At 62.5% G+C, this 54,304-nt stretch carries 57 protein-coding genes and 1 pseudogene (1 of these 58 only partly in view); 27 read left to right on the top strand and 31 right to left on the bottom strand.

The window, feature by feature from the left end; all coding sequences use genetic code 11:
- Positions 1-106 precede the first annotated feature (106 nt).
- Complete coding sequence (xdhC, locus tag ACLCGK_RS20605) at positions 107-952, top strand: xanthine dehydrogenase accessory protein XdhC (RefSeq protein ID WP_410952783.1); 846 nt, start codon at positions 107-109, stop codon at positions 950-952.
- Positions 953-962: 10 nt separating this feature from the next.
- On the top strand, positions 963-2,267 hold the full coding sequence (gene guaD / locus ACLCGK_RS20600) for a guanine deaminase (RefSeq protein WP_039614441.1): 1,305 nt from the start codon (positions 963-965) through the stop codon (positions 2,265-2,267).
- On the opposite strand, the gene aqpZ is transcribed toward guaD, so the two are convergent.
- Both aqpZ and ACLCGK_RS20590 read right to left on the bottom strand, forming a co-directional pair.
- A complete protein-coding gene (aqpZ, locus tag ACLCGK_RS20595) occupies positions 2,264-2,962 on the bottom strand; it encodes an aquaporin Z (RefSeq protein WP_013973527.1) in 699 nt (232 codons plus the stop codon). The two genes, guaD and aqpZ, sit on opposite strands and share 4 nt — an antisense overlap.
- A 169-nt stretch (positions 2,963-3,131) precedes the next feature.
- Positions 3,132-3,887 carry a GntR family transcriptional regulator gene (locus tag ACLCGK_RS20590; RefSeq protein WP_003259493.1) on the bottom strand — a complete coding sequence of 252 codons (756 nt, stop codon included), beginning with the start codon at positions 3,885-3,887 and terminating at the stop codon, positions 3,132-3,134.
- Between the two features lie 282 nt (positions 3,888-4,169).
- Between ACLCGK_RS20590 and ACLCGK_RS20585 the strand changes: the two genes are divergently transcribed.
- The gene (locus ACLCGK_RS20585; RefSeq protein WP_013973528.1) at positions 4,170-5,519 is read left to right on the top strand and encodes an NCS2 family permease; all 1,350 of its coding nucleotides are present in this window, start codon (positions 4,170-4,172) and stop codon (positions 5,517-5,519) included.
- Positions 5,520-5,767: 248 nt separating this feature from the next.
- Positions 5,768-6,721 (top strand): RHS repeat-associated core domain-containing protein, encoded by a 954-nt coding sequence (locus ACLCGK_RS20580; protein ID WP_410952782.1) that lies wholly within the window; start codon positions 5,768-5,770, stop codon positions 6,719-6,721.
- 79 nt (positions 6,722-6,800) lie between these two features.
- Here the strand turns inward: ACLCGK_RS20580 and uraH are convergent, their stop codons facing one another.
- A complete protein-coding gene (gene uraH, locus ACLCGK_RS20575; RefSeq protein WP_003259496.1) occupies positions 6,801-7,154 on the bottom strand; it encodes a hydroxyisourate hydrolase in 354 nt (117 codons plus the stop codon).
- A 17-nt stretch (positions 7,155-7,171) separates the two neighbouring features.
- Complete coding sequence (locus tag ACLCGK_RS20570; RefSeq protein WP_410952781.1) at positions 7,172-7,477, bottom strand: hypothetical protein; 306 nt, start codon at positions 7,475-7,477, stop codon at positions 7,172-7,174.
- Positions 7,478-7,552: 75 nt separating this feature from the next.
- On the opposite strand from ACLCGK_RS20570, the gene puuE reads away from it, so the two are divergent.
- The 7 genes from puuE (at position 7,553) to ACLCGK_RS20535 (ending at position 14,580) form a co-directional block, all read left to right on the top strand.
- Positions 7,553-8,479, top strand: coding sequence for an allantoinase PuuE (gene puuE / locus ACLCGK_RS20565; protein ID WP_013973531.1), 927 nt, complete (start codon positions 7,553-7,555; stop codon positions 8,477-8,479).
- Complete coding sequence (gene uraD / locus ACLCGK_RS20560) at positions 8,479-8,994, top strand: 2-oxo-4-hydroxy-4-carboxy-5-ureidoimidazoline decarboxylase (RefSeq protein WP_013973532.1); 516 nt, start codon at positions 8,479-8,481, stop codon at positions 8,992-8,994. Before puuE ends, uraD begins: the two co-directional genes overlap by 1 nt.
- A gap of 56 nt (positions 8,995-9,050) precedes the next feature.
- Positions 9,051-9,554, top strand: a complete 504-nt coding sequence (locus tag ACLCGK_RS20555) for an ureidoglycolate lyase (RefSeq protein WP_003259500.1) — start codon at positions 9,051-9,053, stop codon at positions 9,552-9,554.
- 59 nt (positions 9,555-9,613) lie between these two features.
- Positions 9,614-10,942, top strand: coding sequence for a urate hydroxylase PuuD (locus tag ACLCGK_RS20550; RefSeq protein WP_410952780.1), 1,329 nt, complete (start codon positions 9,614-9,616; stop codon positions 10,940-10,942).
- A 225-nt stretch (positions 10,943-11,167) separates the two neighbouring features.
- The gene (locus ACLCGK_RS20545) at positions 11,168-12,523 is read left to right on the top strand and encodes a nucleobase:cation symporter-2 family protein (protein WP_013973535.1); all 1,356 of its coding nucleotides are present in this window, start codon (positions 11,168-11,170) and stop codon (positions 12,521-12,523) included.
- Positions 12,524-12,660: 137 nt separating this feature from the next.
- Positions 12,661-13,446 (top strand): outer membrane protein OmpK, encoded by a 786-nt coding sequence (locus tag ACLCGK_RS20540; RefSeq protein WP_013973536.1) that lies wholly within the window; start codon positions 12,661-12,663, stop codon positions 13,444-13,446.
- Positions 13,447-13,797: 351 nt separating this feature from the next.
- Positions 13,798-14,580, top strand: a complete 783-nt coding sequence (locus ACLCGK_RS20535) for an outer membrane protein OmpK (RefSeq protein ID WP_003259506.1) — start codon at positions 13,798-13,800, stop codon at positions 14,578-14,580.
- Positions 14,581-14,717: 137 nt separating this feature from the next.
- On the opposite strand, the gene ACLCGK_RS20530 is transcribed toward ACLCGK_RS20535, so the two are convergent.
- A complete protein-coding gene (locus ACLCGK_RS20530; RefSeq protein WP_015271166.1) occupies positions 14,718-15,632 on the bottom strand; it encodes a DUF808 domain-containing protein in 915 nt (304 codons plus the stop codon).
- Between the two features lie 132 nt (positions 15,633-15,764).
- On the opposite strand from ACLCGK_RS20530, the pseudogene ACLCGK_RS20525 reads away from it, so the two are divergent.
- Positions 15,765-16,358, top strand: a pseudogene (locus ACLCGK_RS20525) (TetR/AcrR family transcriptional regulator); the annotation flags it as partial.
- Between the two features lie 152 nt (positions 16,359-16,510).
- Here the strand turns inward: ACLCGK_RS20525 and ACLCGK_RS20520 are convergent.
- Entirely contained in the window at positions 16,511-16,951 is a 441-nt protein-coding gene (locus tag ACLCGK_RS20520) for a GlcG/HbpS family heme-binding protein (protein WP_013973539.1), read from the bottom strand.
- Between the two features lie 257 nt (positions 16,952-17,208).
- Here ACLCGK_RS20520 and gcl point away from each other — a divergent pair, with 257 nt between their 5' ends.
- The 6 genes from gcl (at position 17,209) to ACLCGK_RS20490 (ending at position 24,897) form a co-directional block, all read left to right on the top strand.
- On the top strand, positions 17,209-18,984 hold the full coding sequence (gcl, locus tag ACLCGK_RS20515) for a glyoxylate carboligase (protein WP_410952779.1): 1,776 nt from the start codon (positions 17,209-17,211) through the stop codon (positions 18,982-18,984).
- Positions 18,985-19,052: 68 nt separating this feature from the next.
- Positions 19,053-19,835, top strand: coding sequence for a hydroxypyruvate isomerase (gene hyi, locus ACLCGK_RS20510; RefSeq protein WP_003259508.1), 783 nt, complete (start codon positions 19,053-19,055; stop codon positions 19,833-19,835).
- A gap of 171 nt (positions 19,836-20,006) precedes the next feature.
- Positions 20,007-20,900 (top strand): 2-hydroxy-3-oxopropionate reductase, encoded by an 894-nt coding sequence (locus tag ACLCGK_RS20505; RefSeq protein ID WP_025340037.1) that lies wholly within the window; start codon positions 20,007-20,009, stop codon positions 20,898-20,900.
- Between the two features lie 247 nt (positions 20,901-21,147).
- Positions 21,148-22,422: a glycerate kinase gene (locus ACLCGK_RS20500; protein ID WP_025340038.1), complete on the top strand. Its 1,275-nt coding sequence runs from the start codon at positions 21,148-21,150 to the stop codon at positions 22,420-22,422.
- Positions 22,419-23,834, top strand: a complete 1,416-nt coding sequence (pyk, locus tag ACLCGK_RS20495; RefSeq protein ID WP_410952778.1) for a pyruvate kinase — start codon at positions 22,419-22,421, stop codon at positions 23,832-23,834. The genes ACLCGK_RS20500 and pyk overlap by 4 nt, the downstream gene beginning before the upstream one ends.
- A gap of 187 nt (positions 23,835-24,021) precedes the next feature.
- On the top strand, positions 24,022-24,897 hold the full coding sequence (locus ACLCGK_RS20490) for an urea transporter (protein ID WP_410952777.1): 876 nt from the start codon (positions 24,022-24,024) through the stop codon (positions 24,895-24,897).
- Here the strand turns inward: ACLCGK_RS20490 and ACLCGK_RS20485 are convergent.
- Positions 24,882-25,604 carry an RHS repeat-associated core domain-containing protein gene (locus ACLCGK_RS20485; RefSeq protein ID WP_410952776.1) on the bottom strand — a complete coding sequence of 241 codons (723 nt, stop codon included), beginning with the start codon at positions 25,602-25,604 and terminating at the stop codon, positions 24,882-24,884. The two genes, ACLCGK_RS20490 and ACLCGK_RS20485, sit on opposite strands and share 16 nt — an antisense overlap.
- A 140-nt stretch (positions 25,605-25,744) precedes the next feature.
- On the opposite strand from ACLCGK_RS20485, the gene ACLCGK_RS20480 reads away from it, so the two are divergent.
- Both ACLCGK_RS20480 and ACLCGK_RS20475 read left to right on the top strand, forming a co-directional pair.
- A complete protein-coding gene (locus tag ACLCGK_RS20480) occupies positions 25,745-26,566 on the top strand; it encodes an ion transporter (RefSeq protein ID WP_410952775.1) in 822 nt (273 codons plus the stop codon).
- 217 nt (positions 26,567-26,783) lie between these two features.
- Positions 26,784-27,785, top strand: coding sequence for a sulfate ABC transporter substrate-binding protein (locus ACLCGK_RS20475; protein WP_023661740.1), 1,002 nt, complete (start codon positions 26,784-26,786; stop codon positions 27,783-27,785).
- A 201-nt stretch (positions 27,786-27,986) separates the two neighbouring features.
- On the opposite strand, the gene ACLCGK_RS20470 is transcribed toward ACLCGK_RS20475, so the two are convergent.
- Positions 27,987-28,913 (bottom strand): class I SAM-dependent methyltransferase, encoded by a 927-nt coding sequence (locus tag ACLCGK_RS20470; RefSeq protein ID WP_410952784.1) that lies wholly within the window; start codon positions 28,911-28,913, stop codon positions 27,987-27,989.
- Positions 28,914-29,159: 246 nt separating this feature from the next.
- Entirely contained in the window at positions 29,160-30,059 is a 900-nt protein-coding gene (locus ACLCGK_RS20465) for a DMT family transporter (protein ID WP_410952774.1), read from the bottom strand.
- Positions 30,060-30,194: 135 nt separating this feature from the next.
- Here ACLCGK_RS20465 and ACLCGK_RS20460 point away from each other — a divergent pair, with 135 nt between their 5' ends.
- The 3 genes from ACLCGK_RS20460 to ACLCGK_RS20450 all read left to right on the top strand — a co-directional run bounded on the left by ACLCGK_RS20460 (position 30,195) and on the right by ACLCGK_RS20450 (position 33,468).
- Complete coding sequence (locus tag ACLCGK_RS20460; protein ID WP_075047026.1) at positions 30,195-30,632, top strand: Lrp/AsnC family transcriptional regulator; 438 nt, start codon at positions 30,195-30,197, stop codon at positions 30,630-30,632.
- 558 nt (positions 30,633-31,190) lie between these two features.
- A complete protein-coding gene (locus ACLCGK_RS20455) occupies positions 31,191-32,723 on the top strand; it encodes an NCS1 family nucleobase:cation symporter-1 (protein WP_039614451.1) in 1,533 nt (510 codons plus the stop codon).
- Between the two features lie 16 nt (positions 32,724-32,739).
- Positions 32,740-33,468 (top strand): aspartate/glutamate racemase family protein, encoded by a 729-nt coding sequence (locus tag ACLCGK_RS20450; protein ID WP_015271178.1) that lies wholly within the window; start codon positions 32,740-32,742, stop codon positions 33,466-33,468.
- A gap of 138 nt (positions 33,469-33,606) precedes the next feature.
- Here ACLCGK_RS20450 and ACLCGK_RS20445 read toward each other — a convergent pair whose 3' ends face one another.
- From ACLCGK_RS20445 to ccmA, 16 genes are all read right to left on the bottom strand, one after another.
- The gene (locus ACLCGK_RS20445) at positions 33,607-34,269 is read right to left on the bottom strand and encodes a histidine phosphatase family protein (protein ID WP_397460571.1); all 663 of its coding nucleotides are present in this window, start codon (positions 34,267-34,269) and stop codon (positions 33,607-33,609) included.
- Positions 34,270-34,509: 240 nt separating this feature from the next.
- Positions 34,510-34,848: an FKBP-type peptidyl-prolyl cis-trans isomerase gene (locus tag ACLCGK_RS20440; protein WP_410952773.1), complete on the bottom strand. Its 339-nt coding sequence runs from the start codon at positions 34,846-34,848 to the stop codon at positions 34,510-34,512.
- A gap of 112 nt (positions 34,849-34,960) precedes the next feature.
- Entirely contained in the window at positions 34,961-35,368 is a 408-nt protein-coding gene (locus ACLCGK_RS20435) for a GFA family protein (RefSeq protein ID WP_039614455.1), read from the bottom strand.
- A 174-nt stretch (positions 35,369-35,542) separates the two neighbouring features.
- Entirely contained in the window at positions 35,543-36,331 is a 789-nt protein-coding gene (locus ACLCGK_RS20430; protein ID WP_397460570.1) for a PhzF family phenazine biosynthesis protein, read from the bottom strand.
- Between the two features lie 50 nt (positions 36,332-36,381).
- A complete protein-coding gene (locus ACLCGK_RS20425; RefSeq protein WP_015271183.1) occupies positions 36,382-37,320 on the bottom strand; it encodes a 2-hydroxyacid dehydrogenase in 939 nt (312 codons plus the stop codon).
- A 54-nt stretch (positions 37,321-37,374) separates the two neighbouring features.
- Positions 37,375-37,629, bottom strand: coding sequence for a hypothetical protein (locus ACLCGK_RS20420; RefSeq protein WP_410952772.1), 255 nt, complete (start codon positions 37,627-37,629; stop codon positions 37,375-37,377).
- A 645-nt stretch (positions 37,630-38,274) separates the two neighbouring features.
- Entirely contained in the window at positions 38,275-38,691 is a 417-nt protein-coding gene (locus ACLCGK_RS20415; RefSeq protein WP_013973557.1) for a hypothetical protein, read from the bottom strand.
- Between the two features lie 12 nt (positions 38,692-38,703).
- A complete protein-coding gene (gene ccmI / locus ACLCGK_RS20410) occupies positions 38,704-39,894 on the bottom strand; it encodes a c-type cytochrome biogenesis protein CcmI (protein ID WP_410952771.1) in 1,191 nt (396 codons plus the stop codon).
- Entirely contained in the window at positions 39,887-40,375 is a 489-nt protein-coding gene (locus ACLCGK_RS20405) for a cytochrome c-type biogenesis protein (protein WP_003257333.1), read from the bottom strand. The genes ccmI and ACLCGK_RS20405 overlap by 8 nt, the downstream gene beginning before the upstream one ends.
- Positions 40,372-40,908, bottom strand: coding sequence for a DsbE family thiol:disulfide interchange protein (locus ACLCGK_RS20400; RefSeq protein WP_015271185.1), 537 nt, complete (start codon positions 40,906-40,908; stop codon positions 40,372-40,374). Before ACLCGK_RS20400 ends, ACLCGK_RS20405 begins: the two co-directional genes overlap by 4 nt.
- Positions 40,905-42,878, bottom strand: coding sequence for a heme lyase CcmF/NrfE family subunit (locus ACLCGK_RS20395; RefSeq protein WP_015271186.1), 1,974 nt, complete (start codon positions 42,876-42,878; stop codon positions 40,905-40,907). The genes ACLCGK_RS20400 and ACLCGK_RS20395 overlap by 4 nt, the downstream gene beginning before the upstream one ends.
- Before the next feature lie 11 nt (positions 42,879-42,889).
- Positions 42,890-43,345 (bottom strand): cytochrome c maturation protein CcmE, encoded by a 456-nt coding sequence (ccmE, locus tag ACLCGK_RS20390; RefSeq protein WP_015271187.1) that lies wholly within the window; start codon positions 43,343-43,345, stop codon positions 42,890-42,892.
- The gene (gene ccmD / locus ACLCGK_RS20385) at positions 43,342-43,518 is read right to left on the bottom strand and encodes a heme exporter protein CcmD (protein WP_003257324.1); all 177 of its coding nucleotides are present in this window, start codon (positions 43,516-43,518) and stop codon (positions 43,342-43,344) included. Before ccmD ends, ccmE begins: the two co-directional genes overlap by 4 nt.
- Complete coding sequence (locus ACLCGK_RS20380) at positions 43,515-44,282, bottom strand: heme ABC transporter permease (RefSeq protein ID WP_012273476.1); 768 nt, start codon at positions 44,280-44,282, stop codon at positions 43,515-43,517. Before ACLCGK_RS20380 ends, ccmD begins: the two co-directional genes overlap by 4 nt.
- Before the next feature lie 46 nt (positions 44,283-44,328).
- On the bottom strand, positions 44,329-45,006 hold the full coding sequence (gene ccmB / locus ACLCGK_RS20375) for a heme exporter protein CcmB (protein ID WP_013973563.1): 678 nt from the start codon (positions 45,004-45,006) through the stop codon (positions 44,329-44,331).
- Positions 44,994-45,626 (bottom strand): cytochrome c biogenesis heme-transporting ATPase CcmA, encoded by a 633-nt coding sequence (gene ccmA / locus ACLCGK_RS20370; RefSeq protein WP_013973564.1) that lies wholly within the window; start codon positions 45,624-45,626, stop codon positions 44,994-44,996. Before ccmA ends, ccmB begins: the two co-directional genes overlap by 13 nt.
- Positions 45,627-45,892: 266 nt before the next feature.
- Between ccmA and ACLCGK_RS20365 the strand changes: the two genes are divergently transcribed.
- The 3 genes from ACLCGK_RS20365 (at position 45,893) to ACLCGK_RS20355 (ending at position 48,853) form a co-directional block, all read left to right on the top strand.
- The gene (locus ACLCGK_RS20365) at positions 45,893-47,449 is read left to right on the top strand and encodes a flagellar hook-length control protein FliK (protein ID WP_410952770.1); all 1,557 of its coding nucleotides are present in this window, start codon (positions 45,893-45,895) and stop codon (positions 47,447-47,449) included.
- Positions 47,446-47,790 carry an EscU/YscU/HrcU family type III secretion system export apparatus switch protein gene (locus ACLCGK_RS20360; protein ID WP_123083721.1) on the top strand — a complete coding sequence of 115 codons (345 nt, stop codon included), beginning with the start codon at positions 47,446-47,448 and terminating at the stop codon, positions 47,788-47,790. Before ACLCGK_RS20365 ends, ACLCGK_RS20360 begins: the two co-directional genes overlap by 4 nt.
- 91 nt (positions 47,791-47,881) lie before the next feature.
- Positions 47,882-48,853: a GlxA family transcriptional regulator gene (locus tag ACLCGK_RS20355; RefSeq protein WP_410952769.1), complete on the top strand. Its 972-nt coding sequence runs from the start codon at positions 47,882-47,884 to the stop codon at positions 48,851-48,853.
- Between the two features lie 12 nt (positions 48,854-48,865).
- On the opposite strand, the gene ACLCGK_RS20350 is transcribed toward ACLCGK_RS20355, so the two are convergent.
- The 6 genes from ACLCGK_RS20350 to ACLCGK_RS20325 all read right to left on the bottom strand — a co-directional run bounded on the left by ACLCGK_RS20350 (position 48,866) and on the right by ACLCGK_RS20325 (position 54,024).
- Entirely contained in the window at positions 48,866-49,792 is a 927-nt protein-coding gene (locus ACLCGK_RS20350) for a dienelactone hydrolase family protein (RefSeq protein WP_410952768.1), read from the bottom strand.
- Between the two features lie 71 nt (positions 49,793-49,863).
- The gene (locus ACLCGK_RS20345) at positions 49,864-50,091 is read right to left on the bottom strand and encodes a hypothetical protein (protein WP_410952767.1); all 228 of its coding nucleotides are present in this window, start codon (positions 50,089-50,091) and stop codon (positions 49,864-49,866) included.
- Positions 50,084-51,349, bottom strand: coding sequence for an aminotransferase class I/II-fold pyridoxal phosphate-dependent enzyme (locus ACLCGK_RS20340; protein ID WP_410952766.1), 1,266 nt, complete (start codon positions 51,347-51,349; stop codon positions 50,084-50,086). The genes ACLCGK_RS20345 and ACLCGK_RS20340 overlap by 8 nt, the downstream gene beginning before the upstream one ends.
- 50 nt (positions 51,350-51,399) lie before the next feature.
- Positions 51,400-52,629, bottom strand: coding sequence for an MFS transporter (locus ACLCGK_RS20335; protein WP_410952765.1), 1,230 nt, complete (start codon positions 52,627-52,629; stop codon positions 51,400-51,402).
- 23 nt (positions 52,630-52,652) lie between these two features.
- Positions 52,653-53,375 (bottom strand): TenA family transcriptional regulator, encoded by a 723-nt coding sequence (locus tag ACLCGK_RS20330; RefSeq protein WP_410952764.1) that lies wholly within the window; start codon positions 53,373-53,375, stop codon positions 52,653-52,655.
- Positions 53,376-53,448: 73 nt separating this feature from the next.
- Positions 53,449-54,024 carry a GNAT family N-acetyltransferase gene (locus tag ACLCGK_RS20325; RefSeq protein WP_085721213.1) on the bottom strand — a complete coding sequence of 192 codons (576 nt, stop codon included), beginning with the start codon at positions 54,022-54,024 and terminating at the stop codon, positions 53,449-53,451.
- Between the two features lie 233 nt (positions 54,025-54,257).
- Here ACLCGK_RS20325 and ACLCGK_RS20320 point away from each other — a divergent pair, with 233 nt between their 5' ends.
- On the top strand, positions 54,258-54,304 hold the start of the coding sequence (locus ACLCGK_RS20320) for a dermonecrotic toxin domain-containing protein (RefSeq protein WP_410952763.1). The gene runs 2,707 nt beyond the window's last position; only the first 47 of its 2,754 coding nucleotides appear in the window; the start codon lies at positions 54,258-54,260; its stop codon lies off the right edge, out of view.

Below are 54,304 nucleotides of genomic sequence, written 5' to 3'. Positions count from 1 at the left end.
GCTCCCACAGGTACTGCACCGCTGGCAAGCTCTGTGTTGCACCTGTGGGAGCCCGGCTTGCCGGCGATAGGGCCAGTACAGGCAACCTGAAATGAGGATCTGCATCATGCACCAATGGATCAACGCCCTCGCCGACCACCAGTCCCGTGGCGAAGCCTGCGTGCTGGTTACCATCATCGAGGAGCGCGGCTCGACCCCGCGCAATGCCGGCTCGAAAATGGTCGTCAGCGCCAGCGGCCTGTTCGACACCATCGGCGGCGGCCACCTGGAATACAAGGCCCTGCACATCGCCAGGCAAATGCTCGAAGAGTACCGCACCACCCCGCATCTGGAGCGCTTCAGCCTCGGTGCCAGCCTTGGCCAGTGCTGCGGCGGCGTCACTGTGCTGCTGTTCGAGCCCATGGCCGCGGTGCAGGCGCAGATCGCGGTGTTCGGCGCGGGCCATGTCGGCCGGGCTCTGGTACCCTTGCTCGCCGCGCTGCCCTGCCGGGTGCGCTGGATCGATTCGCGCGAGCAGGAATTCCCTGCCCTGATCCCCGACGGGGTGACCAAGGTGGTCAGCGAGGATCCGGTCGACGAAGTGGCAGACCTGCCGCCAGGCTGCTACTGCATCGTCATGACCCACAACCACCAGCTCGACCTGGAACTGACCGCCGCCATTCTCAAGCGCAACGACTTCACCTGGTTCGGCCTGATCGGCTCGAAGACCAAACGGGTCAAGTTCGAGCACCGCCTGCGCGAGCGCGGCTATGACGAGGCCGTGATGGCGCGCATGCGCTGCCCGATGGGCCTGGCCGAGGTCAAGGGCAAGCTGCCCATCGAGATCGCCGTGTCCATCGCCGGTGAAATCATCGCCACCTACAACGCCTGCTTCGGCCAGCACGACGCTGCCGCCAATGCCGGCCCCATTGCCCAGTTGCTGCCGCCCTCCCGGCGCAGCCAAGCCATTTGACGAGTGTGTTATGACCGTTACCCGCAAAGCCTACCGTGCCGCCATCCTGCACAGCATCGCCGACCCGGCCGAGGTGGGCCTGGAGGCTTCCCATGAATACTTCGAGGACGGCCTGCTGGTGGTCGACAATGGCCGCATCAGCGCCGTAGGCCACGCCGCCGAACTGTTGCCGACCCTGGACGCCGATATCCCGGTCGAGCACTACCAGGACGCACTGATCACCCCAGGCTTCATCGACACCCATATCCATTTCCCGCAGACCGGCATGATCGGCTCCTACGGCGAACAGTTGCTGGACTGGCTGAATACCTACACCTTCCCCTGCGAAAAGCAGTTCGCCGACAAGGAACACGCCGACCAGGTGGCGAAAATCTTCCTCAAGGAACTGCTGCGCAACGGCACCACCACCGCCCTGGTGTTCGGCAGCGTGCACCCGGAATCGGTCAATGCCCTGTTCGAAGAAGCCGAACGCCTGGACCTGCGCCTGATCGCCGGCAAGGTGATGATGGACCGCAACGCCCCGGACTACCTGACCGATACCGCAGAGTCCGGCTATACCGAAAGCAAGGCACTGATCGAGCGCTGGCACGGCAAGGGCCGCCTGCATTATGCAGTCACCCCGCGCTTCGCCCCGACCAGTACGCCTGAACAGCTGGCGCTGGCGGGCCAACTGCTCAAGGAACACCCGGGCGTGTACATGCACACGCACCTGTCGGAGAACCTCAAGGAAATCGAGTGGGTCAAGTCGCTGTTCCCCGAGCAGAAGGGTTACCTCGACGTATACGACCACTTCGAGCTGCTGGGCGAACGCTCGGTATTCGCCCATGGCGTGCACCTGTGCGATGACGAATGCCAGCGCCTGGCCGAAACCGGCTCGGCGGTGGCCTTCTGCCCCACCTCCAACCTGTTCCTCGGCAGCGGCCTGTTCAACCTGCCCCAGGCCGAGCGCTTCAAGGTCAATGTGGGCCTGGGCACTGACGTTGGCGCCGGTACCAGCTTCTCGCTGCTCAACACCCTGAACGAAGCGTACAAGGTGATGCAACTGCAGGGCGCACGCCTGCACCCGTACAAGTCACTGTACCTGGCCACCCTCGGCGGCGCCCGCGCGCTGCGCCTGGACGACCGCATCGGCAGCCTGCGCCCGGGCAACGATGCCGACTTCGTGGTACTGGACTACAAGGCCACGCCACTGCTGGACTACCGCATCCAGCAGTCCAACAGCATCGAGGAAACCCTGTTCGTGCTGACCACCCTCGGCGACGACCGCACCGTGCGTGAAACCTACGCCGCTGGGCGTTGCGTGCACCAGCGCTAAGGTTCTTTTGCCAGACCCCGGTACAGTGCGCCGCCGATCGCAGCACCAATCAGCGGCGCCACCCAGAACAGCCACAGCTGTTGCAGGGCCCAGCCACCGACGAACAAGGCCGGCCCCGTGCTACGCGCGGGGTTGACCGAGGTATTGGTCACTGGGATCGAGATCAGGTGGATCAGGGTCAAAGCCAAACCAATGGCGATCGGCGCAAACCCCGCCGGCGCCCGGGCGTCGGTAGCGCCCATGATCACCACCAGGAACATCGCCGTCATAACCACTTCACTGACAAAGCCCGCCCCGAGCGTGTAGCCGCCAGGCGAGTGGTCGGCGTAGCCGTTCGAAGCCAATCCCGCGGACAGCTCGAAACCTGACTTGCCGCTGGCGATGAGGTAGATCACACCTGCCGCCAGAATGGCGCCGATCACCTGGGCGATCACGTAGGGCAGCAGCTCTTTGGCCGGAAAGCGCCCGCCCACCACCAGCCCGAACGACACGGCGGGGTTGAGGTGACAGCCGGAGATATGGCCGATGGCGAAGGCCATGGTCAGCACGGTGAGGCCGAAGGCGAAGGCGACGCCAAGTACACCGATGCCGATGGGCGAGCTGGCGGCGAGTACCGCACTGCCGCAGCCGCCAAGCACCAGCCAGAAGGTGCCGACCAGCTCGGCCCCCATGCGTTTACCGAGGGACATGCTCATGAGTCCATTCCTCAAGAAGTTGAACGCAACGAATGCGCAAGCCCAACTGCTTGATGAAGGTTTGCTCACAAGAATTTAGCAGACACCAGGCTAATGGCCAGAAATGGCTGGGGGCTGCTTGCCGGCGATGGACTGCAAAGCAGCCCCCTTCAGTCAACCAGGCAAACGATCAACCCTTGACCGATACCTTGGGCTTTTTCAGCAAGTGCGAGAACACCGCATGCAGATCGTCCGAGGCACTCTCCTCGTCCAGGTTCAGCTTGCTGTCGATGTGGTCCATGTGGTGCATCATCAGGCTCACCGCCTGCTCTGCATCGCGCGCCTCGATGGCATCGATCAGCTGCATGTGCTCGTCATACGAGCAATGCGAGCGGTTGCCGCTTTCGTACTGGGCGATGATCAACGAAGTCTGCGACACCAGGCTGCGCTGGAAGCTGACCAGCGGCGCATTGCCCGCAGCCTCGGCCAGCTTGAGGTGGAATTCGCCGGAAAGACGAATGCCGGCACCACGGTCACCACGCGAGAAGCTGTCGCGCTCCTCCCGCACCATCTGCCGCAGCTCGTTGAGCTGCTCGAGGGTAGCGTGCTGCACGGCCAGTTCGGTAATGGCCCGTTCGACCATGCGCCTGGAGAAGAACACCTGACGGGCTTCTTCCACCGTAGGGCTGGCCACCACTGCGCCGCGGTTCGGCCGCAACAGCACCACGCTTTCGTGGGCCAGGCGCGACAAGGCGCGGCGGATGATGGTGCGGCTGACGCCGAAGATCTCGCCCAGCGCTTCCTCGCTCAACTTGGTACCCGGTGCCAGACGCTGCTCGAGGATCGCCTCGAAAATATGCGCGTAGACGATGTCGTCCTGGGTACCACTGCGGCCAGCCTTGCCGGTACGCGCAGGTTTCTTCAGAGGTTGCAGCTGTTCGTTCATGGGCTCTCGAGGCACGAAGGAAAGTATGGCGCCATTGTACACAGGCTGAGCCGTTTCTGCAGGTGGCCTTTTACCTATATAGCCGTTGTACGACGTATTGCGCACACAAAAGATAAAACATTATTTGCTTTATTTGTACACAAAAGCATAATCCACCGAGCAACTTCTTGACCCATAAGTCAACAAACCGGTCAGACGTCTGCCTTCCCTCGCGGAGCCGCCAAGTGCATTGCGCAGGCCCATGGTTCCAGAACAACAAGAAAGACTTGAGGAGTACTCGCTGTGGAAAGCCGCAAATCCGAAGCCCCTACGCTGGATCTTGCCCCACCGCTCGAAACGAGCTGGCTGGAGCGGATTTTCAAACTCAAGCAACACGGCAGCACCGTCAGAACCGAAATGATCGCCGGCGTGACCACCTTCATCACCATGGCCTACATCATCTTCGTCAACCCCAACATCATGGCCGACGCAGGCATCGACCACGGTGCCGCCTTCGTCGCCACCTGCATCGCCGCCGCGCTGGGCTGCCTGCTGATGGGCCTGTACGCCAACTGGCCGGTGGGCCTGGCGCCGGGCATGGGGCTTAACGCCTTCTTCACCTACACCGTAGTCGGCACCATGGGCTACAACTGGGAAACGGCACTGGGCGCAGTCTTCGTCTCGGGTGTGCTGTTCATGTTCCTGACCTTGTCGAAAGTGCGCGAATGGTTGCTCAACAGCATCCCGGTCAGCCTGCGCCATGCCATGGGGGCCGGCGTCGGATTGTTTCTCGGGCTGATCGGCCTGAAGACGGCAGGCATCATCGTCGACAGCCCCGCCACGCTGATCAAGCTGGGCTCGCTGCATGAGCCAGGGCCGCTGCTGGCGGCGGTGTGCTTCCTGCTGATCGCCATCCTCAGCTACAAGCGGGTGTTCGGTGCAATCCTGATCAGCATCATCGGTGTCACCCTGGCCGGCTGGGGCCTGGGCCTGGTGAAATTCGGCGGGGTGATGTCGATGCCGCCTAGCCTGGCTCCGACCTGGATGGCCATGGATGTGGCCGGTGTTTTCAACGTCAGCATGATCAGCGTGGTGCTGGCGTTCCTGTTCGTGCACATGTTCGACACCGCCGGCACCCTGATGGGCGTAGCGCAGCGGGCCAACCTGGTGGCGCCGGACGGGCGTATCGAGAACTTGTCGAAGGCGCTGAAGGCTGACAGCGCTTCGAGTGTGTTCGGTGCCGTGGTCGGTGTGCCGCCGGTGACCAGTTATGTGGAAAGTGCTGCCGGTGTGGCCGCTGGTGGTCGTACCGGCCTGACGGCGGTGGTGGTCGGCCTGCTGTTCATCGCGGCGATGTTCTTCGCCCCGCTGGCCGGGATGATTCCAGCCTATGCCACCGCCGGTGCGCTGATCTACGTGGCGATGCTGATGATGGGCAGCATGGCGCATATTCACTGGGACGAGGCCACCGACAGCATTCCGGCGATCGTCACGGTGATCATGATGCCGCTGACTTTCTCGGTCGCCGACGGTATTGCCCTGGGCTTCATCAGCTATGTGGCGTTGAAAGCCGGTACCGGCAAGTACAAGGAGATCTCCGCCAGCCTGTGGGTACTGTGCGCGATCTTCATTGCCAAGTTCGTGTTCCTCTGACGCTCACTGCACCACCCAAGGGCGCTTCGGCGCCCTTGGTTTTTTTCAGCGTCGCTCCACTTGGAGGCTACCCACCTAGGTGAATCACTGAATAATTTTTATTTCTTGCTGACGGTACACACAAACTGCATTGATTCAACTGACAGTTTTGCCAGGTGCGAGATGGAATATCCCTCTGTATAAGCATATCGAAAGCCCTAGACTCTGTATTTCAAATTCTCTCAGCCGGACCAGCCAGGAAATGCAAAATGAATCGCTTATTCTACCAAAACGCAAAACTGCATTCCTCTGTTGGCACAGGTAACACGAAGACTGTATTTCGCATCAGCGATCAGGCTTTTTCCCTCCTCCATTGCACAACTCTCCATAAGTCTCCGATTCTCTTCGCTATAGACCATGCAGGCTCGGTGATCGGCAACCTAACTTTCACGCGCGATAAACATATCGCCTACACCCCTTTTGGCTACACTACAGTTAGTCAAGCCGACTCCCACGATCTTGCTTTCAACGACCAATGGCTTTTCGCAACAATTGGAGGTTATCTTTTAGGGAACGGTCATCGTCTATACCGTCCCGATGTTATGCGCCTCTGCTCCTCCGATGATAACAGCCCTTTTGGCGATGGTGGTTTTAATGCTTATGCATATTGCCTGGGGGACCCCGTTAACCGCCATGACCCCACCGGCAAATCTGGAGAGTCACTGAAAAAAGTCTTAACAATACCCCTCCCCAGAGATCAAATTTTCAAACACTTATCTTCACGCGATCTTGCAAATTTCTCGCGAGCCTCAAAAACAACATACAGTTCTGCCAAGGGGTACTCCTTGAGGTCTCAAAAATTGAACCAGCGTATAGGGAGCGGCGCTCGTCGCAGCTTGCTTCCGGTGGATGAAATGTTGGCCGAAGGGAAGATCTATAGCGATAGATTTTCACCCAAAGCTCGAGCGGCCATCGATACTGCCATTGAAAAAAGACAGCAAAATCCTAATTCACTTGATGATTCGGGAAAGTTTGCGGAAACTGTTCTACCTATAATCAGAGCGGACAGAAGACTTCGGCTGCAAGAGCGGGCATCTATGTATCAGGAAGCAACTGATCGACTGAGAATCCGGATAGATCGAGAACGTCGGCTAGCTGACGAACAGGAAGAAATCAGGCGCGCATCCTCCCCGTTTGCTCGCGGCGGGTTAAATTCATTTTAGTAACTTTCCTGCAGACGAAAAAAAGCCCGCCAGTGTGAGAGCGGGCCAAAGGACCTACGAAGATTCTTCTAGCGACCAACTAGCTTCCACGATAGGTCGAATAGCTGTACGGCGAGATCAGCAGCGGCACGTGGTAGTGCTCCTGCTGCTCGTCGATGCCAAAGCGCAGCACGACAACATCCAGGAACGCCTGGGCCGGCAGCTGTACACCGCGAGCGCGGTAGTAGTCACCAGCGCTGAACTGCAGCTGGTAGACGCCGGTACGGTAGTCGTCACCCTGCAGCAGCGGCGCATCGACGCGGCCATCGCTGTTGGTCAGGGCGGTGTTCACCAGCTCAAGCTGCTGGCCTTCGACACGGTACAGCTCGACCTTGATCGAGCTGCCCGGGCAGCCATGCGCGGCATCCAGTACGTGTGTGGTCAAACGTCCCATTGCTTGTCGCCTCTTGTTCAATCTGTGGGCAAAAAATACTCAGCCGTCGCACCAGCATAGCGCCTGCGGCAGGCGGGAATGACGTCATTAAGACATTCTGAGCCAAGATTGTACACAATTTTTTCAACCCATCTGTCGCCCGCAGCAAATCTTGCCACTGAGCGACCCACCGATCGCAAAGACAGGCCTGGTAACGACACCAACATCATTAGCTGACCAATCAGGCAGGTTTCTTGCACTGTTTTTCCAGGTCGCTGCGAGGCGACAAAAGGGAAGAAATGCGGAAAAACAGGCTTACAAAAGATTTCAGAAGTTGTATACAATCAGCCCATCCGGTGGTGCGACATCCCGACGCGGTCCGCCCACCCCCGCACAAACGCACAAGAAGGAAGACTGCAGTGAGCGCTGACTATCCTCGCGACCTGATCGGTTACGGCAACAACCCTCCTCACCCGCAATGGCCGGGCAACGCTCGCATCGCGCTGTCTTTCGTCCTCAACTACGAGGAAGGTGGCGAACGCAACATCCTGCACGGTGACAAGGAGTCCGAAGCGTTCCTCTCGGAAATGGTCGCCGCCCAGCCACTGCAGGGCGTGCGCAACATGAGCATGGAATCGCTGTACGAGTACGGTAGCCGTGCCGGCGTGTGGCGCCTGCTGAAGCTGTTCAAGGACAGCGGCGTGCCGTTGACCATCTTCGCCGTGGCCATGGCCGCCCAGCGCCACCCCGACGTGATCCGTGCCATGGCCGAGGCCGGTCATGAAATCTGCAGCCACGGTTACCGCTGGATCGACTACCAGTACATGGACGAGGCCCAGGAGCGCGAGCACATGCTCGAAGCCATCCGCATCCTCACCGAAATCACCGGCGAGCGCCCGCTGGGCTGGTACACCGGCCGCACCGGCCCGAACACCCGTCGCCTGGTGATGGAGGAAGGCGGCTTCCTGTATGACAGCGACACCTACGACGACGACCTGCCCTACTGGGAGCCGAACAACCCTACCGGCAAGCCGCACCTGGTGATCCCCTACACCCTCGACACCAACGACATGCGCTTCACCCAGGTACAGGGCTTCAACTGCGGCGAGCAGTTCTTCCAGTACCTGAAGGACGCCTTCGATGTGCTGTACGCCGAGGGCGCCGAAGCACCGAAAATGCTGTCCATCGGCCTGCACTGCCGCCTGGTCGGCCGCCCGGCGCGCCTGGCCGCACTGAAGCGCTTCGTCGATTACGCAAAAAGCCATGACCAGGTCTGGTTCGCCCGTCGCGTGGACATCGCCCGCCACTGGCACGCCACCCACCCGTACAAGAAAGAGAACGCCTGATGACCGCCTTCAAGACCCTCAAGCCATCCGCCCTGGACCGCGACGCCTTCGTCAAGGCCTTCGCCGACATCTACGAGCACTCGCCGTGGGTAGCCGAAAAAGCCTATGACCTGGGCCAACTGGGCGAACTGGACGAGATCGAGGCGCTGCACCAGCGCATGAGCGACATCCTGCTCAGCGCCAACCACGCCGACCAGTTGGCGCTGATCAACGCTCACCCGGACCTGGCCGGCAAGGCCGCCATCCAGGGCGAGCTGACCGAATCGAGCACCAACGAGCAGGCCGGCGCCGGTATTCACCAGTGCACCGCCGAAGAGTTCGCCCGTTTCACCGAACTGAACGACGCCTACAAGGCCAAGTTCCAGTTCCCGTTCATCATGGCGGTAAAAGGCAGCAACCGGCACCAGATCCTCGCCTCCTTCGAAAAACGCATCCACAACGATGCCGATGCCGAATTCAAGGAAGCCCTGGCACAGATCAACCTGATCGCCCTGTTCCGCCTGCTGCAGCTGTAAAGCCGCCGCAACGCTTGAGCCTTATCCAGAACAACGAACATAGAAGAGATATCCGCATGCGCACCCTGATGATCGAGCCCCTGACCAAAGAAGCCTTCGCCCCCTTCGGAGACGTGATCGAAACCGACGGCAGCGACCACTTCATGATCAACAATGGCTCGACCATGCGCTTTCACAAGCTCGCCACGGTCGAAACCGCCGAGCCTGAAGACAAGGCGATCATCAGCATCTTCCGCGCCGACGCGCTGGACATGCCGCTGACCGTGCGCATGCTGGAACGCCATCCGCTGGGCAGCCAGGCTTTCATCCCGCTGCTCGGCAACCCCTTTCTGATCGTGGTCGCGCCAGTTGGCGATGCACCTGTATCAGGTTTGGTCCGAGCCTTCCGCAGTAATGGCAGGCAGGGCGTTAATTACCATCGCGGCGTCTGGCACCACCCGGTGCTGACGATCGAAAAGCGGGATGACTTCCTGGTGGTTGATCGCAGTGGTTCCGGCAACAACTGCGACGAGCATTACTTCACCGAGGAACAGATGCTGGTCCTCAATCCCCACCAATAAGAAAAGGTCGGTCATTCAAGGGCATTGCCCGAGCGGGTGACCGGCAAGAGGTACATACTGTGGAAGCACACCTTCACGAATGGCTGAACCTGAGCATTCGCTGGGTTCACATGATCACCGGTGTCGCCTGGATCGGTGCATCGTTCTACTTCGTCTGGCTGGAGAACCACCTGAACCGAAGCAATCCGCGCGATGGGTTGTCGGGTGATCTCTGGGCAATTCACGGCGGTGGTATCTACCACCTGGAGAAATACAAGCTCGCCCCCCCGAAAATGCCCGAGAACCTGCACTGGTTCAAATGGGAGGCCTACTTCACCTGGATGTCCGGTATTGCCCTGCTGTGCGTGGTGTTCTACTGGAACCCGACCCTGTACCTGCTGGCCCCTGGCAGCACCTTGAGCGGTGCCGAAGGCGTGGCCATCGGTATCGGCTCGCTGATCGCCGGCTGGTTCATCTACGACTTCCTGTGCGACTCGCCCCTGGGCAAGAAGCCAGCGCTGCTCGGTGCAGTACTGTTCGTGCTGATCATCGCCGCATGCTGGGGCTTCAGCCTGGTGTTCAGCGGCCGTGGTGCGTACCTGCACACCGGCGCGATCATCGGCACCATCATGGTCGGCAACGTGTTCCGCATCATCATGCCGGCCCAGCGCCAGCTGGTGGCTGCGATCGAGAACAACCAGACCCCCGACCCGGTACTGCCGGCCAAGGGCCTGCTGCGCTCGCGCCACAACAACTACTTCACCCTGCCGGTGCTGTTCATCATGATCAGCAACCACTTCCCGAGCACCTACGGTAGCCAGTACAACTGGCTGATCCTGGCCGGTATCGCAGTAGCCGCGGTCCTGATCCGCCACTACTTCAACACCCGCCACGACAGCAACAAGTACGCCTGGACCCTGCCGGTCGGCGCCCTGGCGATGATCTGCCTGGCCTACGTCACCGGTCCGAAACCGATGGCCGTCAGCCCTGAGCAAGCCGCGGCGAAGGTCGAGTACCAGCCACTGCCTGCGACCGCTGTAGGTGGCAAGACCGCTGCCGAGCAACGCGCCGAGGACGCCGCCAAGGCTGCCGCAGCGCCTGCCGCGCCGGCCGAAGTCCCTGCCCAGGCCACGGCCCAGGCTGGCGGCGAGAGCTTCGACAAGATCCACAATGTCATCCAGGAACGCTGCACCGTGTGCCACTCGTCCAAGCCGACCAGCCCACTGTTCAGCGCCGCCCCTGCCGGCGTGATGTTCGACACCCCGCAGCAGATCCAGGCCCAGGCCGCGCGCATCCAGGCGCAAGCGGTCGCCAGCCAGATCATGCCGCTGGGCAACATCACCCAGATGACCACCGAAGAGCGCAAGCTCGTCGGTGACTGGATCGCCAAAGGCGCCCCGGTCAACTGATAGCACCTCGCCAGGCAACCCGTTCCCAAGGGGGATCACCCCCCCCTGTGGGAGCGGGCGTGCCCGCGAAGAGGCCGGCAAAGCCAGCCTCAGGCTTCATGTATTACGCAACAAGCAAGCATCGAGCGTTCGACCTCTAGCGAGAACCCCAGGCTGCCTCCACCGAGCCTGCCGCCTGAGCCCGGCGCTTGGATCCGAGAATAAAAACAAAACTCGAGGTGCTGCATGTCCGAGTCACGCAAGGCGTACATCCCTGTTGCGCCGCCGCGCGAGCCCTTGCCCCTGTTCCAACTGATCCTGGTTGGCCTGCAACACGTTCTGCTGATGTACGGTGGCGCCATCGCCGTGCCATTGATCATCGGCCAGGCCGCCGGGTTGTCCCGTGAAGAAGTCGCTTTCCTGATCAACGCCGACCTGCTGGTCGCTGGCGTCGCTACCATCATCCAGTCCTTCGGTATCGGCCCGGTGGGCATCCGCATGCCGGTGATGATGGGTGCCAGTTTCGCTGCCGTCGGCAGCATGGTGGCCATGGCCGGCATGCCCGGCGTGGGCCTGCAGGGGATCTTCGGCGCGACCATCGCCGCCGGGTTCTTCGGCATGCTGATCGCGCCGTTCATGTCCAAGGTCGTACGCTTCTTCCCGCCACTGGTCACCGGCACGGTGATCACCTCGATTGGCCTGTCGCTGTTCCCGGTGGCAGTCAACTGGGCCGGTGGCGGCCAACAGGCAGATACCTTCGGCTCGCCGATCTACCTGCTGGTGGCCGGCCTGGTGCTGGCGGTAATCCTGCTGATCAACCGTTTCATGCGCGGTTTCTGGGTCAACGTGTCGGTGCTGGTGGGCATGGGCCTGGGTTACATCCTGGCCGGTTCCATCGGCATGGTCGACCTGTCGGGCCTGAACGACGCACCGTGGCTGCAAGTGGTCACCCCACTGCACTTCGGCATGCCGACCTTCAGCCTGGCGCCGATCCTGTCCATGTGCCTGGTGGTGGTGATCATCTTCGTCGAGTCCACCGGCATGTTCCTGGCCCTGGGCAAGGTGACCGATCGTGAAGTTACCCCAGGGATGCTGCGTCGCGGCCTGCTGTGCGATGCCGGTGCGTCGTTCATTGCCGGCTTCTTCAACACCTTCACTCACTCCTCGTTCGCCCAGAACATCGGCCTGGTGCAGATGACCGGGGTGCGCTGCCGCTATGTCACCATCGTGGCCGGTGCACTGCTGATCCTGCTCAGCCTGCTGCCCAAGGCGGCCTTCCTGATTGCCTCGATCCCGCCAGCGGTACTGGGCGGCGCGTCCATCGCCATGTTCGGCATGGTCACCGCCACCGGGATCAAGATTCTCCAGGAGGCGGACATCGGCGACCGTCGCAACCAGCTGCTGGTTGCAGTGAGCGTCGGCTTCGGGTTGATCCCCGTGGTACGTCCGGAGTTCTTCGCCCAGATGCCCCAGTGGATGGAGCCCATCACCCACAGTGGCATCGCCATGGCCACGGTCAGTGCCCTGGTGTTGAACGTGCTGTTCAACATCCTTGGTGGTGCCGACCGCGCGGTGCACAACGAAGCCTGTCACCAACATTGAGCAAAGGGGGGCGGCGCGCTGCCGCCCCGCCTCGAATTCGCCGTAAACGCTACACCGTCGGCCCGCCGGAATGGGCCGTCCGGGGCGCCTGCGCGCCAAAAAAACCAAACAAAAACAATAAGTCCGGGAACCACAACATGAAACGCATCACCTCGTCCCTCTTGCTGGGCAGCAGCCTGCTGGCCACCCTCCCCGCCCACGCTGGTGAATGGCTGCAGTGGCATGGCGAAAGCCTGACCTACCTGTACGGCAAGGATTTCAAGGTCAACCCACGCATCCAGCAGACGGTGACCTTCGAGCACGCCAACAAATGGAAGTACGGCGATACCTTCATGTTCGTCGACAAGGTCTTCTACAACGGCAAGCCCGACCCGGGCAAAGGCGTCACCTCCTACTACGGTGAATTCAGCCCGCGCCTGTCGTTCGGCAAGATCTTCGACCAGAAGCTGGCGTTCGGCCCGATCAAGGATGTGCTGCTGGCCATGACCTACGAGCGTGGCGAGGGCGACAACGAGGCCTACCTGATCGGGCCCGGCTTCGACCTGAACATTCCCGGCTTCAACTACTTCACCCTCAACTTCTACCTGCGCAACACCGAAGGCAGCCGCCCCGGTGACAACGTCTGGCAGATCACCCCGGCCTTCTCGTACACCATTCCGGTGGGCAAATCCGACATTTTGATCGACGGTTACATGGACTGGGTGGTCGACAACGACCAGACCCGCCGTGGCACCTACCACGCCAACCTGCAGTTCAACCCACAGGTCAAGTACGACCTGGGCAAAGCCCTGAACCTGGGCGCCAAGCAGCTGTACGTGGGCATCGAGTACAGCTACTGGAAGGACAAGTACGGCATCGACAGCCAAGGCAATATCGACAGTAACCAGAGCGTCACCAGTGCCCTGATCAAGGTGCACTTCTAGAAAGCTGACCAAACGCACAAGTTTGTTCCACTCTGCTCCAGGACGGAGCACTTGAGGCAAGGCGCGCAAGCCAGTAATCTGCGCGCCCCCTCGATCAGGGCAGAACGGATTCTGCCTGCGTTTACTGACCGCTCAGTCAATGAATTCGGGCGGTTGGCCAACGTGTTGCCAGCCTGAAAGACCCTTTTCATCCGTTCAGAACGAAGTCGAGCAGGAAGGTTTTGCCAGCCCAGGAAAGTTGGCTCAACCCTTGCCAGACAGCTGTGGCCTATCGAAAAAAGCTGACTCAAAAGACAAAAAGCGCCAATAACGAGCGCTGACAACAGATCAATCAAGGGAGCGACATTCGCAATGCGTACCATCAACAGCCTGATCCTCGCCGGCGGCCTGCTGGCCTGTGGCACCACCTTCGGCGGCGACCTGCTGCAATGGCAGAACAACAGCCTGACCTACCTGTGGGGCAAGAACTTCAAGGTCAACCCGTCGATCCAGCAAACCGTGACCTTCGAGCACGCTGATGGCTGGAAGTACGGCGATAACTTCATCTTTGTCGACAAGATCTTCTATCAGGGCCAGAAAGATGAGGGCAACGGCCCGAACACCTACTACGGCGAAATCAGCCCGCGCCTGTCGTTCGGCAAGATCTTCGACCAGAAGATCGGGTTTGGCCCGGTCAAGGACGTACTGCTGGCGATGACCTACGAGTTCGGTGAAGGTGATACCGAGTCGTACCTGATCGGCCCTGGCTTCGACCTGGACATCCCGGGCTTCGACTACTTCCAGCTGAACTTCTACAACCGCACCACCGACGGCAGCCGCGCCGGCGACAACGTGTGGCAGATCACCCCGGTGTGGTCGTACACCATTCCGGTCGGTTCGTCCGATGTACTGATCGACGGCTTCATGGACTGGGTGGTGGACAACGACGAGAACCGCCGCGGCACCTATCAGGCCAACCTGCACTTCAACCCGCAGATCAAGTATGACCTGGGCAAGGCCTTGCACCTGGGCGAGAAGCAGCTGTATGTGGGTGTGGAGTACGACTACTGGAAGAACAAGTACGGCATCAAGGATTCCGATGCCTTCACCACGGACCAGAACACCATGAGCTTCCTGCTCAAGGTTCACTTCTGATCTGAGTACAGGGGCCGCCTTGCGGCCCATTCGCGGGTAAACCCGCTCCTACAGGGTCCGCACCGGCTTCATGGCAGACGCTATACATGTGGGAGCGGGCGTGCCCGCGAACCGGGGCAAAGCCCCGGCCATGCAAATCAGGTGGCCGGCCGAACCGCCCGCCACAATTTCCCCGCAATGCCCACCACGGCCAGCACCACGGCACCGGCCACAACCCCCACACCGCCGTTCAGCAGTGCCACGGTCAACGCCCCGCCACGCCCTTCGCTAAATGCCTCGATCGCATGATGCAGAGGTGCGATGCCATGCACCAGGATCCCGCCACCAACCAGGAACATGGCCGCCGTACCGATCACCGACAGGCTCTTCATCATGTATGGCGCGGCACGCAGAATGCCGTTACCTACCGCCCTGGCCAGGCGTGATGCCTTGCGGGTCATCCACAGCCCCAGGTCATCGAGCTTGACGATACCGCCCACCAGCCCGTACACGCCGATGGTCATGACCACCGCGATACCCGACAGCACGACGATCTGCTGGGTCAACGGCGAGTCGGCAACGATGCCCAGGGTGATGGCGATGATTTCCGCCGAAAGGATGAAGTCGGTACGTACCGCGCCCTTGATCTTGGCTTTCTCGAACGCCACCAGGTCGACATTGGCATCGGCCACCGCCTCCTTGAGCGCTTCGTGCTCGGCGTCAGTCTCGGCCTTGCTGTGCAGGAACTTGTGCGCCAGCTTCTCGAAGCCCTCGAAGCAAAGGTAGGCACCGCCCAGCATCAGCAACGGCGTCACCGCCCAGGGAATGAACGCACTGATCAGCAGCGCCGCCGGCACCAGGATGGCCTTGTTCACCATCGAGCCCTTGGCTACTGCCCACACCACAGGGATCTCGCGCTCGGCACGTACCCCGGTGACCTGCTGGGCATTCAGCGCCAGGTCATCGCCCAGCACGCCTGCGGTCTTTTTCGCCGCCACCTTGGTCATCACCGAGACGTCATCGAGCACAGTGGCGATGTCGTCGATCAGTACCAGTAGACTGCTTCCTGCCATGTTTGCCTGCATCCAGAAGAGTAAGTGTCCAGGATTCTAGCCCAAAGCCGCTGCCTTGAGCGCCCGTCGAGCCCGGTGCTACCATGCCCGATCCCTCTTAGAGGTGGCCAGACACGAGGAAGATCCCTGACCATGAGCACCATTCGCGAGCGCAACAAGGAACTGATCCTGCGCGCGGCCAGCGAGGAATTCGCCGACAAGGGCTTCGCCGCCACCAAGACCAGCGATATCGCGGCCAAGGCCGGCCTGCCCAAGCCGAACGTGTATTACTACTTCAAATCCAAGGACAACCTCTACCGCGAGGTCCTGGAAAGTATCATCGCGCCGATCATGCAGGCGTCTACCCCGTTCAATGCCGACGGTGACCCGAAGGAAGTGCTGAGTGCGTACATCCGCTCGAAGATCCGCATTTCGCGCGACCTGCCGCATGCGTCCAAGGTGTTCGCCAGCGAGATCATGCACGGCGCCCCGCACCTGTCGCCGAACCAGGTAGCGCAGCTGAACGAGCAGGCGCGGCATAACATCGAGTGCATCCAGCGCTGGATCGACCGCGGGCAGATCGCCCATGTGGATGCGCATCACCTGATGTTCAGCATCTGGGCAGCGACCCAGACTTATGCCGATTTCGACTGGCAGATCTCTGCCGTGACCGGCAAGGCCAAGCTGGCCGACAGCGATTATGACGCGGCGGCGGAGACCATCATCCGCATGGTGCTCAAGGGGTGTGAGCGGGAGTGGTCTCAACGAGGCCAGGGGGTTTGCTTCGCAGCCCATCACCGGCAAGCCAGCTCCCACAGGGCCGCCACAGACCTTGAAAACTGTGATGTACCTGTGGGAGCTGGCTTGCCGGCGATGGGGCCGGAACAGGCAACAGAGATTTAGGCTGCTACACCCGCATCCGCCTTCAACCCCACCTCCTCGATCGCACTGATCGCGCACTGCTCGTCGATATCCGACGTATCCCCGCTGATCCCTACCGCACCCAGCACCTTGCCGTCCTGATCACGCACCAGCACGCCACCCGGCGCCGGCACCACCGGCCGCTCGCCCAACCCGTTCAGCGCGGCAAAAAATGCCGGCCGCTGCTGCGCGTCCAGCGCCAGCAGGCGCGAGCCCTTGCCCAGGGCAATCGCGCCCCAGGCCTTGCCGGTGGCCACCTCCGGCCGGATCAGGCTGGCGCCATCCTCGCGCTGCAGCGCCAGCAAGTGGCCGCCGGCATCCAGCACCGCCACGGTCAGTGGCGCGGCGTTGATCTTGCGGCCCGCCGCCAGCGCGGCATTCACCAGGCTGACCGCGACTTTCAGGTTCAAAGCGTTCATGGAAAGGTCCTCTTCTTGTTGTGAGAAGCCCTGAGGGCAGGTGAAAAACCGATAAGCCAATAGAACACAACTGAATCTTTTTTTGTATACAATAAATTGAAACGATCGTATGCGAGATTGCAAACGCCCGTTTTCACGGGCGCTTGAACGAAAGCGACCTCGTCCGACGAAAACCCGTTGACCTGAGCGGCCAGCCGTGAATACACTCTGGCACAAAGCAAGTTGTATACAATTACAAAATCGATGAGGCACAAACCATGAGCAAAATGAGAGCAATCGATGCAGCCGTTCTGGTCATGCGCCGTGAAGGTGTAGATACCGCGTTCGGCATCCCGGGGGCTGCCATCAACCCGTTGTACTCGGCCCTGAAGAAAGTCGGTGGCATCGATCACGTCCTCGCTCGTCACGTCGAAGGCGCCTCGCACATGGCCGAGGGTTACACCCGTGCCAACCCAGGCAACATCGGCGTGTGCATCGGCACCTCCGGCCCAGCCGGCACCGACATGGTCACCGGCCTGTACAGTGCCTCCGCCGACTCCATCCCGATCCTCTGCATCACCGGCCAGGCCCCACGTGCCCGCCTGCACAAGGAGGACTTCCAGGCTGTCGACATCACCAACATCGTCAAGCCGGTCACCAAGTGGGCCACCACCGTTCTGGAGCCGGGCCAGGTGCCTTACGCCTTCCAGAAGGCCTTCCATGAAATGCGCACCGGCCGCCCAGGCCCGGTACTGATCGACCTGCCGTTCGACGTGCAGATGGCCGAAATCGAATTCGACATCGACGCCTACGAACCGCTGCCAGTGCACAAGCCGTCCGCCACCCGCGTACAGGCCGAAAAAGCCCTGGCCCTGCTCAATGACGCCGAACGCCCGCTGCTGGTAGCCGGTGGCGGCATCATCAACGCCGACGCCAGCGACAAGCTGGTCGAGTTCGCCGAACTGACCGGTGTACCAGTGATTCCAACCCTGATGGGCTGGGGCACCATCCCGGACGACCACGCACAGATGGTCGGCATGGTCGGCCTGCAGACTTCGCACCGCTATGGCAACGCCACCCTGCTGAAATCCGACCTGGTGTTCGGTATCGGTAACCGCTGGGCCAACCGCCACACCGGTTCCGTCGACGTCTACACCGAAGGCCGCAAGTTCGTGCACGTGGACATCGAGCCGACCCAGATCGGCCGCGTGTTCACCCCGGACCTGGGTATCGTTTCCGACGCCGGCAAGGCACTGGACGTGTTCCTCGAAGTGGCCCGCGAGTGGAAAGCCGCTGGCAAGCTGAAGTGCCGCAAGGCCTGGCTGGAAGACTGCCAGGAGCGCAAGGCCACCCTGCAGCGCAAGACCCACTTCGACAACGTGCCGGTCAAGCCGCAGCGCGTCTACGAAGAAATGAACCAGGTATTTGGCAAGGACACCTGCTACGTCAGCACCATCGGTCTGTCGCAGATCGCCGGTGCGCAGTTCCTGCACGTGTACAAGCCACGCCACTGGATCAACTGCGGCCAGGCCGGCCCGCTGGGCTGGACCATCCCTGCCGCCCTCGGTGTGGTCAAGGCCGATCCGAAGCGCAAGGTGGTCGCGCTGTCGGGTGACTACGACTTCCAGTTCATGATCGAAGAGCTGGCGGTGGGCGCACAGTTCAACCTGCCGTACGTGCACGTGCTGGTGAACAACGCCTATCTGGGCCTGATCCGTCAGGCACAGCGTGGCTTCGACATGGATTACTGTGTACAACTGGCGTTCGAGAACATCAACTCGACCGACGCCGCCACCTACGGTGTCGACCATGTCGCCGTGGTCGAAGGCCTGGGCTGCAAGGCCATCCGTGTATTCGAGCCGGCCGAGATCGCCCCTGCCCTGCTCAAGGCACAGAAGATGGCCGAAGAGTTCCGCGTACCGGTGGTGGTCGAAGTGATTCTCGAACGTGTGACCAACATTTCCATGGGCACCGAGATCAACGCGGTCAACGAGTTCGAAGACCTGGCCCTGGTCGGCAACGACGCGCCAACCGCCATCTCGCTGCTGGACTGATCGCCTGACGCCCCCGTGCCGGCCCCTACCTCAGGGCGCCGGGGGCCTTCATCGCTAGGAGACACAACATGCCTCGCTTCGCTGCCAACCTGTCCATGCTGTTCACCGAACAGGACTTCCTGGCCCGCTTCAAGGCTGCCGCCGATGCTGGTTTCAGCGGCGTAGAGTACCTCTTCCCGTACGATTTCAGCGCTGCCGAGATCAAGCAGCAGCTGGACGCCAACGGCCTGACCCAGGTGCTGTTCAACCTGCCGGCGGGCGATTGGGCCAAGGGTGAGCGCGGTATCACCTGCCACCCTGACCGCGTCGAGGAATTCCGCGCCGGTGTCGACAAGGCCATCGAGTACGCCAAGGTGCTGGGCAACACCCAGGTCAATGCCCTGGCCGGCATTCGCCCACAAGGCCCGGACTGCGCCACCGTGCGCAAGACCTTCGTGGAAAACCTGCGCTACGCCGCCGACAAGCTGAAAGCCGCCGGGATCCGCCTGGTCATGGAAATGATCAACACCCGCGACATCCCCGGCTTCTACCTGAACACCACCAAACAGGCCCTGGAAATCCAGGCCGAGGTTGGCAGCGACAACCTGTTCCTGCAGTACGACATCTACCACATGCAGATCATGGAAGGTGACCTGGCTCGCACCATGGAAGCCAACCTGAAACTGATCAACCACATCCAGCTGGCCGACAACCCCGGCCGCAACGAGCCAGGCACCGGCGAGATCAACTACCGCTTCCTGTTCGAACACCTGGACCGCATCGGCTACCAGGGCTGGGTGGGCGCGGAGTACAAGCCGCTGACCACCACCGAAGCGGGCCTGGGCTGGCTGAAGACCCATAACGCGATCTGAACGGCTGAACGCTACCCCCCTGTGAAACACGAAACCCTGTGGGAGCGGGCATGCCCGCGAACACCGGCATAGCCGGTGCCATCCACCGAGTCGCCTGTTTCGCGGGCATGCCCGCTCCCACAGGGATTGCGGTCTGCTTGAGACATCACAAATACAAAGAGGCACATTCTCATGGCTAAAATCGGTTTCATCGGCACCGGCATCATGGGCAAGCCCATGGCTCAGAACCTGCAGAAAGCAGGTCACAGCATCTTCGTCTCCACTCACCACGACGCTGCCCCGGCCGACCTGATCGCCGCCGGTGCCGTGGCCCTGGCCAACCCGAAGGAAGTTGCCCAGGAAGCCGAGTTCATTATTGTCATGGTCCCCGACACCCCGCAGGTCGAGAGCGTCCTGTTCGGTGACAACGGCGTGGCCGAAGGCGTGGGCCCGAACAAGGTCGTGATCGACATGAGCTCGATCTCCCCTACCGCTACCAAAGCCTTCGCAGAGAAGATCAAGGCTACCGGCGCTGCCTACCTGGATGCCCCGGTGTCCGGCGGCGAAGTCGGTGCCAAGGCCGCGACCCTGAGCATCATGGTCGGTGGCTGCCCGAAAGCCTTCGAGCGCACCCTGCCGCTGTTCGAAGCCATGGGCAAGAACATCACCCGCGTCGGTGGCAATGGCGACGGCCAGACCGCCAAGGTGGCCAACCAGATCATCGTTGCCCTGAACATCCAGGCCGTTGCCGAAGCCCTGCTGTTCGCCGCCAAGAACGGCGCCGACCCGGCCAAGGTACGTGAAGCACTGATGGGCGGCTTCGCCTCGTCGAAGATCCTCGAAGTGCACGCCGAGCGCATGATCAAGGGCACCTTCGACCCAGGCTTCCGCATCAACCTGCACCAGAAGGACCTGAACCTGGCCCTGCAAGGCGCCAAGGAACTGGGCATCAACCTGCCCAATACCTCCAATGCACAGCAAGTGTTCAACACCTGCCAGGCCCTGGGCGGCGGCAACTGGGACCACTCGGCGCTGATCAAAGGGCTGGAGCACATGGCCAACTTCTCGATCCGCGACGACAAGTAATTCGAATTCGGGGGCTGCTGCGCAGCCCAATCGCCGGCAAGCCAGCTCCCACAGGGACCGCACAATCCCTCAATCCTGTGCTGTACCTGTGGGAGCTGGCTTGCCGGCGATGAATTCAACACCTTTGAACCTGCGACCACAGGTTCAAAGGTGGCACCGAGCAACACCCGCCCCTGGTTCGGCCTGCACGGAGGCAGTTCCAGGGGCGTTTTTGATTCTGCAGAACAACAATAATTGGGAGCCTGCCATGTCGGTCGATCCGCAAAAACTTCTCCGCGAGCTGTTCGACACAGCCATCGCCGCCGCCCACCCCCGTCAAGTCCTCGAACCCTACCTGCCCGCCGACCGCAGCGGCCGGGTCATCGTCATCGGTGCCGGCAAGGCCGCAGCCGCCATGGCCGAAGTGGTCGAGAAAAGCTGGCAGGGCGAAGTCTCCGGGCTTGTTGTCACACGGTACGGTCACGGCGCCAACTGCCAGAAGATCGAGGTGGTCGAAGCTGCCCACCCGGTCCCCGATGCCGCCGGCCTGGCCGTGGCAAAACGCGTGCTGGAACTGGTCAGCAACCTCAGTGAAGACGATCGCGTCATCTTCCTGCTGTCCGGCGGTGGCTCGGCGCTGCTGGCCCTGCCCGCCGAAGGCCTGACCCTGGCCGACAAGCAGCAGATCAACAAGGCGCTGCTGAAATCCGGCGCCACCATCGGCGAGATGAACTGCGTACGCAAGCACCTCTCGGCGATCAAGGGCGGCCGCCTGGCCAAGGCCTGCTGGCCGGCCACGGTGTACACCTATGCCATTTCCGATGTACCGGGCGACCTCGCCACGGTGATCGCCTCCGGCCCTACCGTGGCCGACCCAAGCACCTCGGCCGATGCCCTGGCCATCCTCAAGCGCTACAACATCGAAGCGCCCAAGGCCGTTATCGACTGGCTCAACAACCCCGCCTCGGAAACCGTCAAGGCCGACGACCCGGCCCTGGCCCGCAGCCACTTCCAGCTGATCGCCAAGCCCCAGCAGTCGCTCGAAGCCGCCGCGGTCAAAGCCCGCCAGGCCGGGTTCAGCCCGCTGATCCTCGGCGACCTGGAAGGCGAATCACGCGAAGTGGCCAAGGTGCACGCCGGTATCGCCCGGCAGATCGTCCAGCACGGCCAGCCGCTGAAAGCGCCCTGCGTGATCCTGTCCGGCGGCGAAACCACCGTGACCGTGCGCGGCAATGGCCGTGGCGGGCGCAATGCCGAGTTCCTGCTCAGCCTCACCGAAAGCCTGAAAGGCCTGCCGGGCGTGTACGCCCTGGCCGGTGACACCGACGGTATCGATGGCTCGGAAGAAAACGCCGGCGCCTTCATGACCCCGGCCAGCTACGCCCGTGCCGAAGCCCTGGGCCTGTCGGCCAGCGACGAACTGGACAACAACAACGGCTACGGTTATTTCGCCGCCCTGGATGCGCTGATCGTCACCGAGCCGACCCGCACCAACGTCAACGACTTCCGCGCCATCCTGATCCTCGAGACTGCCCAATCATGACGCCTGATAAAAAAGTCAAAATCCTCGCCACCCTTGGCCCTGCGATCAAAGGCATTGGCGACATCCGCCAACTGGTAGAAGCCGGGGTGAACATCTTCCGCCTCAACTTCAGCCACGGCGAGCATGCCGACCACGCCCTGCGCTACCAGTGGATCCGCGAAGTCGAGCAGCAACTGAACTACCCACTGGGTATCCTCATGGACCTGCAAGGGCCGAAGCTGCGCGTCGGCCGCTTTGCCGACGGCAAGGTGCAGCTGCAACGCGGCCAGGCCCTGCGCCTGGACCTGGACAACACCCCGGGCGACAGCCGCCGGGTCAACCTGCCGCACCCTGAGATCATCGCCGCCCTCGAGCCGGGCATGGACCTGCTGCTGGACGACGGCAAGCTGCGCCTGCGCGTCACCGCCAAGCACAGCGACGCCATCGACACCGAAGTGCTGGCCGGCGGCGAACTGTCCGATCGCAAGGGTGTCAACGTGCCGCAAGCGGTGCTCGACCTCTCCCCGCTCACCGAGAAAGACCGCCGCGACCTGGCCTTCGGCCTGGAGCTGGGCGTGGACTGGGTGGCTCTGTCGTTCGTGCAGCGCCCCGAAGACATCACCGAAGCACGCCAGCTGATCGGTGACCGTGCCTACCTGATGGCGAAGATCGAAAAGCCATCGGCGGTCGAACAGTTGCAAGCCATCGCGGAACTTGCGGATGCAATCATGGTGGCCCGTGGCGACCTGGGCGTGGAAGTGCCGGCCGAAAGCGTGCCGCAAATCCAGAAACGCATCATCGGCACCTGCCGCCAACTGGGCAAACCGGTGGTGGTGGCCACCCAGATGCTCGAATCCATGCGCTTCTCGCCAGCGCCGACCCGCGCCGAAGTCACCGACGTGGCCAACGCCGTGGCCGAGGGTGCCGATGCGGTGATGCTGTCGGCCGAGACTGCCTCGGGTGAGTACCCGCTGGAAGCCGTGCAGATGATGAGCAAGATCATCCGCCAGGTGGAGAACGGCCCGGACTACCAGGCCCAGCTCGACGTTGGCCGGCCGAAGGCCGAGGCCACCGTATCGGACGCCATCAGCTGCGCCATCCGCCGTATCAGCGGCATCCTGCCGGTGGCGGTGCTGGTCAACTACAGCGAGTCGGGCGCCTCGACCCTGCGCGCGGCCCGCGAGCGGCCACGGGCACCGATCCTCAACCTCACGCCGAACCTGGCCACCGCGCGTCGCCTGAGCGTGGCGTGGGGCGTGCACTCGGTGGTCAACGACCGCCTGCGCCAGGTGGACGAAGTTGTATCCACCGCACTGGAAATTGCCCAGGCACAAGGCATGGCCAGCCGTGGCGACACGCTACTGATCACTGCCGGTGTGCCTTTCGGCAAACCGGGGTCGACTAACACGCTGCGGATCGAGACCTTGATCTGACCGCATCGCCGGCAAGCCGGCTCCCACAGGGATCGCACCACTTCAAAGGCCTGTGCAATCCCTGTGGGAGCTGGCTTGCCGGCGATTGGAGGGCAAAGCCCTCCTTGTACACAGAAACACCAGACCTGCGGAAAACCCGAGGCCCAAAGAGGCCCACCGCGCCCCATCAACCTCACTGACTGCCCCGATGTACACCAAAAATTTCGTCAACCCGTGCCCCGACTGGGCCACGGCGTTACTCAACGGCTTCAGCCAGGTGCTGCTGCTGCGCAACCCCCTGTGCGGCCTGTGCTGCCTGCTGGCCATCCTGCTGACCGCCCCCGGCCTGGTCGGTGGCGCCCTGCTCGGCGCCCTGGCCGGCCTGCTCACCGCCCAGGCTCGCGGCTACGACCGCGCCGACCGCCAGGCAGGCCTGTACAGCTACAACGGCGTGCTGATCGGCATCCTGATCAGCGCCGTGCTGCCCTGGTCGGTCATCCTACCGCCACTGATCATCGCCGCTGGCGGCCTGTCCAGCATCATCACCCACCAGTGGCGCAAGCGCGGCGGCAAGCTGCTGATCGCCTACACCGCACCCTTCGTCCTGCTTGGCTGGGCCGTATTGCTGATCGCCAGCCCCTCGCCCAGCGGCTTCGTCGAAGCCCAGCCGCTGTACGCGTTGGCGCGCGGCGTGGGCCAGATCTTCCTGCTCGACCAGCCCCTGGCCGGCCTGCTGATCATCATCGGCATGCTCATCGCAAACCCTTATGCCGCAATGTGGGCGGTGATCGGCTCGGCCATCGGCGGCGGCGTGGCACTGTTCGCCGATCAGGCGCAAGCCGCCTGGCTGGGCCTGTACGGTTTCAACGCCGCGCTGGCGGCACTGGCGTTCAGTAGGCAAGGTGAAAAACCGTGGGTGACGCTGCTGGCCATCGCCCTGGCCCTGCTGCTGCAACCGCTGTTCAAGCTGCTACCGGTGCCCGGCCTGACCGCGCCGTTTGTGGTGGCCTGCTGGCTAATCCATGTGGCTAACCACCTAGGTCATAGGACACAAAAGGACAGTTCACATCAGTTACCGAACTGACTCGGCTGCCTGATTTGAGTTGGATCGGGTGCCGGACAAACTCCCTTGGGTGGACGTGGAGGCGGAGGTGGTGAAGGAGGTAGCGGGCGAAGCGGCTTCGGAAGAGAGCGTTGCACTTCCAGCTCGTCTAACCTGTCATGCAGCGCTTGGTTCAGTTCTCGAAGGCGAGCGTTCTCTGTTTGAGAGCGCTCCAACTGCTTCCGGGTAGCGCCCAAACCCGGAATTTCAGCCACAGTAAACCGTCCATCCAGCCCTCTGGAAATTTTGTATCCAGCATTACCCATTCCCAAGCTGTAAGGCTCAGAGCTCTGCTCGAAATGATTTCTCACTGCCCTTTTGAAAGCTTTCGGTATGCCTGTGCGCTCAAACTCAGCAGTAAGTCCAGTTTTCAACTTTTTCATCTGACCTGATGGGTCAGAGTAATTTATCGGGTCGCCTTCGCAATAACAGTATGCATTCAGCCCGCCATGCCCAAAGGGGCTAAACCCCTCCTGGCAGAAAAAACGCATAAGAATGGGGCTATAGAATCGGTGGCCATTGCCCAGAGCATAGGCTTGCAAGATGCTACCTAGCCATTCGCCATTGAAACCTAATGAAGGAATTGGCCGTTTCAGCGAATACCCATAAGCGGTGTATGACTGTGCCTGCTCCGCCATACCACGCTCTATAGCCAGTCGCTCAGCTGACTGTCCATATTGCAGTTTCATGCTCGCCTCACGCTCATGATCCTCCCCGCATTCTGCTTCAGCCAATACGTTTCAGAGAACTAGCAGTTTTACCAGCTCACTCGTTGCAGCCTTGGACAAAGACCCTCTAGGCTTACTGCTTCGCCTTGGGAACACAAACCATGCCCACCTCGCCATCTCTGCGCGAACGCCTCTACATCATCGTCTTCCAGACCGACACCGTAGCCGGCCGGCGGTTCGACAAGATCCTCCTGCTGATCATCCTGGCCAGCCTGGTGACGGTGATACTCGACAGCATCGACGAAGTGCACCAGGGCTACGCCGGCCTGCTGGCCGGCATCGAGTGGGGCTTTACCGCGATCTTCCTGGCCGAGTACCTCACCCGCCTGTACTGCTCGCGCAAGCCTTTGCGCTACGCATTCAGCTTTTATGGCCTGGTCGATCTGCTGGCGATCGTGCCGGGGGTCATCGCGCTGTACTACAGCGACGCCCAGTACCTGCTGATTATCCGGGTGATACGGATGCTACGGATCTTCCGTGTGCTCAAGCTCAGCCCCTACCTCAAGCAGGCCCATTACCTGATGGAGGCGCTGCGCGGCAGCAAGCAGAAGATCATCGTGTTCCTGGTGACGGTATCGACCCTGGTGACGGTGTTCGGCACCTTGATGTATGTGATCGAAGGGCCTGAGCATGGCTTTACCAGTATTCCCAAGGGCATCTACTGGGCCATCGTTACCCTGACCACGGTAGGCTTTGGCGACATTGTGCCGAAGACCCCGCTGGGGCAGGTGCTGTCGTCGCTGGTGATGATTACCGGTTATTCGATCATCGCCGTACCGACCGGGATCTTTACCGCCGAGCTGGCCAATGCCATGCGCGGGGAGCAGCTGCAGCATGATTGCCCGACTTGCAGCAAGAAAAGCCATGAGCATGGCGCGGCGTTCTGTTCGCGGTGTGGGAATGTGCTGTTTCCCAAGCAATGATGTCGCCTGTACTGGCCCTATCGCCGGCAAGCCAGCTCCCACAGGTACTGCGCAATGCCCAAGACCTGTGCAGTACCTGTGGGAGCTGGCTTGCCGGCGATAGGGCCAGTACAGGCGACAGCATAACCAAAGTCGTTTTAGTTCTTTAACCGTTACAAACCCACCCGCTATAGTCGCAGGCAAACTGCCAACACCTTCTCGATAACAAGGAAGCAACGTGAAAAAACTCTTCACCGCCTCGCTGCTCGCCGCAGGCCTTGCCCTGGGCAATTTCGCCCAGGCTGCCCCCACCCTGCTCAACGTTTCCTACGACGTGATGCGCGACTTCTACAAGGATTACAATCCGGCCTTCCAGAAGCACTGGGAAGCCGAGCACAACGAGAAGGTCAACGTGCAGATGTCCTTCGGCGGCTCGAGCAAGCAGGCGCGAGCGGTGATCGATGGCCTGCCGGCCGATGTCATCACCATGAACATGGCCACCGACATCAACGCCCTGGCCGACAACGGCAAACTGGTGCCGGACAACTGGGTCAGCCGCCTGCCGAACAACAGCGCGCCATTCACCTCGGCCACTGTGTTCATCGTGCGCAAGGGTAACCCCAAGGCGCTGAAAGACTGGCCCGACCTGCTCAAGGATGGCGTGCAGGTAATCGTGCCCAACCCAAAGACCTCGGGTAACGGCCGCTACACCTACCTGTCGGCCTGGGGTTATGTGCTCAAGCAAGGCGGTGATGAAAACAAGGCCAAGGACTTTGTCGGCAAGCTGTTCAAGCAGGCGCCGGTGCTGGACACCGGTGGCCGCGCCGCCACTACCACCTTCATGACCAACCAGATCGGCGACGTGCTGGTGACCTTCGAGAACGAAGCCGAGATGATCGCCCGCGAGTTCGGCCGCGACCAGTTCGAAGTGGTCTACCCGAGCGTGTCGGCCGAAGCCGAGCCACCGGTCACCGTGGTCGACAAGGTAGTGGCGAAGAAAGGCACCCAGGCCGCGGCCGAGGAATACCTGAAGTACCTGTGGTCGCCAGCCGCCCAGGAAATCGCCGCACAGAACTACCTGCGCCCGCGTGATGCGACGGTACTGGCCAAGTACACCGACCGCTTCCCGAAAGTGGACTTCCTGTCGGTGGAGAAGACCTTCGGTGACTGGCGCACCGTGCAGAAGACCCACTTCAATGATGGTGGGGTGTTTGACCAGATCTACACCAACAATCAGTAATTGATGCAGGCAGGTCCGGCCCAATCGCCGGCAAGCCAGCTCCCACAGGTACTCCACAGTACTCAACACCTGTGCAGTACCTGTGGGAGCTGGCTTGTGCAGAAGACCCACTTCAATGATGGTGGGGTGTTTGACCAGATCTACACCAACAATCAGTAATTGATGCAGGCAGGTCCGGCGATTGGGCCGGTACAGGCAACATCAGACCTGACGGAATACCAGGGCCTTCAAGCCCCCCGCCGGGTCCACGTCAGGAAACTCCGGTGGGTTCTCCAGCCGCTCGACGAATTTCAGCGACGGCGCCTGCTCCGCCATCCCCTCGATCAGAAACTCTGGCCCGATGCCCGGATCGTTCACGCATGCCAGCACCGTCCCGCCCTCGCTCAACAACTCCGGCAAGCGCCGCAGGATCTTCGCGTAATCCTGGGTCAGCACAAAACTGCCGCGCTGGAAGGTCGGCGGGTCGATGATGATCAGGTCGTAAGGCCCGTACTTGCGCACCTTGCCCCACGACTTGAACAGCTCGTGCCCCAGGTAGGCCACCCGCGACGCATCGTGGCCATTGAGGCGGTGGTTGTCGCGGCCCCGGGACAACGCCGACTTGGCCATGTCCAGGTTCACCACCTGCTCGGCGCCACCGGCAATCGCCGCCACCGAGAAACCGCAGGTGTAGGCGAACAGGTTCAGCACGCGCTTGCCCGCCGCCTGCTCGCGCACCCAGCGCCGACCATAGCGCATGTCGAGGAACAGGCCATTGTTCTGCCGCACGCCCAGGTCCAGCAGGTAGGTCAGCCCATCCTCGACCACCTCGCGCTGCTGGCACGGTTCGCCCAGCAGCCACTGGCCCGGGCTGTCGGGCAGGTAGCGATGCTGGAGAAGGATGGCTTGACCAGTCCACTGCGGGCGCTCGGCGAGCGTGAGCAGCATGGATTCCAGTTCGGCCAGCTGGCCTTCCGCCGGCTCGCGGAACAGAGCGACCGATAGCACGCCTTGCAGCCAGTCCACGGTGACCTGCTCCAGGCCCGCCCAGCAGCGGCCGCGGCCGTGGAACAGGCGGCGGGTTTCCTGCGGGGCAGGGTCGAGGGCGGCGAGCAGGTGTTGCTCCAGAGTCTGGATCGGCGAAGTCATCATGGGTCGCAAGCTGGCAAAAGCGGCATTCTACCCCCAGAGGGCGCTTCGCGCCCTATCGCCGGCAAGCCAGCTCCCACAGGTCCTGCGCAAGCTTTGAGAACTGTGCATTACCTGGGAGCAACTTGTACTGCCTGTACTGGCCTCATCGCTGACAAGCCAGGCTCCTATAGGTACTGCGCATGGCTTGAGCCCGATGCGGTCGAAGTGGGAGCTGGCTTGCCGGCGATAGGCCGCAAAGCGGCCTCAATGCCCCTTGACCGCTATCGTCCTGGGCCGGAACCACCACCCCTGCTGCATCCCCGCCGCCGCCAGCAGGATCAACGCCACCCCTAGCCACTGCAACGGTGCCAGCCGGTGCCCGAACGCCACCCAGTCCACCAGAATCGCCGCAATCGGGTAGATGAACGACAGTGCCCCGGTCAGCGCCGTGGGCAAGCGCTGGATGGCGCTGTACAGCAACACATACATCAAGCCGGTGTGCACCATGCCCAAGGTCACCAGGCTGGCCAGCGCCGGCACTTCACCCGGCAACCCGCCAAGCTTGACCCACGGCGCCAGCAACAGCACACCCGTGGCCACCTGGATCAGCGCGATCAGGTGCGGTGGCGTGCCACTCAAGCGCTTGATGATCAACGCCGCGATGGCATACAGGAAGGCCGCCCCCAGCGCCAGCGCAATGCCCAGCAAATAGTCCTCACCGCCACCCTGCCCCGCGCCATGGGCACTGACGATGGCCAGCATGCCGAGGAACGCCACGCTCAGCCAGGTGACCTTGGCCAGGGTGATCTTCTCGCCCAGGAACATCGCCGCCAGCCCCACCAGCATGAACGGCTGCACGTTGTACACCGCCGTGCCGATGGCAATCGACGCCCGCGAATAGGAGGCGAACAGCAACACCCAATTGCCGACAATGGCCACACCGCTGGCAATCGCCAGCAGGAACGCCGTGCGGCTGATCACGCCTGGCCGCAGAAAGCCGAACCCAGCGCAAATCGCCAGCAAGGTCACGGCACCGAACACGCAGCGCCAGAACACCACCTCGAGCACCGGCTGGCCTGACACCAGCACGAACCAGCCGATGGTCCCGGAAATCAGCATGGCGGCAACCATTTCCAGCGAGCCACGACGCAATGAACTGTCCATCTCAAAACCTCCTGTTGACGATGGCAACAGTATGCAAAGGTTGTCGGTGAGCCTTCCAGCGCATAACGAAGGAAGATTGGCCAGTTTGCCTTTACTATCAAGGCAAATAACGCGAACTACCTGCTTGAGGTGACCATGACCGATGCCATCGACCAACTGCTGATCAACGCGCTGATGGAAGACTCGCGCCGCTCGCTCAAGGCCCTGGCGCAGATCAGCGGGCTGTCGGCGCCCAGCGTCAGCGAACGCCTGCGCCGCCTGGAGGAACGCGGCGTGTTGCGCGGTTACACCGTAGAGGTCGACCCGCGCGCTTTTGGCTACCAGTTGCAGGCCATCGTGCGCATCCGCCCGCTACCCGGGCAGCTGCAGGAGGTGGAACGGCAGATCGTTGCCATTCCCGAGTTCACCGAGTGCGACAAGGTTACTGGCGAGGACTGCTTCATCGCCCGGCTGCATGTGCGCTCGATGGAGCAGTTGGATACCCTGCTCGACCGCATCAATGTGCTGGCCGAGACCAACACCGCCATCATCAAGAAAAGCCCGGTGAAGCGGCGGTTGCCGCCGATGGATTGATTTCTTCCTGTTCTGGCCTCTTCGCGGGCACGCCCGCTCCCACAGGATCTCCACAGTCCAGGATGCTGTGCGGTCCCTGTGGGAGCGGGCGCGCCCGCGAAGAGGCCAGCACAGGAAAAAGCTGACTAATTTTTGTACACAAGAATGTCACCATAAGTGCCGTTTTTGTGTGCACTTTCCAAGATCACGCCCCAATACGTTACACACTTCCCACAACTTATTCTGACCAAATGATCAACTAAATCATCCTCGAAAAATTTAAACCTGTTCATTTGGTCAACTTATATCCCCTTCATTTCATCAACTTATATTTCAACAAGATAGATTCGAAATGATGGCCAGCTGAAGTTTGCTTTTTCCTTGGCATGGAACTCGCTTTTGTGTGTTCGTGTTTTGTATACAAACAAAGCAAAACATAAATACACAAGAACCCGCGACGCCGACCCCACATCGGCCGCCGCGCCCCAAACCCTGAGATGCCAACGCTGCACCGACGAGATGGCGAGCCCGTGCGCATGCCCGCTCATCGCAGTCCACGTGCATCAGGAGCCCGCCGGAATGAGTACCAGCTTCGACCTTGCCCCTGAACTATCCGTCGCCAGCACCCACCCCGCGTCCACTCTCGCCGGCAGCCAGCCGGAACTCGCCCTGAGCCCGCGCCTGCATAACCGCGACCTCGCGCCGACGCGCATCGAAGGTCGCCGCTGGGGCGGCTACAGCATCTTTGCGCTGTGGACCAACGATGTGCACAACATCGCCAACTACTCGTTCGCCATGGGCTTGTTCGCCCTCGGCCTGGGTGGCTGGCAGATCCTGCTGTCGCTGGCCATCGGCGCGGCGCTGGTGTACTTCTTCATGAACCTGTCCGGCTACATGGGGCAGAAGACCGGCGTACCATTCCCGGTCATCAGCCGCATCGCCTTCGGCATCCATGGTGCGCAGATTCCGGCGTTGATTCGTGCGGTCATCGCCATCGCCTGGTTCGGCATCCAGACCTACCTGGCTTCGGTGGTGCTGCGCGTGCTGCTCACCGCTGTATGGCCGCAGATGGCAGCCTATGACCATGACAGCATCCTCGGCCTGTCGAGCCTGGGCTGGGTGTGCTTCGTGTCGATCTGGCTGGTGCAGCTGGTGATCCTGGCCTATGGCATGGAGATGGTGCGCCGCTACGAGGCCTTTGCCGGCCCGGTGATCCTGCTGACCGTCGCCGCCCTGGCGGTGTTCATGTACTTCAAGGCCGACGCCCGCATCGCCTGGTCGGTGGCCGAACCGCTGACCGGCTACGAGATGTGGCGCAACATATTTGCCGGCGGCGCGCTGTGGCTGGCGATCTACGGCACCCTGGTGCTGAACTTCTGTGACTTCGCCCGCTCCTCGCCATGCCGCAAGACCATCCGCGTCGGCAACTTCTGGGGCCTGCCGGTGAACATCCTGGTGTTCGCCGTGATCACCGTGGTGCTGTGCGGCGCGCAGTTCCAGATCAACGGCCAGATCATCGACAGCCCGACCCAGATCGTCGCGGCCATCCCAAGTACAGCGTTCCTGGTACTGGGCTGCCTGGCCTTCCTGATCGTGACGGTGGCGGTGAACATCATGGCCAACTTCGTCGCCCCGGCCTTCGTCCTCAGCAACCTGGCACCGCGTCACCTGAACTTCCGCCGCGCCGGGCTGATCAGCGCCACCCTGGCGGTATTGATCCTGCCGTGGAACCTGTACAACAGCCCGCTGGTGATCGTGTACTTCCTGTCCGGCTTGGGTGCCCTGCTCGGCCCGCTGTACGGGGTGATCATGTCCGACTACTGGTTGCTGCGCAAAGGCTGCATCAACGTGCCGCAGCTGTACAGCGAAGACCCGGCTGGCGCCTACCACTACACCAAGGGCATCAACCTGCGCGCCGTGGCCGCCTTTGTGCCGGCCGCCCTGCTGGCCATCGTCCTGGCCCTGGTGCCCAACTTCCATGGAGTGGCGCCATTCTCCTGGCTGATCGGTGCCGGCATCGCCGCCGCACTTTACCTGCTGATCGCCCCACGCAAACACCAATACCAGGACGTCAGCGGCGAATGCATCGCCGTGGACCACAGCAGCCATTGACCAGGGAGGACTACCCATGCGCATTCTGATCGCCAACGTCAACACCACCGAAGCCATCACCGAAGCCATTGCCGAACAGGCCCGTGCGGTGGCAGCGCCCGGCACCGAAATCATCGGCCTCACCCCATGGTTCGGTGCCGAGTCGGTGGAAGGCAACTTCGAAAGTTACCTGGCCGCCATCGCGGTGATGGACCGGGTACTGGCCTACGAAGGCCCTTACGACGCCGTGATCCAGGCGGGTTACGGCGAACATGGCCGCGAGGGCTTGCAGGAACTGCTGAACGTGCCGGTAGTGGACATCACCGATGCAGCCGCCAGCACGGCGATGTACCTGGGCCATGCCTACTCGGTGGTGACCACCCTGGACCGCACCGTGCCGCTGATCGAGGACCGCCTGAAGCTCTCCGGCCTGTATGACCGCTGCGCATCTGTACGCGCCAGCGGGCTGGCAGTGCTGGAGCTGGAAGCCGACCCGCAGCGCGCGGTGGAGGCGATTGTCGAGCAGGCAGAACGCGCCGTGCGTGACGACAAGGCCGAGGTGATCTGCCTGGGTTGCGGCGGCATGGCCGGTTTGGACGAGCAGATCCGCCAGCGCACCGGCGTGCCGGTGGTGGATGGTGTGAGTGCGGCGGTGACCATGGCCGAATCGCTGGTGCGCATGGGCTTGAGTACCTCCAAGGTCCGTACCTATGCCACGCCACGGGTGAAGAAAGTGGTGGGTTGGCCGATGCGGTTCGGACGCTAACCTTCTATTTGCCTGTGCCGGCCCTTTCGCGGGCTTGCCCGCTCCCACAGGCCCCCACCGCTCTCAAGGGCTGTGCTGTACCTGTGGGAGCGGGCAAGCCCGCGAAGAGGCCGGTACAGGCAAACCATCACCAGCGGATCAGGTCGGGCAGCTATGCGCACCATCATTCAGGCCCTGACGCACATTGCGGCTGAGCAGGCTGGCCTTGCCGTCGTGCCAGGTCAGGGTCAGGACGTAGAGGGTGTCGAAGTCGTCGCCGCTCCAGTCCTCGGTGATCACCCGCTTTTCACCGAGGGCCTTGCCAGCCACGGCATTGATCAGGTCAGGGAGGTAGCCATGCGACCAGGCGGTGTACACGGTCGCGTTACGGTACTTGTCGCGCAGCAGCTCTTCGGCCAGCGCGTCGGTGTCGTTGGCGCCATAGTCGATGTTTACCGGCAGGCCCAGGCGAATGGCGCTGGGGCTGATGGTCATCAGCGGGCGAATGTAGCTGTAGCTTTGGTCCTTGCTGCCTTCCTCGACATGCCGCGAGGGGTTGGCAGCGAACACGTAGTCGGCCTTGCCAAAGCGCTCGGGCAGCACGGTAGCCAGGTCCAACGCACGGTTGAGGCCCTGGCAGTTCAACTGGCCCAGCCCCTCACCCGGCTTCTCGGCGTGGCGCAGGAACACAAGGGTCTGGGTGCCATCCACCGGTTGCGCCCGGCTTTCGACTGCTTCCAGCGCCAGCGGTACGGCTATGGCTGCAAGCGTCAGGCTCAGCAACCAGTGACGACGACGGCGGAAGAATGTTGGCAACTTCATCAAAACAGGCCCATGTGGCAGAAAGAATCGGGTAGACCCGCCACATCACCCCGCCAACAGCACCGCGGGGCATCCTTGTAGTGAATGCCGTCCTTGGCAACGAGTGAGGGTGAGAGTGCCCTGAACCCGTTTGGTTCCTCCCTGGAGGTGGATGCCGTTCCCTAGGCAAGGCTTAGATTAGAGGATGGGGTGTTGCTGAAATGTGTAGGGCGCAAGAACATCGGGTTGCAGTACTGCCACTCAATCATCCCGCGTCAGCACTTCCAGCAATTCGATCTCGAAGGTCAAATCCGAATTCGGCGGAATCTCCCCCACGCTGCGTTCGCCATAGCCCAGGTGCGCCGGTACCAGCAACTTGCGCTTGCCGCCAACGCGCATACCCATCAGGCCTTGATCCCACCCCTTGATTACCCGACCAGTGCCGATCACGCACTGGAACGGCTTGCCGCGCGACCAGGACGAGTCGAACTCGCTGCCGTCGGCCAGCCAACCGGTGTACTGGGTGGTGATCAGGGCGCCTTTGACGGCGGCTTTGCCATCCCCCTCCACAAGGTCGATGATCTGCAGTTCTTGGCTCACGGGGCATACTCCAACGCTGGAAACAAAGCCGCCCTTTTCTCAGGAATGCACCGGTTTGGCAAGTTCGCGTGGCGTTTCGTGCTGGCGCATCGATCACAGCACGCCGCCTGAATCAGCCGAGCTGCTCGAAGGCTTCCTGGCCAGTCAGTTCCTTGGTCTGGTTGGCGAAGCAATACCAGGCGGGTTTCTGTTCGACGAAGATCTGCAAGTCGAAATGCCACTCCTGGTCGCCGTCGAGCAGGCCGACCGGCACGGCGTGGAAGTCATTGGCCTTGAGCCGGTAGTACAGATGCGTGCCGCACTGGCCGCAGAAGCCGCGCTGGGCCCAATCGGAAGACTCATAGACGCTGGGCGCGCGCCCTTCGATCACCGGTGGCTGGCTGCAATGCACCACCAGCAATGGGCCGCCGGTCCATTTGCGGCACATGCTGCAGTGGCAGGCGCTGATATGGGTATTGTCGACGGTGACCTTGAGCCGGGTGGCGCCGCACAGGCAGGTGCCGTGTTTTTCCAGGGCCATGGCTGGCTCCTTGAGCGGAAGATGGGCCAGCAAGTATAGATGCCTGTACCGGTCTCATCGCCGGCAAGCCTGCTCCCACCCCGACCGCGCCGTTCTCAGGCCAGTGCAGTACCTGTGGGAGCTGGCTTGCCGGCGATGAGGCCGGCACAGGCAGCACAAGACAGTTGCCCAAGGTCAGATGTACACCGTACCGCGCAGGTACAACGCCGCCCGCCCGCTGATGATCACCCGGCCGTTACCCGGCACTTCGCACTGCAGCTGCCCTTTGCGCACCCCACCCTGCTCGCAGCTCAGCACGTTCCTACCCAGACGCTCTGCCCATATCGGCGCCAGCGAGGTGTGCGCCGAGCCAGTCACCGGGTCTTCGTTCACGCCAACCCTCGGGCCGAACCAGCGGGTGACGAAATCAAAGCCACGGCCTGCCGCGGTAACGGCGATACCGCGCACATCGAAGGCCGACAGCGCAACGAAATCCGGCTTCAGGGTGTCGAGCAACAGGGCGTCATCGATCACTACCACATAGTCGTCACTGCGGTACAGCGCCTGTGCCTGGCCCAGGCCCAGCGCCTGCAACAGGCCCGGTAGCATGTCCACGGCGACCGGCTGCTTGGCCGGGAAGTCCATGGCCAGCAGCCCGTCAGCGTTGCGGCTGACCCGCAGCTCGCCACTGCGGGTGTTGAAACGCAGCACCTGCGCCTGCTCGCCCAGCTGTTCGAACAGCACATAGGCCGAGGCCAGGGTGGCATGGCCGCACAGGTCGACTTCCACGGTCGGGGTGAACCAGCGCAGGTCGAAGGTTTCGCCGTTGCGCACGAAGTAGGCGGTTTCCGAGAGGTTGTTCTCTTCGGCAATGCGCTGCAGCACGTCGTCCGGCAGCCAGCTTTGCAGTGGGATCACTGCCGCCGGGTTGCCCCCGAACGGCTCGGCGGAAAACGCATCGACCTGGAAGATTTCAAGTTGCATGCACACACTCCTTGTTGCCCGATCGCTGCCAGGCAGATGTATGAAAAGGGTTACTGGCGTACCGGAGTCAACACGGCTTCGCCGGCAAAGAACGCCTGCAGGTTGCGCAGCACTAGGGTCACCGTATCGCGCGCCGCCTCCGGCGACTGGCCGGCCACGTGGGGGGTGAGCACGGTGTTGCCAAGGGCCTTGAGGGCATCGGGTACAGCCGGCTCGTCGTCGAACACATCCAGTGCCGCACCAGCCAGCTGGCCATGCTGCAGCGCGGCCACCAGGGCCTGGGTGTCGACCACGCTGGCTCGGGCGATATTCACCAGGTAGCCCTCGGCCCCCAGGGCCTCGAGCACCTGCGCATCGACCAGGTGACGAGTGTTGGCTCCCCCGGGGGTTGCCACCACCAGGATGTCGACGGCGTCAGCCAAGTGCTGCGGGCTGTCGTACCAGGTGTAGGGCACATCCTGGCGCGGCGTGCGGCTGTGGTAACTGACGGGCATGGCGAAGCCCAGGTGGGCGCGCCTGGCGATGGCCAGGCCCACCGCACCAAGGCCGAGAATGCCCAGGCGCTTGCCACTCACCGAGGGGCTGATCACCCGGTTCCATTCGCCCCGGCGGGTACTGGCATCGGCGCGGGGAATGTCGCGCAACAGCGCCAGCAGCAGGGCGAGGGTGTGGTCGGCGACCGCTTCGGCATTGGCCCCGGCGCCGTTGGTGACAGTGATGCCGCGCGCAGCGGCCGCGGCCAGATCGACCTGTTCGTAGCCGGCACCGATCACGCAGATGATCTGCAGTTTGGACAGCGTGTCGATTTCGCTGGCAGTCAGGCCCAGCGGGCCGCGGGTGAGCACGGCATCTACTTCATGGGCATGGCGCTGGATGGCCTCGGCCCGCAGTTGCGGCGAAGGGGCACGGATCAAACGGTAGCCGGCCTGCTCCAGCATGGGCAGGTAATCATCGACGGTTTCCACCAGCACCAGGACTGTCTTGTGCATGCCACCTCCGGGTCAGTTCGAGGCGACATTATGCGGAGTCACCGGCCAGTACAGTCAACCGAAATAAAGAGGTGGAACTGCACTGTTCTGCTTAGCTCTGCTCTGCTCTGCTCTGCTCTTGCTCTTGCTCTTGCTCTTGCTCTTGCTCTTGCTCTTGATCTTGATCTTGATCTTGATCTTGATCTTGATCTTGATCTTGATCTTGATCTTGATCTTGATCTTGATCTTGATCTTGATCTTGATCTTGATCTTGATCTTCGCGACTTCAGGAGGCCGAGCAGAGGTCTTGCGGAGGGAGGTGACGGGCATGGATGCCCGTCAAGCGCTGAGGCCCCATGGATGGGGCCTGCAGCGCGTACTCCCGGGAGCAAGACCGGCGCGAGGGAACCCCGGAGCGCAGCGCAGGGGCCGGATGATGGGAGCGCAGCGTTTTTTGGTTACTTTTTGTCGCGTTTGACAAAAAGTGACTCGCCGTAAGGGCGAAAAGGTGAGTATGCGTCGCCATCGTAAATGGACTATGCGCGAGATCAAGACCGGTACTTTTCCGCTCTTCGCTCTTCGCTCTTCGCTCTTCGCTCTTCGCTCTTCGCTTTCAAGCGTGGGCATCAACAACAAGGTCAACATTCATTTTCGAAGGTGGCGCTTAATCACCTTTCCGCCCTTACGGCGGGTCACTTTTTGTCAAACGCGACAAAAAGTAACCAAAAAACGCTGGCTCCTATCATCCGGCCCCTACGCTGCGCTCCGGGGTTCCCTCGCTACGGGCCTGCTCCCGGGAGTACGCGCTGCAGGCCCCATCCATGGGGCCTCAGCGCTTGACGGGCATCCATGCCCGTCACCTCCCTCCGCAGTCCCTTCGCTCGGCCTCCTGAAGTCGCAATCGGCGGCGCCTGGACTACCGCGCGCTTAAAAGCAAAAGCAACGGCAACGGCAACGGCAACGGCAACGTTGCAATTATTGGGCGAACGCACGCCCCAGACCACCCGGCACACCGCTGCTGTCAGTCTCCTGCCACGGTCCATCCGGGCTCAGCGACCAGCTCCAGCCGTTGTTGAAGCGGTAGTAGGTCCGCTGACGGTAGAAGGTATTGGGCTTCTTCTCCAGCACATACACACCCAGCTTCGGGTCCCAATGGCTCGCCCCGCCAGGCGGCGGCGCGAAGCTGGCCGAGGTGCGAGGCATCGGCTTGGGCGTGGCCGCAGGCTTGCTCGGCGCGGGGGCCGGCTGCCTGTCCGGCAAGGGCTTGACCGCCGGCCCCGGCGGCGGCAGGCGCTCGATCGGTGGTTCGGGCTGCTCGTACGGCTCATGCACCGTACACGCAGACAAACCCAGGGCCAGGGTGATCAGGGTCAGGCGGACGATGCTGTGCATGGCATTGCTCTCTTACGGGTCGGGGCTGTCGATGGTCAGGTGCTGGATGGCCTGGGTGGCGCTGGGCAATGGCGTGCCCTGGCCAATCCACTCGCCATGGGTTGGCTGGCCAGCGCGTGATACACGTGCAACGAGTTGGACTTCGGCAAAGTCCGACAGTTTCATCTGCGGCATCATGGCGTCAGCATCGGACAGTTCCACCTCGATCGGCAACTGCGCCACGGTCACCCGCTTGGCCGCCAGCGGCATGGGTGGGCCATTGCTGGCGCGGGCGAAGATGAATACCGTGTCGTCCGGCTTGACCTTGTCCTTCAACGCCGCAGCCAGTTCCACGCGCACCTTCAAGCGAGCCGCCACGGGCGCCGCAGACTGCCCCGGCGAACCACCCAGGCGCTCGGCGGCGCGGTCGATGCCGCCCTGCAGCGCCGCACGCGAGGTATCACCTTCCGGCAGCTGCGCCAGCAGGCGCTTCCAGTAATCGATGGCTTCCTGGTAACGCTCGCCCTCGAAGGCAGCGATACCACGCAGCCCCAGGCTGGTCACTTCGTTGGGGTCGGCTTTCAGCGCCTCGTCAGTCAGCGCCTGCAGCTGCGGGCTCCATTTCTTGTCGGCGGCGAAGTACAGCGCCTGTGCCCATTGCCCGAGCAATTCGGGCTGGCGACCGGCCAGGGCCACGGCGCGCTCGAAGGTACGCGCGGCATCGGCGGGGCGCTGCTCGGCCATGTAGGCTCGGCCCAGGAAGTACACGGCCTCGGCCGAATCCGGCTGGGCCTGCACCACCCGCTCCAGGCGGGCAGTCATTTCTTCCATCGATTTGGGCGCTTCGGCAAACTCCTGGGTCAGCTCAACCTTGTCGGCCGCGCCGAAATGCAGGTACAGCCCCAATGCCAGCAGCGGCACCAGCAGCGCCGCCAGCAACGGCAGGGCCTTGCCCAGGTGCCCCTGACGCGGGGCCTCGGCACCTTCGGTATCCGCCAGCAGCTCACGGGCGGCCTCGTCACGGCCCTTGGCCATCTGCGCCTCGTCGAGCACGCCAGCGGCCTGCTGGGCAACCAGTTCGGCGACGCGCTCCTGGTACAGTGCCACGTTCAGGGCGGTGCGGTCTTCTTCCTGCTGGCGGCCACGGCCACGCAGGATCGGGATCAGCAGGAAGCTGAGGGCAGCGAGCAGCAGCAGGCCCGCGCTAAGCCAGAATTCAATCATGGGTCTGTTCTTTTTCCAGCAATTTGGCGAGACGCTCGCGTTCTTCGGCGGACAACTCATTGGCGCCCTGCACGGCCGCACTGCGGCGCCGGCGCACGATCAGCGCCAGCACCACGAAACCACCAGCCAGCAAAATCCCCGGGCCGAACCACAGCAGCCAGGTACGCCCGCTGAGCGCCGGCTTGTAGCGCACGAAGTCGCCATAGCGGTCGACCATGAAGTCGACGATCTGCTGGTTGCTCTTGCCCTCGCCGAGCATGCGGAAGATTTCCCGACGCAGGTCGGCGGCAATCGGCGCGTTGGAGTCGGCGATGTCCTGGTTCTGGCACTTGGGGCAGCGCAGCTCTTTGGTCAGCTGCTGGTAGCGCTCACGCTCGGCATCGTCGCGGAACTGGTAGGTGTCGATGGCCGCCTTGGCCACGCCTGCCAGGCTCAACCCCATGAAGAGCCCCAGCACGGCAGCTGCCAGCCCCCGCTTCATGGCCTGGCCTCGTCGACCAGGCCCTGGTACAGCGGCGCCAGCTGCTCACGCCAGACCGTGGCATCGACCACGCCCACGTGCTTGTAGCGGATGATGCCCTTGGCATCGATCAGGAAGGTTTCCGGCGCGCCATACACGCCCAGGTCCAGGCCCAGGCTGCCCTGCTCGTCACGAATGTCCAGCTGGTACGGGTTGTGGAACTCGGCCAGCCACTTCAGGGCCGCCGCATTGTCGTCCTTGTAGTTGACGCCGTGGATCACCACGCCCTGCTGGGCCAGCTGGTTCAGGTACGGGTGCTCTACCTTGCACGACGGGCACCAGGTGGCCCACACGTTGACCAGTGCCGGGCGGCCACGCAAGTCGGCCTCGGTCAGGGTACGGTCGCCCTGGGTCGAGGCCAGGGAAAACGCCGGGAACGGCTTGCCGATCATTGCCGAGGGCAGCTCGTCGGGCTTGAGGAACAGCCCTTTGTAGAGGAACACCGCCACCAGCAGGAATACCGCCAGGGGGACTACCATGATCCAACGCTTCATGCAGCTGCTCCAGACACGCCCAGGGCATCACGCACCCGGGTCTTGACCTTGACGCGATAGCGCCGGTCGAGGGCCGCCAGCAACCCGCCCAGGCCGGTCAGCAGACCGCCCAGCCAGATCCAGCGGACGTAAGGCTTGATATGCACGCGGACCGCCCAGGCACCGTTCTCCAGCGGCTCGCCGAGGGCGACGTACAGGTCGCGGGTAAAGCCGGCGTCGATGCCAGCTTCGGTCATCATCGACTGCTGCACGGTGTACAGGCGCTTCTCCGGGTGCAGGGTGGTCACTTCACGGCCATCGCGGCTGACCACCACGGTGCCCTTGTCGGAGATGAAGTTCGGCCCTTCGAAGTGCCGGGCCCCCTGGAACAGGAAGTGGTAACCGCCCAGCTCCACGCTCTCGCCCGGTGCCATGCGCAGGTCGCGTTCAGCGCTGTTGTTGCTCGACAGCACCACGCCCAGCGCGCACACCGCCAGGCCCAGGTGCGCCAGCTGCATGCCCCAGTAGCTGCGACCCAGGCCAGGCAGGCCCTTGAGCAGGCCTTTGTGACGGGTCTTGTCGAGAATGTCGCGCAGCCCGCCAAGCACCACCCAGGCGGCCAGGGCGAAGGCGGTCAGGGTCGGCCAGTCGAAGTCGTCGACGATAAAGCCTGCCACCGGCGCGAGGATGGCGCTGCCGAGCAGCACCGGGGTCATCATGCTGGCCAGCCATTTGCCGGGGGTGTCTTTCCAGCGCACCACCACGCCCACGCCCAGCACCACCATCAGCAGTGCCATCAGCGGCAGGAACAAGGCGTCGAAATACGGTGGGCCGACCGACAGCTTGGCACCGGTCAACGCATCGAGCACCAGCGGGTAGAGGGTGCCGAGCAGAATCATCGAGGCCGCCACTACCAGCACCAGGTTGTTGGCCAGCAGCAGCGTCTCGCGCGACCACAGGGCAAAGCCGACCTGGCTCTTGACCACCGGTGCGCGCAGGGCGAACAGAGTGAGCGAACCACCGACCACGAACAGCAGGAAGATCAGGATGAAAATGCCTCGCGACGGGTCGGCGGCAAACGCATGCACCGAGGTCAGGACACCGGAGCGCACCAGGAAGGTACCCAGCAGGCTCAGCGAGAACGCGGCAATCGCCAGCAGCACGGTCCAGCTCTTGAATACCCCGCGCTTTTCGGTCACCGCCAGCGAGTGGATCAGCGCCGTACCCACCAGCCAAGGCATGAACGAGGCGTTTTCCACCGGGTCCCAGAACCACCAGCCACCCCAGCCAAGTTCATAGTAGGCCCACCACGAACCCAGGGTAATGCCGACACCGAGGAAGGCCCAGGCAACGATGGTCCAGGGCCGCGACCAGCGCGCCCAGGCGGCGTCCAGGCGGCCACCGAGCAAGGCGGCGATGGCGAAGGCGAAGGCCACCGAGAACCCGACGTAGCCCATGTACAGCATCGGCGGGTGGACGATCAGGCCAAAGTCCTGCAACAGCGGGTTGAGGTCGCGGCCATCGGTCGGCACCTGCGGCAGCAGGCGCTGGAACGGGTTGGAAGTGATGATCAGGAAGCTCAGGAAGCCCACGCTGATCATGCCCATTACCGCAAGCACGCGGGCCAGCATCACCTGCGGCAACTGCCGCGAGAACACCGACACGGCGAAGGTCCAGCCGCCGAGGATCAGCGCCCACAGCAGCAGCGAACCTTCGTGCGCCCCCCACACGGCACTGAACTTGTAATACCAGGGCAAGGCGCTGTTGGAGTTGCTGGCCACATAGGCGACCGAGAAATTGTCGGTCATGAAGGCATGGGTCAGGCAGGCGAAGGCAAAGGCCAGGAAGGCGAACTGCCCCCAGGCAGCCGGTCGCGCCAGGCTCATCCACAGGCTGTCGCCACGCCAGGCGCCGAGCAGCGGCACGCTGGCCTGCACGGCAGCAAAGCAGATGGCCAGGATCATCGCCAGCTGGCCGAGTTCGGGGATCACCAGCGCCGCGTTCATGGCCTGGCCTCCCCGCCGGTGGCGGCCTGGCCGCTTTCCTTCAGGGCCTTGGTAACCTCGGGCGGCATGTACTTCTCGTCGTGCTTGGCCAGTACTTCATCGGCCACCACCACGCCATCGGCGTTGAGCTTGCCGAGGGCGACGATGCCCTGCCCTTCGCGGAACAGGTCGGGGAGGATGCCACGGTAGGTGATCGGCACCGACTTGTTGAAGTCGGTGACCACGAAGCGCACGTCCAGCGAATCGGACGAACGCTGTACCGAACCTTTCTCGACCATGCCGCCGGCGCGGATGCGGGTGTCCAGCGGCGCTTCGCCGTTGGCGATCTGGGTCGGGGTGTAGAACAGGTTGATGTTTTGCTGCAATGCGCTCAAGGCAAAGCCGACGGCAACCCCGACGCCGACCAGCAGGCCGACAATGAGCAACAGGCGTTTCTTGCGCTGCGGATTCACTGGTTGTTCTCCCGGCGCAAACGGCGCGCCTCATCTTGCAGGTAGCGACGGCGGGCCAGCACGGGCGTGGCGACATTCAGCGCCAGCACCGCCAGGCAGATGCCATAGGCCGTCCACACGTACAGGCCATGGTGGCCCATGGCGAGAAAGTCACCGAAGGTGGCGAAACTCATTGTGCGGCCCTCCGCCCCAGGCTGTTCAATACTTCATCCTTGACCCAACTGGCGCGCGCTTCGCGCTTGAGTACTTCAAGGCGCATGCGCAGCAACAGCACCGCGCCGAAGAAGCAGTAGAAGCCCAGCGCCGTGCACAGCAGCGGCAACCACATTTCTGCGGGCATCGCCGGCTTTTCGGTGAGGGTGAAGGTGGCGCCCTGGTGCAGGGTGTTCCACCACTCCACCGAGTACTTGATGATCGGGATGTTCACCACGCCGACGATCGCCAGTACCGCACAGGCCTTGGCTGCACTGTCACGATTACTGATTGCCTGGCCCAGCGCAATAATGCCGAAGTACAGGAACAACAGGATGAGCATGGACGTCAGCCGGGCATCCCAGACCCACCAGCTTCCCCAGGTGGGCTTGCCCCAGATGGCCCCGGTGACCAGCGCCACGGCGGTCATCCAGGCGCCAATGGGGGCGGCGCATTGCAAGGCGACGTCGGCCAGTTTCATCTTCCACACCAGCCCCACCACCCCGGCCACTGCCAGCAGCACGTAGCAGGACTGCGCCAGCATCGCCGCCGGTACGTGGATGTAGATGATGCGGAAGCTGTTGCCTTGCTGGTAGTCCTGGGGGGCGAAGGCCAGGCCCCAGGTGATGCCGACCAGCAGCAGGAGCACGGCAGCGCCGGCAAGCCACGGCAGCATGCGGCCGCTGATGGCATAGAACCATTTGGGGGAGCCCAGCTTGTGGAACCACGTCCAGCTTATTTTCATCAGGGTACATCCAGGGTATTGGCCGGGCTTGAAAGCCCGGGACTCGTTATTCGCCGACGCTGATCTTCAGGCCGGCCGCTATCGCAAAGGGTGCCAGGGTCACGGCCAGGGCCGTCAGGCTGGCGAGCCAGAGCAGGTGGCCGGTTGCCGGCATATTCTGCAACGCCGCTTGCAACGCACCACTGCCCAGGATCAATACAGGGATATACAACGGCAGAATCAGCAATGCCAGCAGCAAACCGCCGCGTTTCAGACCGACTGTCAGCGCCGCGCCCACCGCGCCCAGCAGGCTCAGCACGGGCGTGCCCAGCAGCAGGGAACCGAGCAGCACCGGCAGGCAGTGGCTCGGCAGGCCCAGCATCAGCGCCAGCAGCGGCGCCAACAATACCAGCGCCAGCCCGGAAAAGATCCAGTGTGCCAGCACCTTGGCCAGCACCAGCAGCGCCAACGGGTGCGGCGACAGCACCCACTGTTCCAGCGAGCCGTCCTCGAAATCGCTGCGGAACAGGCCGTCCAGCGACAACAGCACCGCCAGCAGTGCCGCCACCCAGACCAAGCCTGGCGACAAGGTTTGCAACAATTGGCTTTCCGGGCCGACTGCCAGCGGGAACAGTGCAACCACGATGGCGAAGAATACCAACGGGTTGGCCAGCTCGGCCGGGCGGCGGAACAGCAGGCGCGCTTCGCGGCGCAACAACAGGATGAATACGCTCATGCCGCCCATTGCCCCAGGTTCAGTTCACGGTAACCGGAGGGTTTGCGTTCCAGCGTGTGGTGGGTGGTCAGCACCACCGTGCCGCCCTGCTCGCAGTGGGCCGCCAGGTGCGCCTCGAGCTGCGCCACGCCCTGCTTGTCGAGGGCGGTGAAGGGTTCGTCGAGGATCCACAGCGGCGGGCTGGCCAGGTACAGCCGGGCCAGGGCCACGCGGCGCTGCTGGCCGGCAGACAGGGTGTGGCAGGGCACGTCTTCAAAACCACGCAGGCCGACGGCCGCCAGTGCCGCCCAGATCGCCTCGCGGCTGGCTGGCTGGTGCAAGGCGCACAGCCAGGTGAGGTTCTCCTCGGCGGTGAGCAGGTCCTTGATGCCCGCTGCATGGCCGATCCACAACAGGATGCTGGCCAGGGCGTGGCGCTGCTCGGCCAGTGGCTTGCCACCCAGCAGGATCTGCCCGGCCGTCGGCTGCATCAGGCCGGCCAGCAAGCGCAGCAGGCTGGTCTTGCCGCTGCCGTTGGGGCCGCTGATCTGCAGCATGTCGCCGGGCCGCAGCTCGAAAGCGAGGTGCTCGAACAGCAGGCGCCAGTCGCGCTCGCAGGCCAGGCCCGCGGCTTGGAGGTGAAGGGTCACGGTTTCGCCTTATCTTTGTAGGGTTCCGGAGCGGTGTCGCCTGCTTCGCGGGCACGCCCGCTCCCACAAGGTTTCACGCAAGGCTTGAAAGCTGCGCAAAACCCTGTGGGAGCGGGCATGCCCGCGAAGCAGGCGACACGGCCCTGAAGCCCTGTATCTCAAGTCGCCCCCCTCGCTGCCGTTATACTGGCAACGACGGACGGCCGGCATTATTACACGCGCCGCCACGCTGCCAAGAGGGCGGGTTCGACAGGTTGTATACAATCATGACTGAAATCAATAGTCTCGGCGCACAAACCGCAATCAGCCCCCAGGCCATCAAGGCGGGCATGACCGGCGAACTGCTGCGCCTGACACAACCGCAACCCGGCTTGATGGCCCCCGGCGAGACCGCCCAGGCCGAAGTCATGTCGTTGCGCCAGGTGGGCCAGGACTTTCAGCTGGTGCTGCGGCTGATGCAGGCCAACGGCACCCAGACCCAGCTGCAAGCCAGCGCCAGCCAGCCCCTGCCCCAGGGCAGCCAGGTCACGGTCAGCCAGACCGAAAGCAACCGCCTGGCGATCATGCTGCAGCAGGCCAGCGCCAGCCAGGTCGCCACCCTCACCCGCCTGGACACCAGCAAAGTGCCGGTCGGCACCCTGCTGCAGGGCAAGGTCCTGACCAACCAGGCGCTGGCCCAGGCGCCCGGCCAGCCAGCCGTCTACCGGGCGCTGGTCAGCCTGCTCAACAGCGCCCAGGCCGGCGCTACCCTGAGCGTGGACAGCCCGCGCCCGCTGGCCGTCGGCAGCCTGCTCAGCGCGCTGGTGCAGGGCGACCAGTCGCTGCGTTTCGTACCGCTCAGCGGCCGCCAGGACCAGCTCAGCATTGCCCAGCAGCTGCTGACCCAACAAAACCGCCAGGCTTCGCTGCCCGGCCTGCTCAATGCCCTGCAACAGGTGGCCCGCGCCCCGGGCGCCGATGGCGAATTGCGAGCCAGCGCCGAACGCCTGCTGGCGAGCCTGCCAGAAGCCCGGCAACTGGGTGATGCCAAGGCAGTGGCGCAGGCCCTGAACAACAGCGGTGCCTTTCTCGAAGCCAAACTGCTGGGCGGTTTCCCGGCCAGCGTCGCCACCGACCTCAAGGCCCACTTGCTGCGGCTGATCACAATCACGCCGGCAAGCGTACCCGGGGCGCCCAACCTGGCGCCCGCCAGCCTGGCCGTTACCATGCCGGCCCTGGCCCGCAGCGCGCTGGGCATGCTCGAACGGGTCAGCCCCAAACCGCAGCCGGGCGCATTCCCGCTGCCGTCGCGCCTGCTCAAGGCCATGGAAGACGAAGGCGACCTGCAACAATTGCTACGCCTGGCCGCCGCTGCTGTATCGCGCCTGCAAAGCCATGCCATGAGCAGCCTGCAACAAACCGGTACCCTGGAAAACGGCAACCTGCAGACCACCTGGCAAACCGAAGTGCCGATCCGTCACGGCCAGGAGTTCATCCCGTTGCAGGTCAAGCTGCAACGCGAGGAAACGCCACAACAGCAGGCCGACCGCCAGCAGGAAGCAGCCGACCCGCTGCAAGCCCTGTGGCGTATCGAGCTGGCTTTCGACCTCTCGCCCCTTGGCCCGGTGCAGGTCCAGGCACAACTGAGCCAAGGCCGCCTGGGTGGCCAGCTTTGGGCGGAACGCGAGGCGACAGCCCGGCTGATCGACAGCCAGCTCGGCAGCTTGCGCGAACGCCTGTTGGCGCGGGGCCTGGATGTGGGTGATCTGGAATGCCATCCTGGTATCCCACCACAAGGCCCGCGTACGCGGGTAGAACAACGTTGGGTGGATGAGAACGCATGACGCACCAACCTGCACGCCAGGCGATTGCCCTGTTCTACGACGGGCAGCAAGCCCCGACCCTCACCGCCAAGGGTGACGATGCGCTGGCCGAGGCCATCCTGGCATTGGCCCGGGAACACGAGGTGCCGATCTACGAAAATGCCGAGCTGGTGCGTCTGCTGGCGCGCCTGGAGCTGGGGGACCAGATACCGGAGGCGCTGTACCTGACCATCGCCGAAATCATCGCCTTTGCCTGGCACCTGCGGGGCAAGGTGCCCGCGGGCTTCGATGATGAACCTGCCGCCCCAGGGCCTGTGCCACCGCTCCTGGGAAGGCTGCTGCCAGGAGGCGAAGGCACCTGACCACCCTGGTATTCATGCAAATTGCCTTTTTGCGCCATATTGGTAACGTGCCGCTCAAGGTCAGGCGCCTGGCGATGTAAGGAATACTGTAATGCGTACCATCTGGTTCTTGCTGCTTCCGGGCACCCACATCCTTGATCTCGGCGGCCCGTTACAAATCATGGCGAGCCTTGAAGAACTCCAGCTGGCTCCGGTCAACGTACGTTGCATAGCCGCCAGACAACAAGTCAGCAGTTTTCAGGGCGTGACACTGAGTGGCCTGCACCAGTTGCCTGACCGGCTGGCACCGCAGGACTTGCTGTTCGTGGTGGGCAACAAGCTCTCTGCGACACCCGCCGATACCGCGATATTGACCGCCACAGCCCGGTGGCTGGCGCAGGTGGTCAGGCAAACGCCGGATATACAACTGTGCTCCATATGCACCGGTGCGTTTCTGCTGGGCGAAGCTGGCTTGCTGGATGGCCGGCAATGCACCACGCACCATCGTTACGTCGACTTGCTGCGAACGCGCTACCCAGCAGCCAAGGTGCTGGAGAACCGCCTGTTCGTCGAGGATGATGGCGTGTTCACCTCGGCAGGCGTGTCCAGCGGAACCGACCTGGCGCTGCACATCGTCAGCCTGCAATTTGGCAAGGTAGTAGCCAACCAGGTGGCGCAGGAACTGGTCATCTACCGTCGCCGCGCCGGCGAAGATGTGCAACTGCGCGCGGCAGACCTGGCGCGCAACCACATCCACCCGTTGGTGCATGCAGCCCAGGACTACATGGATGCACACCTGGGTACCAACTTCAGCTTCGAACAACTGGCCAGCCAGTTCAATGTGAGCTACCGGCACCTGGCGCGGCTGTTTCGCGATAATACCGGCCAGACACTGCAGAACTACCTGCGCGCCCAACGCATCGACCTGGCCCGTGAGCTTTTGCGCGGCAGCCATCTCAACGTGGAACAGATCGCCGAGCGTTGCGGCTACGGCAGCAGCCATGCCTTTCGCCTGGCATGGCGCCAGGAAATGCCGCAGCCGCCACTGCAGTTTCGCCATGCTCTGGCTCACGAGGGCGCCTAGATCTTTGCGCTGCTACCGCTCGCTTATCGCAGTCGGGGCGAAGCTTTCGGTGAAAAACTCCACCACGGCCCGGCGCGAAGCGTCGCGCGCTGCCGGGTCAGGTGCCGAACGCCCCACGCCTCCCTGGCCACGGTGCAGGAACGGGTCCTGATACTCCTGTGCAGCCTCCAACCCATTGAAGCCGTGCTCTGCGCCGGGGTACACCAGCACCTGCGCCCGCGCCTGGTCTTCGCTGGGCAGGTTTGAAATCAGCGACGAACAGGCACGCGGGTCATCGTCGTACTGGTCGTTTTCGCCCACCAGCACCAGCAAGCGCGCCGGGGCCAGATGCTTGAAGGTATAACCTGGCACACGGTTGTAACCCCAACACACGGGGTAGAACGCGGCCATCGAGATGGGGCGTACGCTTGAGGCTTTCTCCAGTTCGTCATTGATGGGAGCAGAGGCGGCGAGCATGGCCTGTACGCCACCCCAGGAAAACCCGAGCACGCCCACGCGTTTGTCATCGACACCGGGTTGCTTGGCCAGGTAAGCCAGGGCGCCTGCCAGGTCCGGCAGGGTATCGTGCACACGTGGTGGCCGCCCTTGTGCACCGCCCGCAATCCTGCGCGCGCCCCACATATCCAACTCCAGCGTAGCGATGCCGCGGGCATTGAGGTCGCCGCCATGCAACGGGCCGCGCGAATCCATGCCCGCCGAGCCATGCAGGATGATCACCGCCGGTACCGGGCCCGCAGCGTTGGCCGGCAGCGACAACACAGCCGGAACCCGAATCGGTATCGCCTTGCCAGCGGATGGCAGTGGCTGACTATAGAAAGAGACAAGCCGTTTGCTGACAGTGGCAACGGTGCCGCTATCGGTGGCGGCGACCTCAGCCCGGGCCGCTGCGAACGGAAGCGCACAGCCAAGCACCAAGCTGATGGCCATTACTTTGAACATCTGGTTACCCCTGAACGTCATGAGCGGGTGTTGAACCGGCACCCGTTATCGAAAATTGGCGGCGCCTGGCATCAGCCGCACATCGTCATTAGTGCCAGGCCATCAACATGCCTTTGGGTGAATGCCAACGGGTCGAGCATCGCCATACCTGTCATCACGCAACTCGCCAGCACAAAAGCCACGGCATAAAAACGCACCTCCTTCGCGCAGGCCGTGCCATACACCGCGATCAATGCAAGGATCTGCACCCCCACGGCGAACACGCCGATGCCGAATCCTGAAGCAAGCAGTTCAGCCATTGAACACCGCGTTCCGGGCACGGCCGGCCGTCGCTGCCATGGACCTTTGCGAGGACACGGCCTGGAAGGCCTGTTGCAGGTCGGCCTTGATATCGTCAACACGCTCCAGGCCGACACACAACCTGATCAAACCATCCGTGATACCCGCCTGTTGGCGTGCCTGTGCGTCCAAGCGCCCGTGTGTGGTTGTGGCCGGATGCGTGACCATGCTGCGGGTGTCGCCGATGTTGGTACAGCGCGCCACACAACGCAGTTCGTCAATCCATTGCCAGGCTGCGGCCTGGCCCCCGACGATCTCGAAAGCCAATAGCCCGCCATGGCCGTCCTGCTGGCGGCACGCCAATGCATGCTGGGGGTGGTGTTCAAGGCCGGTGTAATGGACTGCAGTCACCAGGTCCTGATCCATAAGCCAGCGTGCCAGCTCAAAGGCGCTCTCCTGCGCCCGCATCATTCTGACTTCGAGGGTTTCCAGGCTTTTGAGCAGCAGCCAGGCGTTGAACGGGCTGCAAGAAATGCCCAAGGTACGCAGAACACCCCGCAACACCTGCAGGAGGCTTTGCGAACCGGTCACGACGCCCGCCAATGCACGCCCCTGGCCATCCATGTACTTGCCAGCGGAGTGGATGACCAGATCCGCTCCCAGTGTGTGTGGCCGCTGAAAAACCGGGGTCAGCAAGGTGTTGTCCACCACCAGCAATGCCCCTTTTTCATGTGCCAGCATGCTTATGGCGCGGATATCACCGATTTTCAGCAGCGGATTGGAGGGCGACTCCAACACCACCAGGCGGGTCCTGCCGTCGATTGCTGACTTCCACTGCGCCAGGTCTGTCAAATCGACGAATCGGGCCTCGATCCCGAAGCGGGCCATGTAGTAGCTGAAGGCATTGACCGTAGTACCGAACACGTCCCGGCTGCAGACGATGTTGTCGCCTTGCTGGAGAAAGGCGTGACAAAGCGCGGTGAAAGCGCCCATACCAGAAGCGAACGCCACTGCGCTTTCAGCGCGTTCGAGCGCTGCCACACGGCTTTCAAACGCTTGGACGGTCGGGTTGGTGAACCGGCTGTATACATTGCCTTGCTGCTGGCCGCTGAAGCGCTCGCATGCCTCTTTGGCTGAAGCGAAGGTATAGGCGGACGTCATGGCCAACGGCTCACAGAACACATCGGACAGGTCGCTGACCCGGTGAGCATGCAACGCCCTGGTTGCATTGAAATCAGTTGCGTTGAAATCATCCAGGCCAATCACGGTCGATTGCATGGTTATGCGCCTCCTTGTTTGCATTGAACAATGCGCAATTGATCGGTGGACTATTCAGGTTCGGCGAGTTGAGTGGCCAGGGTTTCGCTTGAAGGGCGAACCGCTACCAGCCACAAGGATGCCAGGGCAGCCACCGCCGTGGCCGTGGCCAGGCCGGCCAAGGTCAGCTGGTAGCTTTGATGCCGGTCGAAATCCAGTGCGCCCAGCTGCGTGGCCACCAACGCGCCAAGTTGGTGTACCAGGAACAGCATCCCAAACACCTTGCCTTTGATTTCGGCGCCATACAGCGCGAAGCAGAAGGCAGACGTGAGCACCACCGTTCCGAGGTAACTGGCGCCAAACAGCACAGCGAACACATAAGTCCCGAGGGGGCCTGGGGTGGTCAACAACACGATGACCGCAGCGGTTCGCAGCAGGTAGAACATCATCAACAGCAGCCCCTTGTTGTAGCGGGTGGCCAACCAACCCGCCAGCAGGCCGCTGACCAGTTCCAGCACACCCAGCAGGCTCAGGCCGCTGGCCTGCACCGAACTGGGCAGCGCCTCACCCTGCCAGAACGACACCAGATGAACATCGATGAACGCCATGGTGGCACCACAACTGGCGAAACTGAGCGCCAGCACGAAGAAGCGCGGGTCACGCAGCAGAAACATCACCGGATGCCTGACCTTTGCTGCCTGCGGGTCGGGCTTCAGCGGCACGGTGCGGGATACCCAATACAGCGCCAGGCTCAAAGGCACCAGGAAGATCAGGCCAACCCAAGAGAACACCGACTGCCAGGGCACGCTCTGCTGCAGCATGATCCACAACGGCGACAGCACGATGAAGCCGATGGACGTGCCGTTGGTGACGAATGCAAAAGCGAATGCCTTGAACCGTTCGGCGACCAGGCGATCGACCAGAATACCCATGGGTACATAGGTCATCGCCGCAAGGGCAAAGGCTCCAAGCAGGCCATACACCAGGGTGAACACCAGCAGGTGCGTGCCGGCGAAGGTCAAGCCCAGCAGCACCACCCCGCCGCTGAGACTGCCCAGGGCCACCGTGCTCAAGGGGCCAACCCGGTCGCTCAGCCACCCCACCACGGGCGACACCAGGCCAATGGTCAGGACGAACAGCGATCCTGCGGTGGCCAAGGCTGCGCGCCCCTCGCCAAAGTGCGAGGCCAGGTCGACGAAGTAGACTTGGTACAACCCTTTCAATGCGCTGGACAGAAACATCACCACGAAGCCGACTACCAGCACCGAGACGATCAAGGTAGAGCTGAATTTCTGTTTCATGGCCAATCCTTATCGTGTGGGCATTACACCGCCTCGGCTTGCGGAGCTCGGCAATAGGCCTGGTACATGTTTTCGTACATTGCGTAGAACAGCCGGCATGTGTGGTCTACCGCCTGCAACGCCTCTTCCTGCATCTGCGCGGTGGTGCACAACTGCGAGACAAGGTCCAAGCCTTCATTGACGTGGCCCACGTCTTCCTTCTGGTGCACCGAGAAGAACAGCAGGTCCTGTTCGGTCAGGCCATAGGCTCGCCCCAGCAACACGTGCCGTGCATCTCCAGCGACGGTCTCGAGGTTCTGCCCCTCGCTGGCGATCATCACTGCTGCTGCACCAATGTGATAACGCGCCGGGTCCCGTACCGCCTGCAGGCGGAAATCGATCAACTCCCGGGTGGCTGGCAGCGGTTGCTCGGCATCACGCTCGGCATCGGAGATACCGAGCGCCCGCAGGAAGTTCTGCATGAGCACGACATGGTTATCGGTGCGCGAAAGCCGGCCGGTTTCTTCTTCGAAGCAATTGGTGATCAATGCCCGCTTGTGGGCGGGCAGCGGGCAATGAAAGAACAAGTGCTCGACATAAGTCAGGAAATACTTGGTGAGCTGGTAGCCTTGCAGCGCGACCTTGCGCAGCAGCAGCCGGTTGCCCTCAGGCGCAAGCAATTCCTCGAATATCGGGTGGGACAAGGTCAGATGGTGGTGCAGTTTCTGCTCCAACTGATCGCGAAAATCTGCAGTAGATAAGGCCATTGGGGCGTTCCTTGGGTGAATGAGCAGTTGCCGTTGACGGGGATGACCGCGGGCGGGGTCAATGAAGGGCAATTCAGTGCAGGTTGAGTCGCAGCGCAAGGCTTTCCACGGTCTGGGCCATGTAATGGCCGCGATGCTTCACGCCATCGACCCGCGCGTAGTCGTCAAGCACGCCGTAGGTCTGAAACCCGAAGGATTGCCATAACCGGTGTGCACGAGTGCCCTCGCGCACATCCAGGGTCAACAGCTCGATACCTTGGGCCTGGCACAAGCGCACGACTTCGCAGAAAGCCCGTGCCACCAGGCCGGACCCGCGATAGGCCGGATGCACCACGCCCTTGCTAAGGTCGGCAATATGCCGGCAGTTCGGCATGCTGCTGCGCGAAAGGATGACCAGGCATGCCGGCCCTGCCATTGCCTGGCCGAGCAGGACGTGGGTATCGCCGCCACGGATGCGCTCTTGCAGCGAGGCCGTGAATTCGACGCTCTGCCCGGCAGACATCTCGTGCTCGTAACCCAGAACACCGCCATCGCCAACTGTGCTGTTGATGAGTTGCATGATGGCTGGCGCGGTATGGCTGTCAGCCTGGCGCAACCACTGCAACTGTGGTTCGCCGGGGGCCAACTGCTTTGAAGAGAGGGTGTTCATTGCGTAAATCCCTTGTGCGTACAGGCAGGGATTTAAACGTTTAAGTAAGACGCCGGGTAAGAAGGGAACCGGACAGGAAACGGAAGGATAGTGACATACATGCAAAATGCCATCAGCGACCGAGGCCAGGTGCGATGAGACCGGTCAGGTCCTGTACCGAAATATCTACCACCGTTTTCCCGCGCCCCTGTTTCAACCTTGCCGACCTCATCTCAGCGCAAGGTATACCCCCCATGCATTCGACCCGCATCAACGTGATGGGCACGCATTACGTTATAGA

The organism is Pseudomonas sp. S1(2024) (assembly GCF_046557535.1).
The sequence above is the reverse complement of the archived record's forward strand: the minus strand, read 5'-3'. Positions and strand labels throughout refer to the sequence as shown.

What these genes read in the sequence shown, in the direction of transcription:
- ACLCGK_RS20325 (WP_085721213.1), bottom strand. Translation starts at nt 54,024, where the DNA reads ATGAACACCCTCTCTTCAAAGCAGTTGGCCCCCGGCGAACCACAGTTG.
- hyi (WP_003259508.1), top strand. Translation starts at nt 19,053, where the DNA reads ATGCCTCGCTTCGCTGCCAACCTGTCCATGCTGTTCACCGAACAGGAC.
- ACLCGK_RS20420 (WP_410952772.1), bottom strand. Translation starts at nt 37,629, where the DNA reads ATGCCCGTCACCTCCCTCCGCAAGACCTCTGCTCGGCCTCCTGAAGTC.
- ccmB (WP_013973563.1), bottom strand. Translation starts at nt 45,006, where the DNA reads ATGGGCGGCATGAGCGTATTCATCCTGTTGTTGCGCCGCGAAGCGCGC.
- ACLCGK_RS20480 (WP_410952775.1), top strand. Translation starts at nt 25,745, where the DNA reads ATGCCCACCTCGCCATCTCTGCGCGAACGCCTCTACATCATCGTCTTC.
- ACLCGK_RS20445 (WP_397460571.1), bottom strand. Translation starts at nt 34,269, where the DNA reads ATGAAGTTGCCAACATTCTTCCGCCGTCGTCGTCACTGGTTGCTGAGC.
- uraD (WP_013973532.1), top strand. Translation starts at nt 8,479, where the DNA reads ATGACCGCCTTCAAGACCCTCAAGCCATCCGCCCTGGACCGCGACGCC.
- ACLCGK_RS20505 (WP_025340037.1), top strand. Translation starts at nt 20,007, where the DNA reads ATGGCTAAAATCGGTTTCATCGGCACCGGCATCATGGGCAAGCCCATG.
- ACLCGK_RS20355 (WP_410952769.1), top strand. Translation starts at nt 47,882, where the DNA reads ATGCGTACCATCTGGTTCTTGCTGCTTCCGGGCACCCACATCCTTGAT.
- aqpZ (WP_013973527.1), bottom strand. Translation starts at nt 2,962, where the DNA reads ATGAGCATGTCCCTCGGTAAACGCATGGGGGCCGAGCTGGTCGGCACC.
- ACLCGK_RS20405 (WP_003257333.1), bottom strand. Translation starts at nt 40,375, where the DNA reads ATGAAGCGGGGGCTGGCAGCTGCCGTGCTGGGGCTCTTCATGGGGTTG.
- ccmI (WP_410952771.1), bottom strand. Translation starts at nt 39,894, where the DNA reads ATGATTGAATTCTGGCTTAGCGCGGGCCTGCTGCTGCTCGCTGCCCTC.
- ACLCGK_RS20455 (WP_039614451.1), top strand. Translation starts at nt 31,191, where the DNA reads ATGAGTACCAGCTTCGACCTTGCCCCTGAACTATCCGTCGCCAGCACC.
- ACLCGK_RS20580 (WP_410952782.1), top strand. Translation starts at nt 5,768, where the DNA reads ATGAATCGCTTATTCTACCAAAACGCAAAACTGCATTCCTCTGTTGGC.
- ACLCGK_RS20540 (WP_013973536.1), top strand. Translation starts at nt 12,661, where the DNA reads ATGAAACGCATCACCTCGTCCCTCTTGCTGGGCAGCAGCCTGCTGGCC.
- ACLCGK_RS20380 (WP_012273476.1), bottom strand. Translation starts at nt 44,282, where the DNA reads ATGAAAATAAGCTGGACGTGGTTCCACAAGCTGGGCTCCCCCAAATGG.
- gcl (WP_410952779.1), top strand. Translation starts at nt 17,209, where the DNA reads ATGAGCAAAATGAGAGCAATCGATGCAGCCGTTCTGGTCATGCGCCGT.
- ACLCGK_RS20425 (WP_015271183.1), bottom strand. Translation starts at nt 37,320, where the DNA reads ATGCACAAGACAGTCCTGGTGCTGGTGGAAACCGTCGATGATTACCTG.
- ACLCGK_RS20590 (WP_003259493.1), bottom strand. Translation starts at nt 3,887, where the DNA reads ATGAACGAACAGCTGCAACCTCTGAAGAAACCTGCGCGTACCGGCAAG.
- ACLCGK_RS20530 (WP_015271166.1), bottom strand. Translation starts at nt 15,632, where the DNA reads ATGGCAGGAAGCAGTCTACTGGTACTGATCGACGACATCGCCACTGTG.
- ACLCGK_RS20450 (WP_015271178.1), top strand. Translation starts at nt 32,740, where the DNA reads ATGCGCATTCTGATCGCCAACGTCAACACCACCGAAGCCATCACCGAA.
- ACLCGK_RS20465 (WP_410952774.1), bottom strand. Translation starts at nt 30,059, where the DNA reads ATGGACAGTTCATTGCGTCGTGGCTCGCTGGAAATGGTTGCCGCCATG.
- ACLCGK_RS20365 (WP_410952770.1), top strand. Translation starts at nt 45,893, where the DNA reads ATGACTGAAATCAATAGTCTCGGCGCACAAACCGCAATCAGCCCCCAG.
- pyk (WP_410952778.1), top strand. Translation starts at nt 22,419, where the DNA reads ATGACGCCTGATAAAAAAGTCAAAATCCTCGCCACCCTTGGCCCTGCG.
- ACLCGK_RS20555 (WP_003259500.1), top strand. Translation starts at nt 9,051, where the DNA reads ATGCGCACCCTGATGATCGAGCCCCTGACCAAAGAAGCCTTCGCCCCC.
- ACLCGK_RS20430 (WP_397460570.1), bottom strand. Translation starts at nt 36,331, where the DNA reads ATGCAACTTGAAATCTTCCAGGTCGATGCGTTTTCCGCCGAGCCGTTC.
- ACLCGK_RS20520 (WP_013973539.1), bottom strand. Translation starts at nt 16,951, where the DNA reads ATGAACGCTTTGAACCTGAAAGTCGCGGTCAGCCTGGTGAATGCCGCG.
- ACLCGK_RS20350 (WP_410952768.1), bottom strand. Translation starts at nt 49,792, where the DNA reads ATGTTCAAAGTAATGGCCATCAGCTTGGTGCTTGGCTGTGCGCTTCCG.
- ACLCGK_RS20415 (WP_013973557.1), bottom strand. Translation starts at nt 38,691, where the DNA reads ATGCACAGCATCGTCCGCCTGACCCTGATCACCCTGGCCCTGGGTTTG.
- ACLCGK_RS20400 (WP_015271185.1), bottom strand. Translation starts at nt 40,908, where the DNA reads ATGAAGCGTTGGATCATGGTAGTCCCCCTGGCGGTATTCCTGCTGGTG.
- uraH (WP_003259496.1), bottom strand. Translation starts at nt 7,154, where the DNA reads ATGGGACGTTTGACCACACACGTACTGGATGCCGCGCATGGCTGCCCG.
- ACLCGK_RS20345 (WP_410952767.1), bottom strand. Translation starts at nt 50,091, where the DNA reads ATGGCTGAACTGCTTGCTTCAGGATTCGGCATCGGCGTGTTCGCCGTG.
- ACLCGK_RS20435 (WP_039614455.1), bottom strand. Translation starts at nt 35,368, where the DNA reads ATGGCCCTGGAAAAACACGGCACCTGCCTGTGCGGCGCCACCCGGCTC.
- ACLCGK_RS20340 (WP_410952766.1), bottom strand. Translation starts at nt 51,349, where the DNA reads ATGCAATCGACCGTGATTGGCCTGGATGATTTCAACGCAACTGATTTC.
- ACLCGK_RS20535 (WP_003259506.1), top strand. Translation starts at nt 13,798, where the DNA reads ATGCGTACCATCAACAGCCTGATCCTCGCCGGCGGCCTGCTGGCCTGT.
- ACLCGK_RS20545 (WP_013973535.1), top strand. Translation starts at nt 11,168, where the DNA reads ATGTCCGAGTCACGCAAGGCGTACATCCCTGTTGCGCCGCCGCGCGAG.
- ACLCGK_RS20335 (WP_410952765.1), bottom strand. Translation starts at nt 52,629, where the DNA reads ATGAAACAGAAATTCAGCTCTACCTTGATCGTCTCGGTGCTGGTAGTC.
- ACLCGK_RS20490 (WP_410952777.1), top strand. Translation starts at nt 24,022, where the DNA reads ATGTACACCAAAAATTTCGTCAACCCGTGCCCCGACTGGGCCACGGCG.
- ACLCGK_RS20330 (WP_410952764.1), bottom strand. Translation starts at nt 53,375, where the DNA reads ATGGCCTTATCTACTGCAGATTTTCGCGATCAGTTGGAGCAGAAACTG.
- xdhC (WP_410952783.1), top strand. Translation starts at nt 107, where the DNA reads ATGCACCAATGGATCAACGCCCTCGCCGACCACCAGTCCCGTGGCGAA.
- ACLCGK_RS20485 (WP_410952776.1), bottom strand. Translation starts at nt 25,604, where the DNA reads ATGAAACTGCAATATGGACAGTCAGCTGAGCGACTGGCTATAGAGCGT.
- ACLCGK_RS20460 (WP_075047026.1), top strand. Translation starts at nt 30,195, where the DNA reads ATGACCGATGCCATCGACCAACTGCTGATCAACGCGCTGATGGAAGAC.
- ACLCGK_RS20360 (WP_123083721.1), top strand. Translation starts at nt 47,446, where the DNA reads ATGACGCACCAACCTGCACGCCAGGCGATTGCCCTGTTCTACGACGGG.
- ccmD (WP_003257324.1), bottom strand. Translation starts at nt 43,518, where the DNA reads ATGAGTTTCGCCACCTTCGGTGACTTTCTCGCCATGGGCCACCATGGC.
- ACLCGK_RS20470 (WP_410952784.1), bottom strand. Translation starts at nt 28,913, where the DNA reads ATGACTTCGCCGATCCAGACTCTGGAGCAACACCTGCTCGCCGCCCTC.
- guaD (WP_039614441.1), top strand. Translation starts at nt 963, where the DNA reads ATGACCGTTACCCGCAAAGCCTACCGTGCCGCCATCCTGCACAGCATC.
- ACLCGK_RS20500 (WP_025340038.1), top strand. Translation starts at nt 21,148, where the DNA reads ATGTCGGTCGATCCGCAAAAACTTCTCCGCGAGCTGTTCGACACAGCC.